The organism is Chryseobacterium kimseyorum, assembly GCF_025971945.1.
Taxonomy (GTDB): Bacteria; Bacteroidota; Bacteroidia; order Flavobacteriales; family Weeksellaceae; genus Chryseobacterium; species Chryseobacterium kimseyorum.
In genome coordinates, this window is record NZ_JAPDHW010000004.1 from 288,358 (window position 1) to 341,189 (window position 52,832).

Annotated in this window: 44 protein-coding genes (1 of these 44 running past the window's edge); 27 read left to right on the forward strand and 17 right to left on the reverse strand. The window is 36.4% G+C overall.

Going from position 1 to position 52,832, the window contains the following annotated elements; genetic code table 11:
* Positions 1–2,186: the start of a DNA polymerase III subunit alpha gene (gene dnaE / locus OMO38_RS07890; protein WP_264749655.1), read on the reverse strand. The gene continues 2,482 nt to the left of window position 1, outside the view; only the first 2,186 of its 4,668 coding nucleotides appear in the window; it begins with the start codon at positions 2,184–2,186; the stop codon falls past the left edge of the window.
* 179 nt (positions 2,187–2,365) lie between these two features.
* Here dnaE and OMO38_RS07895 point away from each other — a divergent pair, with 179 nt between their 5' ends.
* The 4 genes from OMO38_RS07895 (at position 2,366) to OMO38_RS07910 (ending at position 6,742) form a co-directional block, all read left to right on the forward strand.
* Positions 2,366–2,698: a PadR family transcriptional regulator gene (locus tag OMO38_RS07895; RefSeq protein WP_264749656.1), complete on the forward strand. Its 333-nt coding sequence runs from the start codon at positions 2,366–2,368 to the stop codon at positions 2,696–2,698.
* Between the two features lie 3 nt (positions 2,699–2,701).
* A complete protein-coding gene (locus OMO38_RS07900; protein WP_264749657.1) occupies positions 2,702–3,313 on the forward strand; it encodes a hypothetical protein in 612 nt (203 codons plus the stop codon).
* Between the two features lie 240 nt (positions 3,314–3,553).
* Complete coding sequence (locus OMO38_RS07905; RefSeq protein ID WP_264749658.1) at positions 3,554–5,626, forward strand: alpha-ketoacid dehydrogenase subunit alpha/beta; 2,073 nt, start codon at positions 3,554–3,556, stop codon at positions 5,624–5,626.
* 90 nt (positions 5,627–5,716) lie between these two features.
* Entirely contained in the window at positions 5,717–6,742 is a 1,026-nt protein-coding gene (locus OMO38_RS07910) for a bestrophin family protein (protein WP_264749659.1), read from the forward strand.
* 141 nt (positions 6,743–6,883) lie between these two features.
* On the opposite strand, the gene OMO38_RS07915 is transcribed toward OMO38_RS07910, so the two are convergent.
* The 3 genes from OMO38_RS07915 to OMO38_RS07925 all read right to left on the reverse strand — a co-directional run bounded on the left by OMO38_RS07915 (position 6,884) and on the right by OMO38_RS07925 (position 9,759).
* Entirely contained in the window at positions 6,884–7,888 is a 1,005-nt protein-coding gene (locus tag OMO38_RS07915; RefSeq protein WP_264749660.1) for a glycosyltransferase family 2 protein, read from the reverse strand.
* Between the two features lie 305 nt (positions 7,889–8,193).
* Entirely contained in the window at positions 8,194–8,586 is a 393-nt protein-coding gene (locus OMO38_RS07920; protein ID WP_264749661.1) for a branched-chain amino acid ABC transporter substrate-binding protein, read from the reverse strand.
* 3 nt (positions 8,587–8,589) lie between these two features.
* A complete protein-coding gene (locus OMO38_RS07925) occupies positions 8,590–9,759 on the reverse strand; it encodes a THUMP domain-containing class I SAM-dependent RNA methyltransferase (RefSeq protein WP_264749662.1) in 1,170 nt (389 codons plus the stop codon).
* Positions 9,760–9,895: 136 nt separating this feature from the next.
* Between OMO38_RS07925 and OMO38_RS07930 the strand changes: the two genes are divergently transcribed.
* Together OMO38_RS07930 and OMO38_RS07935 are read left to right on the forward strand one after the other, a co-directional pair.
* Entirely contained in the window at positions 9,896–10,621 is a 726-nt protein-coding gene (locus OMO38_RS07930; protein WP_264749663.1) for a class I SAM-dependent methyltransferase, read from the forward strand.
* A gap of 257 nt (positions 10,622–10,878) precedes the next feature.
* The gene (locus OMO38_RS07935; RefSeq protein WP_264749664.1) at positions 10,879–11,598 is read left to right on the forward strand and encodes a ZIP family metal transporter; all 720 of its coding nucleotides are present in this window, start codon (positions 10,879–10,881) and stop codon (positions 11,596–11,598) included.
* Positions 11,599–11,793: 195 nt separating this feature from the next.
* On the opposite strand, the gene OMO38_RS07940 is transcribed toward OMO38_RS07935, so the two are convergent.
* Positions 11,794–13,200, reverse strand: coding sequence for an OmpP1/FadL family transporter (locus tag OMO38_RS07940; protein WP_264749665.1), 1,407 nt, complete (start codon positions 13,198–13,200; stop codon positions 11,794–11,796).
* 55 nt (positions 13,201–13,255) lie between these two features.
* Positions 13,256–14,344 carry a prolyl-tRNA synthetase gene (locus OMO38_RS07945; protein WP_264749666.1) on the reverse strand — a complete coding sequence of 363 codons (1,089 nt, stop codon included), beginning with the start codon at positions 14,342–14,344 and terminating at the stop codon, positions 13,256–13,258.
* Between the two features lie 146 nt (positions 14,345–14,490).
* On the opposite strand from OMO38_RS07945, the gene proS reads away from it, so the two are divergent.
* The 8 genes from proS (at position 14,491) to OMO38_RS07985 (ending at position 23,421) form a co-directional block, all read left to right on the forward strand.
* Positions 14,491–15,966 carry a proline--tRNA ligase gene (proS, locus tag OMO38_RS07950; RefSeq protein WP_264749667.1) on the forward strand — a complete coding sequence of 492 codons (1,476 nt, stop codon included), beginning with the start codon at positions 14,491–14,493 and terminating at the stop codon, positions 15,964–15,966.
* A 126-nt stretch (positions 15,967–16,092) separates the two neighbouring features.
* The gene (locus OMO38_RS07955) at positions 16,093–17,430 is read left to right on the forward strand and encodes an OmpA family protein (RefSeq protein WP_264749668.1); all 1,338 of its coding nucleotides are present in this window, start codon (positions 16,093–16,095) and stop codon (positions 17,428–17,430) included.
* Positions 17,431–17,554: 124 nt separating this feature from the next.
* Positions 17,555–18,877 (forward strand): Nramp family divalent metal transporter, encoded by a 1,323-nt coding sequence (locus OMO38_RS07960; RefSeq protein ID WP_264749669.1) that lies wholly within the window; start codon positions 17,555–17,557, stop codon positions 18,875–18,877.
* Positions 18,878–19,115: 238 nt separating this feature from the next.
* Complete coding sequence (locus OMO38_RS07965; protein ID WP_264749670.1) at positions 19,116–19,652, forward strand: nucleotide exchange factor GrpE; 537 nt, start codon at positions 19,116–19,118, stop codon at positions 19,650–19,652.
* Positions 19,653–19,718: 66 nt separating this feature from the next.
* Positions 19,719–20,840, forward strand: coding sequence for a molecular chaperone DnaJ (dnaJ, locus tag OMO38_RS07970; RefSeq protein ID WP_264749671.1), 1,122 nt, complete (start codon positions 19,719–19,721; stop codon positions 20,838–20,840).
* Positions 20,841–20,928: 88 nt separating this feature from the next.
* Positions 20,929–21,279 (forward strand): prevent-host-death protein, encoded by a 351-nt coding sequence (locus OMO38_RS07975; RefSeq protein WP_264749672.1) that lies wholly within the window; start codon positions 20,929–20,931, stop codon positions 21,277–21,279.
* A 45-nt stretch (positions 21,280–21,324) separates the two neighbouring features.
* A complete protein-coding gene (locus OMO38_RS07980) occupies positions 21,325–22,338 on the forward strand; it encodes a glycoside hydrolase family 43 protein (RefSeq protein WP_264749673.1) in 1,014 nt (337 codons plus the stop codon).
* 78 nt (positions 22,339–22,416) lie between these two features.
* Positions 22,417–23,421: a YncE family protein gene (locus tag OMO38_RS07985; RefSeq protein ID WP_264749674.1), complete on the forward strand. Its 1,005-nt coding sequence runs from the start codon at positions 22,417–22,419 to the stop codon at positions 23,419–23,421.
* Positions 23,422–23,423: 2 nt separating this feature from the next.
* Here OMO38_RS07985 and OMO38_RS07990 read toward each other — a convergent pair whose 3' ends face one another.
* Both OMO38_RS07990 and OMO38_RS07995 read right to left on the reverse strand, forming a co-directional pair.
* Positions 23,424–24,350 carry an acyltransferase family protein gene (locus tag OMO38_RS07990; protein ID WP_264749675.1) on the reverse strand — a complete coding sequence of 309 codons (927 nt, stop codon included), beginning with the start codon at positions 24,348–24,350 and terminating at the stop codon, positions 23,424–23,426.
* Positions 24,351–24,424: 74 nt separating this feature from the next.
* Positions 24,425–25,309, reverse strand: coding sequence for a DUF808 domain-containing protein (locus OMO38_RS07995; protein WP_264749676.1), 885 nt, complete (start codon positions 25,307–25,309; stop codon positions 24,425–24,427).
* 157 nt (positions 25,310–25,466) lie between these two features.
* On the opposite strand from OMO38_RS07995, the gene OMO38_RS08000 reads away from it, so the two are divergent.
* Positions 25,467–25,874 carry a hypothetical protein gene (locus OMO38_RS08000; protein WP_264749677.1) on the forward strand — a complete coding sequence of 136 codons (408 nt, stop codon included), beginning with the start codon at positions 25,467–25,469 and terminating at the stop codon, positions 25,872–25,874.
* 28 nt (positions 25,875–25,902) lie between these two features.
* A complete protein-coding gene (locus OMO38_RS08005) occupies positions 25,903–26,763 on the forward strand; it encodes an alpha/beta hydrolase (RefSeq protein ID WP_264749678.1) in 861 nt (286 codons plus the stop codon).
* A 39-nt stretch (positions 26,764–26,802) separates the two neighbouring features.
* Here the strand turns inward: OMO38_RS08005 and OMO38_RS08010 are convergent, their stop codons facing one another.
* The 3 genes from OMO38_RS08010 to OMO38_RS08020 all read right to left on the reverse strand — a co-directional run bounded on the left by OMO38_RS08010 (position 26,803) and on the right by OMO38_RS08020 (position 30,280).
* Positions 26,803–27,519, reverse strand: a complete 717-nt coding sequence (locus tag OMO38_RS08010) for a DedA family protein (RefSeq protein ID WP_264749679.1) — start codon at positions 27,517–27,519, stop codon at positions 26,803–26,805.
* Positions 27,520–27,606: 87 nt separating this feature from the next.
* Complete coding sequence (prfB, locus tag OMO38_RS08015; protein WP_264749680.1) at positions 27,607–28,719, reverse strand: peptide chain release factor 2; 1,113 nt, start codon at positions 28,717–28,719, stop codon at positions 27,607–27,609.
* A gap of 211 nt (positions 28,720–28,930) precedes the next feature.
* Entirely contained in the window at positions 28,931–30,280 is a 1,350-nt protein-coding gene (locus OMO38_RS08020; protein WP_264749681.1) for an AAA family ATPase, read from the reverse strand.
* A gap of 329 nt (positions 30,281–30,609) precedes the next feature.
* On the opposite strand from OMO38_RS08020, the gene OMO38_RS08025 reads away from it, so the two are divergent.
* The 3 genes from OMO38_RS08025 (at position 30,610) to OMO38_RS08035 (ending at position 33,077) form a co-directional block, all read left to right on the forward strand.
* Positions 30,610–31,509, forward strand: a complete 900-nt coding sequence (locus OMO38_RS08025) for an ABC transporter ATP-binding protein (protein WP_264749682.1) — start codon at positions 30,610–30,612, stop codon at positions 31,507–31,509.
* A 2-nt stretch (positions 31,510–31,511) separates the two neighbouring features.
* On the forward strand, positions 31,512–32,357 hold the full coding sequence (locus OMO38_RS08030) for an ABC transporter permease (RefSeq protein ID WP_264749683.1): 846 nt from the start codon (positions 31,512–31,514) through the stop codon (positions 32,355–32,357).
* A gap of 81 nt (positions 32,358–32,438) precedes the next feature.
* Entirely contained in the window at positions 32,439–33,077 is a 639-nt protein-coding gene (locus tag OMO38_RS08035; protein WP_264749684.1) for a hypothetical protein, read from the forward strand.
* Between the two features lie 30 nt (positions 33,078–33,107).
* On the opposite strand, the gene msrA is transcribed toward OMO38_RS08035, so the two are convergent.
* The gene (msrA, locus tag OMO38_RS08040; RefSeq protein ID WP_406567302.1) at positions 33,108–33,758 is read right to left on the reverse strand and encodes a peptide-methionine (S)-S-oxide reductase MsrA; all 651 of its coding nucleotides are present in this window, start codon (positions 33,756–33,758) and stop codon (positions 33,108–33,110) included.
* A 685-nt stretch (positions 33,759–34,443) separates the two neighbouring features.
* Here msrA and alaS point away from each other — a divergent pair.
* Entirely contained in the window at positions 34,444–37,047 is a 2,604-nt protein-coding gene (gene alaS / locus OMO38_RS08045) for an alanine--tRNA ligase (RefSeq protein ID WP_264749685.1), read from the forward strand.
* A gap of 438 nt (positions 37,048–37,485) precedes the next feature.
* Here the strand turns inward: alaS and OMO38_RS08050 are convergent, their stop codons facing one another.
* Positions 37,486–37,752 (reverse strand): GIY-YIG nuclease family protein, encoded by a 267-nt coding sequence (locus OMO38_RS08050; RefSeq protein ID WP_319804218.1) that lies wholly within the window; start codon positions 37,750–37,752, stop codon positions 37,486–37,488.
* Between the two features lie 978 nt (positions 37,753–38,730).
* Positions 38,731–39,423, reverse strand: coding sequence for a hypothetical protein (locus tag OMO38_RS08055; protein WP_264749686.1), 693 nt, complete (start codon positions 39,421–39,423; stop codon positions 38,731–38,733).
* A 194-nt stretch (positions 39,424–39,617) separates the two neighbouring features.
* On the opposite strand from OMO38_RS08055, the gene OMO38_RS08060 reads away from it, so the two are divergent.
* Positions 39,618–39,779, forward strand: coding sequence for a hypothetical protein (locus OMO38_RS08060; RefSeq protein ID WP_264749687.1), 162 nt, complete (start codon positions 39,618–39,620; stop codon positions 39,777–39,779).
* A 235-nt stretch (positions 39,780–40,014) separates the two neighbouring features.
* Here OMO38_RS08060 and OMO38_RS08065 read toward each other — a convergent pair whose 3' ends face one another.
* From OMO38_RS08065 to OMO38_RS08075, 3 genes are read right to left on the reverse strand one after another with little or no spacing between them, the layout of a single operon-like run.
* Positions 40,015–40,389 (reverse strand): ASCH domain-containing protein, encoded by a 375-nt coding sequence (locus OMO38_RS08065; RefSeq protein ID WP_264749688.1) that lies wholly within the window; start codon positions 40,387–40,389, stop codon positions 40,015–40,017.
* Positions 40,367–41,875, reverse strand: a complete 1,509-nt coding sequence (locus OMO38_RS08070; RefSeq protein ID WP_264749689.1) for a PIN domain-containing protein — start codon at positions 41,873–41,875, stop codon at positions 40,367–40,369. Before OMO38_RS08070 ends, OMO38_RS08065 begins: the two co-directional genes overlap by 23 nt.
* Positions 41,872–42,390, reverse strand: coding sequence for an ATP-binding protein (locus tag OMO38_RS08075; RefSeq protein WP_264749690.1), 519 nt, complete (start codon positions 42,388–42,390; stop codon positions 41,872–41,874). Before OMO38_RS08075 ends, OMO38_RS08070 begins: the two co-directional genes overlap by 4 nt.
* A gap of 687 nt (positions 42,391–43,077) precedes the next feature.
* On the opposite strand from OMO38_RS08075, the gene OMO38_RS08080 reads away from it, so the two are divergent.
* The 6 genes from OMO38_RS08080 to OMO38_RS08105 all read left to right on the forward strand — a co-directional run.
* On the forward strand, positions 43,078–43,824 hold the full coding sequence (locus OMO38_RS08080) for a hypothetical protein (RefSeq protein ID WP_264749691.1): 747 nt from the start codon (positions 43,078–43,080) through the stop codon (positions 43,822–43,824).
* Positions 43,825–44,020: 196 nt separating this feature from the next.
* Positions 44,021–45,496: a PhoX family protein gene (locus OMO38_RS08085; RefSeq protein WP_264749692.1), complete on the forward strand. Its 1,476-nt coding sequence runs from the start codon at positions 44,021–44,023 to the stop codon at positions 45,494–45,496.
* A gap of 66 nt (positions 45,497–45,562) precedes the next feature.
* Entirely contained in the window at positions 45,563–47,374 is a 1,812-nt protein-coding gene (locus OMO38_RS08090; RefSeq protein ID WP_264749693.1) for a cytochrome-c peroxidase, read from the forward strand.
* Positions 47,375–47,623: 249 nt separating this feature from the next.
* Positions 47,624–50,038 carry a hypothetical protein gene (locus OMO38_RS08095; protein WP_264749694.1) on the forward strand — a complete coding sequence of 805 codons (2,415 nt, stop codon included), beginning with the start codon at positions 47,624–47,626 and terminating at the stop codon, positions 50,036–50,038.
* Positions 50,039–50,127: 89 nt separating this feature from the next.
* The gene (locus tag OMO38_RS08100) at positions 50,128–50,364 is read left to right on the forward strand and encodes a hypothetical protein (RefSeq protein WP_264749695.1); all 237 of its coding nucleotides are present in this window, start codon (positions 50,128–50,130) and stop codon (positions 50,362–50,364) included.
* A gap of 142 nt (positions 50,365–50,506) precedes the next feature.
* Positions 50,507–52,832, forward strand: a 2,326-nt coding sequence (locus tag OMO38_RS08105; RefSeq protein ID WP_264749696.1) for a DUF5686 family protein, incomplete at its 3' end; no start/stop codon positions are given.

Sequence of the window (52,832 nt, forward strand, 5' to 3'; positions counted from 1 at the left end):
ACGGAGTAAGTGATAATTTGTGCAACCTGATTTTTACCGTATTTTTCTACAACCCACTTAATAATTTTATCACGTCCTTCATCATCAAAATCGATGTCAATATCGGGCATGGAAATCCTTTCCGGATTCAGGAATCTCTCAAATAGCAAATCATATTTAATGGGATCCACATTGGTAATTCCGGTGCAGTAAGCCACAACAGAACCTGCTGCAGAACCACGGCCCGGACCAACCCAAACACCCATTTTCCGTGCTTCATTACAGAAATCCTGCACGATCAAAAAGTAACCGGGATACCCTGTGTTGGCAACTACTTCAAGTTCGAAGTCCAGCCTTTCTTTTATCTCATCAGTAATTCCTGTTTCTGTATATCTTTTTTTCGCGCCCTCGTAGGTTAAGTAGGTCAGATAAGCCATCTCCCCACGCTTTCCGCCATCAACATCATCTTCAGCATGTAGGAATTCTTCAGGAATATCAAATTTAGGCAAGAGAACATCTCTTTTTAAAGTGTAGGGACTGAATTTTCCTGTAAATTCTTCGTACGCGTCAAATGCATCAGGGTAATTCAGAAAAGCTTCCTTGATTTCGTGTGAATTTTTAATGTAATATTCTCCCGCAGCCAATCCTCTTCGCTTCCCAAAACCTTTTCCGACTGGCGTTGTAAGTTTTTCACCGTCTTTAATACAGCTTACAATATCCTGAATATTGGAGTCGTCTTTATTGGTATAGTAGGTTTGATTTTGTGCTAAAATTTTAACGTTATATTTATCCGCAAAATGCAATAAAACATCATTCAAATGCTCTTCTTCAGGCAGTTTGTGATTCTGAATCTGAACATAAAAATCATCTTCGAAAGTTTCTTTCCACCACTTGAAAAGCTCCTCACCTTTCTGTTCTCCCGTATTTAAAATAGCATCAGGAATATCTCCGTTAATCCCGGAAGTCAGAGCGATTAATCCTTCTTTATATTCAGCAATCACTTCACGGCTGATCCTTGGAACACCGAAATAAAATCCTTTCAGGAAACCAATACTGGAAAGTTTAGCTAAATTTTTATACCCATTAAAATCTTTTGCCAGCAAAACCACCTGCGTTCTTCTGTCGGGATCATCTTTGGTAAACTGCTTCTGTTCGTAACGGTCGGAAATATAAAATTCACATCCTACAACAGGAATTAAAGGTTCAGAAACAGGTTCCGTTTCATTAAACTCCGTTCCGTTCTCTTCAGCTTCCTGCTTTTTGGCTAAAAATTCTTTATGTTTTTTTGATCGGTCTGAATTGGTAGATTCAACAGCAGAAACAAATTTAAAAGCGCCCATCATATTCCCCAAATCGACCATACCGACCGCAGGAAAATTTTCGTCTGTTGCTTTTTTTATTAAATCATTAATGCTGGAAGTCGCTGTCAGTGTTGAGAAAACACTTTTGTTATCAAAATTAAAATATCTTCCTAAATCGATATCGTCAATACTTCCGACATCAGACTGCTTTTTCTTGTTGTTGAAATCTGCAACCTGCCTTCTGATAATGATTCCAAAAGGTTTGATCGGATTCGGATGTAAAGTTTTAAAATACGCTAACTGATCTTCCGAAGTTTTTAATACCTCAGCCGGAATAATTCCGATACGCATCATTTCGAAAAAAACCTGAGCTGTAGCATTCACGTCGGCTGCAGCGTTGTGCGCTTCATCAAATTTATGACCGTATAATTTTTCATATAACTCTTCCAGTTTCGGAGATTTATATCTACCTCCTCTACCACCGCCAAGCTGACAATAATCTGTTCCCAGAATCATGGTATCTGCTTTTGGCTTTTCCTGAAGATTATCCTGAATATTTTTTCTGAAAAATTCTGCCCCGACAATGTTGTAATCAAACTCTACATTGTGTCCGGAAACAACCCGTACCCTTTCTAAAACTTTTGAAAATTCCTCTAATATTTCCTGCAGATCACGACCTTCTTCATTGGCAATCTTTGTGGTAATTCCGTGAATTCTTGCCGCATTAAATGGGATATCGTAACCTTCCGGTTTAATTATATAATCCTGGTTTTCAATTAACTGCCCGTTATCATCATGCAACTGCCATGCAATCTGAACCATTCTTGGCCAGTTGTCTGAATCTGAAAGCGGTGCGTTGAAATTTTTTGGTAAACCTGTGGTTTCTGTGTCAAAAACTAAATACATAAATTCTGTCTGACTTTTATTTAAAAAAGAATGTAAAGTTAGTGTAAATTTTGGTTTTTTTCACAATTTCGGGTTTGGGAATCTTCGGTGATTTACTAACATCTGTAATATTTAAACAGCACTCAAAATTAAATACAAAATACTTTGTTTAACTATGTATTTTGTTTTACATTTGGAAAATGAATAAAGAATTTTTAGAGAAATGGCAGTCACAGGTCAAGAAAGGAACTTTGTCATTCATTGTTTTGCTTGTACTAAAGGAGAATGAACTTTATGGTTATGAACTGATTGAGAAAATAAAACTGCTGACCAATATCGAAATTGCAGAAGGCACTCTTTATCCGTTAATGAATCGATTAAAAACCGATAATCTACTTGAATCAAAATGGGTTGAGCAAAAAACCGGAATCCCAAGAAAATATTATTTCCTTACCGAAACCGGAAAAAAAACTCTTGAGGAAATGAAAAATCAGTGGAATGAATTACAACAAACTTTAACTAATTTAATTTAAATAATGGAATTTAAAAAAATACACTTCAATGATACTGCTGCAAAAAAAATATATGAAGATTATATTAAACAAATTCAGGCAGCAACAAAAAAACTTAGTAAAGACGATCAGATTGACATTCTGATGGAAATGAATAGTCATATTTACGAAAGTTTAAGTCAAACTGAATATGATTGCAATGAAGTACAAAAACTCACGGATACCCTTGGAAGAATCGGTATTCCGAATGAGGTTTTAAAACCTTTAATTGCTGAAAAAAAATTAAACCAAGCAACAAACACTTTCAATCCTATTCATATCTTTCACGCACTCATCCTCAATTTTTCTCACGGAATTATTTATTTTATATTTTTCATTCTGTACTTATTTCTTTTTGCATTTGTAGTGTTGATTTTTGGAAAAATATTTTACCCCGATCACGTAGGATTCTATTACAAAAAGGGAGAAATCTTTCAGTATGGCGGGTTTTTAACCAATAACAATTTTCAACAGTATGAAATGTTAGGAAATTGGTTTATTCCTGTAACAATATTGTTAGGTGTTACATTCTATTTTCTGATAACTTTATTGTTAAAATTAAAAAAGTCACTTGCTAAAAATAAAACCAAGTTGTAATAAAAAACATTACAATACCATCCAGAATCATACAACCCTGCCAGCGTTTTAAACGCTGGCAGGGTTCTTTTTTTTGGAAATAGATTTAAAAAAAAATGAAGTTATCTTATACCAAACCTTTAAAATTATTCTTCTTTAGTTTTAAAATTCCTTCCCAGTTTTTGCAGGTAAGCACAACCAACCTATCAATTGTTAGGCAATAATTTTCAAAAATCCAAAATATGTTTATCTTTGTCTTCTATGGAAAATACACTTCACGAAAAAGTTTCACAGGATATTTTACTTAAAGCTTACAACCACATGATGCTTGCCAAAGCAATGGCAGATATCTATGAGGAAAACAGAAATGTTTGCAAATACGTACACAGTACTTCGAGAGGTCACGAAGCTATTCAGTTGGCGACGGCTTATCAGTTGAAAAAAGAAGACTGGGTTTCTCCTTATTACAGAGACGAAAGTATTTTGTTGGGAATTGGTTTTGAGCCTTATCAGTTGATGCTTCAATTGTTGGCAAAAGCCGAAGACCCTTTTTCGGGTGGAAGATCGTATTATTCCCATCCTTCGAGCAGAAACGAAAACATGCCGAAGATGATTCACCAAAGTTCCGCTACTGGAATGCAGACCATTCCTACAACAGGAGTTGCTCAGGGAATCAAATATATTGAGGATTTTAAACTGGAGGAATTTGAAAATAATCCAGTGGTTGTCTGCAGTTTGGGAGACAATTCTGTGACAGAGGGCGAAGTGAGTGAAGCACTTCAGTTTGCAGCTTTGCACCAGCTTCCAATTATTTTCCTGGTTCAGGATAACGAATGGGGAATTTCTGTGACCAAAGAAGAAGCGAGAACTGTAGATGCCTATGATTTTGTTGCAGGTTTTGAAGGTCTGGGAAGAATGAGAGTTGACGGAACCGATTTTACTCAAAGTTTTGAAGTAATGAAAAAAGCGGTCGACTTTGTAAGAACTAAGAGAAAACCGTTGGTGGTCTGTGCAAAAACCGTTTTAATTGGTCATCATACTTCGGGAGTGAGAAGAGAATTTTACAGAGACGAGGAAGATTTAATCAAGCACAGAGCAAAAGATCCGGGAGAAATCCTGAGAAATCAGTTGCTGGAATCTGGAACAGACGAAGAATTATTAAAGCAGATTACGAAAAAGGCAAGACTGGAAGCTGAGGAAGCCTTTGAAAGAGCTCAAAAAGCCGAAGATCCAAAGCCCGAAACCGTAATGCAGCATATTTTTGCACCGACTCCGATTACGGATGAAGTGGGAACCCGCGAACCTGAAGGTGGCGAAAAAATCGTAATGGTTGACGCAGCGATTCACGCGATTCAGGAGATTATGTGGAAGCATCCGGAAGCTTTACTGTATGGACAGGATGTTGGGGAACGAATTGGTGGAGTTTTCCGTGAAACGGTGACTTTAGGAAAGAAATTCGGAAGCAAAAGAGTTTTCAACACGGCCATTCAGGAAGCGTATATCATCGGTTCGACGACGGGAATGAGTGCGGTTGGTTTAAAACCGATTGTTGAAGTTCAGTTTGCCGATTATATATATCCGGGAATTAACCAACTTATTACTGAGATTTCAAAATCAAATTATTTAAGCAACGGGAAATTTCCTGTCAGCAATATTATCAGAGTTCCGATTGGAGCTTACGGCGGTGGCGGACCTTACCACAGCGGAAGTGTTGAAAGTATTTTAGCGAATATTAAAGGAATAAAAATCGCTTATCCAAGCAACGCAGCCGATTTTAAAGGCTTACTGAAAGCAGCTTATTACGACCCAAATCCGGTTGTGATGCTGGAGCACAAAGGTCTTTACTGGAGCAAAGTTCCGGGAACTGAAGATGCAAAAACCATCGAGCCGGCTGAAGATTATATTTTACCTTTTGGAAAAGGAAAAATCGTTATCGAAGCTGACGAAAATGAAATTAAAAAAGGAAACACGGTTGTCGTCATCACTTACGGAATGGGAGTTTACTGGGCAAAAGAAGCCGTGAAAAACTTCGGCGGAAAAGTGGAAGTAATCGATTTGAGAACCATCATTCCTTTGGATGAAGAACTTGTTTTTGAAAGAGTAAAAGCACATGGAAAATGTATCGTTTTAACAGAAGAACAACTCAATAATTCATTTGCTGAAGCTTTCGCACACCGTATTGCTAAGAACTGTTTCAAATATCTTGACGCTCCGGTTGAAACGATGGGATCGCTGGATACTCCTGCAGTTCCGATTAATTTAATTTTAGAAAAAGAGATGCTTCCAAATGCTGAAAAATTAGCTGCTAAAATCGAAGAAATGCTGAAATTCTAATTCAGATAAAAAATAAATAAGACCTCTAAAAATAATTTAGAGGTTTTTTTGTACAGTTTTTGTTAACTTGGGTTTAATAATTTTTTCTAAATGATCACAACAAAATATTTTAATTACAAACAAATCGCTAATCTCGCAGGTCTGCATCTTATTTGGCTTACGGCGTGGAGTACATTTGTCGCAGCCATCTATTACTTTTTTGAATGGCAGTGGATGACGATTCCGTTGGTTCCATTGACGTTGGTAGGTACGGCCGTTGCATTCTTCGTCGGTTTTAAGAGCAATCAGGCATATGACCGTTTGTGGGAAGCAAGAAAAATCTGGGGAGCGATCGTGAATTCGAGTCGGTCATTTACTTCAATGCTCTGTGCATTTGACACCGAAAAAGGTGAAATGCATTACATTAAAGACTTTAAAAAACAGCTGGTTTACCGTCATATTGCCTGGCTGTATACTTTGCGAGAACAACTCTTAGTTCCTACTGAATGGGAACATATAAGTCTTGAAAGACACTTCGGACAAATCAATACCAGAAGAAATCGTGTAATGAAAGCCGGCTTTCCTGATTATGTAAGAACGCATCTTTTTCAGTCTAAATACTTGTCAGAGGAAGAATTTAACTTACAGGAAGATTATAAAAATTTTGCAACGTATCTTAATTCGAAACAGGCGAAAGATCTCAATTATTTAAAAAATAAAAAAGTGATCACCGATTTTGATCAGATGCAGCTTCAGAACTGTTTAAATGATTTTTACGATTATCAGGGACAGGCAGAAAGAATTAAAAAATTCCCTTCACCAAGGCAGTTTGCCAACTCCGGATTTATTTTCATCGTAATTTTTATTATTCTCCTACCGTTAGGATTGGTAAGCGAATTCAGCAAATTGGGCGATTGGGGAATCTGGACATGTATCCCGTTCTGCGTCATCGTAGGCTGGATCTATATTATAATGGAACTTGTCGGCGATTATTCCGAAAATCCTTTTGGCGGATTGATGTTTGACATTCCTATGCTGTCGATTTGCCGAACGATTGAAATTGATCTTCTTCAAATGATTGGCGAGCACGACGATCTTCCGGAACCGATTGCTTCTAAAAATGGTGTCTTAGTTTAAACTAAAGGATTACTTATAGAAAATGCTGTTGAAATTCAACAGCATTTATTATTTTACTAAACGTTCACCTGTTAAATTATAAGGGCTAATAAACTGTCATCCTGACCTGTAGTGATGAATTGTTTGAAATTTTTTAAAAAACTAATTTCTATGAAAATGTTTTGGAAACGCCTCTTCAGGTTTCATTCTAAAAACATTCAGTAAAATCCATGATTTTAAGAAACCATACCCATAAGAAAACATTTGAATATAAGTAGAGATAACCGCCATTCCGGCGATCGCAATGTTTTTGGTAACAATCATTGCATGTATTAAAACCATAAAAGTATACAGACCGTAAAACGCCAGAATAATTCCTCTCCCAAGAATAAAATATTCTATAAATCCTAAAATATACCCCAGCAGAAACAGAGTAGGAAAAGCAAAAGAGATTTTCACATATTTCGGATGCCTCTGGTTTAAAATCGGTCTCGCACAGCCAAACTGATAAACCTGTTTAGAAAACTTCCCGAAATCTACACGTCGTTTATGATAAACAGCAATATCATCGAAAAACGCCGTTGAGAAACCATTTTCCCAAAGCGTCATCGATAGATCCGGATCTTCTCCAATTCTCATTTCAGAAAAACCGCCTGCTTTTTCGAAGACTTCTTTCTTTACGCCCATATTAAAACTTCTGGGCTGGAACTTTGAAACCGCTTTTTTATTCCCTCTGATTCCGCCTGTTGTAAAAACGGAAGTCATGGAATAAGAAATCGCTTTCTGCATCAGATTAAAACCTTTATGCGCCTTGTCTGCGCCACCAAAAGCATCACAAGGAATTGTGAGAATATCTTTTTTAATATTTTCAATATAATCTTTCTCTACAATCACATCGCTGTCTACAAAAACAAGCCATTCATTCGAAGCTCTTTTTGAACCGTAATTTCTCGACAAACCTGGACCCGAATTGTCTTTTCTGAAATATTTAATCTCTAAAATCCCTTCAAAACTTTGAATGGTAGGTTTCAGATCTACAAGAGAGCCATCATCAACGATAATGATTTCAAAAGCCTTATCCGCTTGAAAGCTTAAAGAGTTGAGCAGCTCGAAAAGCTCGTCTTTTCGGTTAAAAATGGCGACAACAATGGAAATGGTTGGGTTCAAATGGAAATTTTTTCAAAATTAATTATTCGTGAATGAACTTACAAACTGTTTATCGTTAATTAAAATATAAAAACCTGAATTTCTGCACAGTGATAATGATTGTGTTTTAGCGGACTACTTTGAAACGTTTGAAAAATCACTTTCCGTAATGTAAAAATGGTTTCCCTAGGCATCAAGATGATATTCGTAACCTCACAAATGATATTCCGATACTGTCAGATCATTTTCCGAACGATACATTTCATTTTTTAATCTGTATTAATCATTTTCTGAACGTAAAATGATTGATTACTTATTTTATGATATCAAATTCCCGATTTAAAATAAATCAGAAACACCACAGCAACAGAAAATAAAATTACTGAACCGCTAAACAAAAGCAGTTTAAAAATACTCTTAAAATAATAAAGTCCGAAATGATAAAGAGCAAAAAAAACAACAAAAGAAATTACAAATCCTATAATTGAACAAACAACCAAAGTTTGCAAATAATTTTCTGTTGGTAAGGGATCTTTAAAAACAAAAAAAAATAGAATGGCTGACAACAGAAGTAAACTTCCGCTCCACCATTCTACAATATATTTTGATTTTTTCTGTGACTTTTCTTTGTCACCTAAAGATTCTGAATCTGAAGTACTTCCTAAGAAATTCAACAGATCACCAATAAATCCTAGGCCGTCAAAAAAGTCAAAAGGCATAATCTATTCTTCTTTATTCTCCAGTTTATGCAACTTCTTAGTCCCTTCATACATTTCGTATTGTAAAAATCTCGTTTCCAGCTTCCCGTTGAACAATTTGATTTTTCTTGAAGGTCTTAATCCAATTTTCTTTGGAGCATCCAGGTCTGACGAGATCAGCCAAGCCAAAGTATTGGGATAGCTTGTTTTAAAAGTATCACCAATTTTCTTGTAAAAGTCGTCATCATTGATCGAGATTCTCTCATCATATGGCGGGTTGAAAACCATCAACAGCGGGAAAAGATCTTTCTTAGTATCAAAGAAATTTTCTCTTCTTACTTCAATAACGTCTTCCATTTCTGCAGATTCTACATTGGTTCTTGCTGCATCCAGCATTCTTCCGTCAATATCATACCCAACAATTTTACCGTGAAATTCTCTGATTCGGTCTACACGATGCTGCTTGATGGTAGCAAACAAATCATCATCATAATTTTTCCAGTTTTGGAAGGCAAATCTTCTTCTGTAAAGCTGTGCCGGCAGATCCATTGCAATCATTGCAGCTTCAATCAACAAGGTACCGGAACCACACATAGGGTCAAGGAAATTTCCTTTGCCGTCCCAACCTGCCAACTGCAACATTCCACTTGCCAAAACTTCATTGATAGGTGCTTCCCCCTGCTCTCTTCTGTAACCTCTTTTAAATAAAGCATCACCTGAAGAATCCAGAGAAATCGTTACCAATTCCCTATCAATATGAAGGTGGAATTTAATATCAGGTGACTTTGTTTCAATGCTTGGTCTTCTTCCATACTTATTTTGGAAATAATCTACAATCGCATCTTTCATTTTAAAAGTCATGAACTGAGAATGGCTGAACCTTTCAGAATTCACTGTAGAATCTATAGCAAAAGTCTGGTTCACATCCATAAACTCATCCCATTCAAATTTGAAAAGTCTGTCGTAGTATTTCGTTTCGTTGTAGGCTTTAAATTCATCGATCGGAACCAAAATTTTCAAAGCTGTTCTCGCTGCATAATTGATTTTATAAAGGAAACCTAAGTCTCCTTCACAATTGACTGCACGATTTTTCAGTTCCACGTTCCTTCCACCGAGTTTTTTGATTTCTTCGCCCAAAACAGTTTCTAATCCGAAGAATGTTTTTATCTGAATTTTAATATTTTCTGTATCCATAAGTAATTATTAAAAGATTTAACTATTTAAAAAACAATGAATTAACATTTAATTTCATCACAGAATTGAATGTCTCAATACCTGAATATTTAAAATACATTTCTTTTAACACCGCAAATTTAGTTATTTTTGCATTATGGAATGGTTTGAATCTTGGTTTGATACGCCTTATTATCATTTGCTTTACAGTAACAGAGACTATACGGAAGCAGAAAACTTCATCACAAAACTCACTCAGGAGCTTCAGCTGCCTCAATCTTCAAAAATAATAGACCTAGCCTGCGGAAAAGGAAGACATTCAGTTTTCCTGAATAAATTGGGTTATAATGTACTTGGCCTTGACCTTTCTCAGCAAAGTATCGACTTCGATAAGCAGTTTGAGAATGAAAGTCTGACTTTCAAAGTTCATGATATGAGAAATCCCATTGATTCTCAGCCTGTAGATGCAGTTTTCAATCTCTTTACCAGTTTTGGATATTTTGATAACGAAAAGGATGACCGAAATGTTTTCAAATCAGTTTACAACGCTTTAAAACCTGAAGGATTTTTGGTTTTAGATTATCTGAATGAAGAATATGTAACCAAAAATTTAGTTCCGGAAACAACTGTCAGTAGAGAAGGGATAGATTTTCATATCTCTAAAAAAATCGAAGGCAGACACATCATTAAAGACATTCGCTTTGAGATTAATGGGGAACCAAAACATTTTTTCGAAAAAGTAAAACTTCATACTTTAGAAACCATCGAAAACTATGCTTCAGCATGTGGTTTTGAAAGAATAAAAATTTGGGGTGACTATCAGCTGCATGATTTTGAAAAGGAAGTTTCACCACGTTGCATCAATCTGTTTAAGAAAAAGTAAATCAGATCCGTGAATATTTATATGATTTTCACTATTATGACTCTGAGTTCTAGATTTTCTGGACTTAACTTTGGATTTACAGACAGTCATACACCTCTGTTGCCATTTGTAATTTCTGGACTATTATTAATTATAGGAACTGTTTTAAGTTTTCTGAAAAACATTTTTAAATATATATACAGCCATCAATCAATATAGCCTGTACAGTTTGAATGCATTGATTCTCCTTTATTATTTACTATTACCATTTAACTAAAATGATTATAATATTATTAATTTTAAGCGTAATTGCCGGCGTTTTTCTAGGAAAACTATTCGGTAAAAAAGAACAGTTTGCCAAAAATCTCCTGATTCTTAGCGCAGGTTTTTTGATTACCATCTGCCTGAATGAAGTTTTCCCACAGGTTTACAATTCTGATGTAAGCGAAAATCTGGGAATCTTTGTGATTGGCGGAGTTTTACTTCAAATGATTCTTGAAGCGTTAACCAAAGGTTTTGAGCATGGACATTTTCATCATCACAATGAGAGCAGCAATATTTTACCTGTCGCCCTGATGGTCGGTCTTTTCATTCATGCTTTTATAGAAGGAATTCCTTTAGCTAATGAAACGAATCCTCTGTCACCATACTTACTTGGAATTTTATTCCATAATCTCCCGATTTCATTTATTTTAGGAGCATTTCTGTTTAACCGCTCAGGTTCAAAGGCATCATATCCGTCTTTACTGATTGTTGCCCTTTTCGCTTTAGCTTCCCCGATGGGAATGTTACTAGGAAATTATTTCAATCCTGAATGGCAGCCATACTTCTTGGCAATTGTCGGTGGTATTTTTCTTCACATTTCGTCGGTGATTATTTTTGAGAGTAACAAAAATCACAACATCAACTGGTCTAAAATTGGACTGGTCATTTTGGGAGTTTCTCTTGCATTGCTAATGCATTTATTCCATTCTCATCCGCACGGTCATCATCATTAAATGAGATAACTTAAGAACACTAGGCACAAAATTCCACTTCAAATTTTCTCCCTTCACGGAATTTAAAAATTCCACATTTTAGAAAAAAATTATTTTGCCTGAATAGCTAATTCTGAAAAACAAATAGTTTATTCAAACAAAAAAGAAAGGCTTCGAAACATTTCGAAGCCTTTTATATTTAATTAAAATTTTTGACTAGAATTTCCAACCTATAGTAACGAAGAAATTGTTTCTTACATTTTTCACATCTGATACTACAGAATTTGGAGTGGTAACATCGAAATCACCTGAGTAATATCCTGTGTTGTAATTATCAAATTCATATCCTGCCAAAAACGGATTTTTGTATTCAGAAGTGATGTTCTGATATGCTGCATCAATGAAAAATTTACCGAAATCGTATCCTATACCTGCACCAATTGTATTTCTGTCTCCCAAAATAAAGTTGCTGTAGTTAGTGTTAGCAACAGTTCCGTTATTTGAAAAAGCATTGATTGTAGTAGAATCAAACGGACTTGATGCGTAAGAATAACCTCCTCTTAATCTGAAGGCTTTGATTCTGTATTCCGCACCGACTTTTATTTCAGACAAGTTTTTGTAATTATCACTGAAAAAAGTATTCAGTTCCGATTCAGCAACACCCTGCACTTTATACCTAGGCTTTGTTAATCCTAAAGTATAGTCAACATTGATTGCAAAATTTTTGTTCGGTACAAAAGCTCCACTCAAAGTCGCTTTCATTGGAGATCTGAAGGTTCTGTCTTCAACAAAATTATCATAGTAAATTCCGTCTCCACCATCATAATAATCTCTGTACGCTCTGTCGATAGACCACCAAGTCGGAGTTTCAATTGAAGCACCCAATCTTAACTGGTTATTTACCTTACCAATTACCCCCAAAGTACCGGAAATACCACTCGATTTCTCAGAGTATGGAGTGTATTGCTTGTCGAATGTCGTCACAGAATTATCTAAATCTAAGCCGAAAACTGCACTGTCATACTGTTCCATATCGACACCATGCATATTCAAACTTGCTCCGAAATACAAAGCGTTATTGTAATTTGCACCAACCCCTACATTAAATTTAGTCTGAGTACCATATCTGTTATAGGCGTGACCTAAATAAGACATATTTCCAACCACATTATTTCCGTCCTGATCAACAAGATTTTTTGCAATAGAAACATTTGAGTTACCTGGTGTCTCGATATAATCCTCTATCGAAGTAGTGGAAATATTGGCTGCTACGTTGATAAACTTCCAAGGTGTTTCGGTCATTAACTGAAAGGTTGCCACCCCATTTACATTTCCGATATTTACCTTATTGATATTGTAGTAAATAGAAGAACCCGCCAGTGAAGCGGTGTTCTTATTATTTGTTATTGATAATGTTCCTGAGATATCTCCTGCAATCGCAACTCCAATACCTGCCGGGTTGGTCATCAGTGAAGTGGCGTCTCCACCAAGGGCTCCATTGGAACCCACCATTGCATTAAATTTAGACGAACCAACCATTGGTGTATTTGAGTATACATCAATAGAGTTTCTGATCACTGAAATATCCTGAGCCTGCACAAAAAATGCTGCAGAAATACTCATTATGACTAAAGATTTTTTTAACATTATTTTATTAATAGTTATTGAGTTTTAAAAATTATCTACCACCACGGAAACCGCCGCCTCCGCCGCCTGATCTCATTCCGCCGCCGCCAGAAGAACCTCCTGATCTGAATCCGCCACCTCCGCTGTTGCCAGAGTTGAATCCTCCTGATCTGAAACCACCGTTGTCGCTAGGTCTCGTTCCGCTGTCATTTCTGTATCTAGGCTGAGATTGCTGCTGGTTATAATTTGGTCTTGTATTGTAGTTTGGTCTTGGCTGATAATTAGGATTTCTCGTTCCTGACTGATTTCTAAATCCGCCGTTCATTGTTCCTTGTCTGAAACCACCATTGGTAGCACCCTGTCTGAAACCGCCGTTGCCATTTCTGACTCCCTGGCTGTTTCTCAACCCTGAGCCACTGTTGCCATTTCTGAAACCAGAGCTGTTTCCATTATATCTACCACTAATGCTTGGTGTATTTTTGAATCCGCCACCATTAGCTCCACTTCTTCTGTAGGTTGGTCTGTAAAAATTATTACCGTAGTAACCGCCATATCCCCAGTTTCCGTAACCGTATCCTCCCCAGTAAGGATTATACATGCCCCAGTAAGGAGAGTTCCATCCCATACCCCAGTAAGGGTTGTAACCGCCCCAGCCCCAAGAATTTCCCCAGCCAAATGACATTCCCATGCCCCAGCCAGATCCCATTCCCCAGTAAGAGCCGTAACCGCCATACATTCCCCAAGGTGAGCCCCATCCCATACCCCAACCCCAAGAGTTGTCGTAGATATTGGTCTCATTACCTGCGAAATTACCCCAGTCAGAATCTGTAGCATTACCATAATTGGCATTACTCCAGCTGTCATATCTGTTGTCGTATTGTGATGAATTGATTTGAGCGTTTTCTACAATGTTAGATTCAGGATAGTATTCATAATAATCTCCTACCCTGTTTCCCTGATCTCCGTTAATAATAACCCCTTCCGGTAGTGTATCTTTATTGGGATCATAATATACTCCGTCTGTTTCACTATAACCTCCTACCTGAGCACCGCAAGACATTAATAGCAAACCACTTGAGATAGCCAGAACCCCTTTAGATTTCAGCATGCCAAGTAAATTTTTATGTATATTTCTTTTCATGATAATGTAAAAATTTTTAATTTAAATTATATTTGCAATCTGTACCAAAAATATACCAAATCATTGGTAACAAATATCTATCAAAAATAGATTTTTATTTTTAGATTACAATAAAAGAGAAAAGTTAAAATATTAAAATAAAATTAATGGCAAAATTAACCTCAAGAAGCGAAGATTACAGCAAATGGTATAATGAATTGGTTGTAAAAGCAGATTTAGCTGAAAATTCCGGAGTACGGGGATCTATGGTTATCAAACCATATGGATACGCGATCTGGGAGAAAATGCGTGACGAAATGGACAAAAGATTTAAAGAAACAGGTCACGTTAACGCTTACTTCCCGCTGTTCGTTCCCAAAAGTTTATTTGAGGCTGAAGAAAAAAATGCTGAAGGTTTTGCCAAAGAATGTGCAATTGTTACTCATTACCGTCTGAAAAACGATCCTGATAACCCAGGAAAACTGATCGTTGATCCTGAAGCAAAATTAGAGGAAGAACTTATTGTTCGTCCAACTTCTGAAGCTATTATCTGGAATACCTATAAAGGTTGGATTCAGTCTTACAGAGATTTACCAATTTTAATCAATCAGTGGGCAAATGTTGTTCGTTGGGAAATGAGAACGCGTTTATTTTTAAGAACTTCTGAATTTTTGTGGCAGGAAGGTCACACTGCTCACGCAACAAAAGATGAAGCATTGGAAGAGGCTGAAAAAATGAATAATGTTTATTCAGATTTTGCAGAAAAATTTATGGCAATGCCGGTAGTAATGGGTGTGAAAACTCCTTCTGAAAGATTTGCCGGCGCTGACGACACTTATTGTATTGAAGCATTAATGCAGGATGGTAAGGCTCTTCAGGCTGGAACTTCTCACTTCCTGGGACAGAATTTCGCAAAAGCATTTGACGTAAAATTCACCAATAAAGAAGGAAAAATAGAACACGCGTGGGCAACCTCTTGGGGAACTTCCACACGTTTGATGGGAGCTTTGATTATGACGCATTCTGATGACTTCGGTTTGGTTTTACCTCCAACACTGGCGCCGATTCAGGTAGTTATTGTTCCTATTTTCAAAGGAGAAGAGCAGTTAAACCAAATCAGTGAGGTTGCTTTGGAAATTCAGAATAAATTAAAGTTAAAAGGAATTTCAGTGAAGTTTGATGATGACACTCAAAACAAACCGGGTTGGAAATTTGCTGAGTACGAATTGAAAGGTGTGCCTTTAAGAATAGCAATGGGACAGAGAGATTTGGAAAATAAATCTGTTGAAATTGCAAGAAGAGATACCCTTACCAAAGAAACCCGTCCGTTGGAAGGTTTAGATTCTTATATTGAAGATCTTTTAAAAACCATTCAGCTGGATATGTACACCAAAGCTTTTGACTTCAGAAAAGACAACATTACAAAAGTTGATTCTTATGAGGAGTTTAAAAAAGTTTTGGAAGAAAAAGGTGGTTTCATCTATGCTCACTGGGACGGAACTGACGAAGAAGAAGCGCAGATTAAAGAAGAAACCAAGGCAACGATCAGATGTATTCCTTTGGATGATGATATTGAAGAAGGTGTTTCTATGATTTCAGGAAAACCTTCAAAAAGAAGAGTTCTGTACGCGAAAGCTTACTAAAAGTCAACAACATACAATTACCGAATCTTTAAAAATCCATGCGGTTTTTAAAGATTTTTTTTTGAAATCATGATTTGGATAGATTTTTGTTTAATTTTATAATACATTAATCTCAAATAATATATTATGTCATTAAACATCATCGATTTAATTAAAGGTCAGCTTGGTTCCGCACTGGTAACGCAGGCTGCATCGCAATTGGGCGAAAGTGAATCCGGTATTTCAAAAGCTATCGGAGGATTATTACCTGCAGTTGTAGGCGGATTGGCAAACAATTCAGACAACCCTGCAGTGTTAGATGCAATTACCACGGCACCGTCTCAGGGAGTTTTGGGAAATCTAATGGGAGTGGCTTCAGACAACACATGGGTACAGGGCTTGTTGGCATCAATTTTTGGTGACAAATTGAGTGGCTTGGTCAATTCTATAGCAACATACGCAGGAATCAGCAATAATTCATCTTCTTCATTGCTTAATCTGGTGACAGGTGCAACTATTGGTTCTGTAGGAAAATATGCAGCAGACAACAATCTTGATCAGGCAGGCATTTCCAGTTTGCTAAACGACCAGAAAGGTATTGTTTCATCATTATTGCCTGCAGGTTTATCATTAGCATCTTTAAATGTTGGTGACTGGGCTAAAGGTTACAAATTTGACAATGATAATGATGCTATTAAAACTTCTCCGGTTTCAACACCGACTCCTACGCCGACTCCTGTTTCAAACGAAGAGCCGAAAGTTGAAGTTACAAAAAGTGTTGCAGACGGCGGAACTTTTCCGGACCGACCTACGACAACTTCTGACGGCGGATCGATTTGGAAATGGCTTTTACCTTTATTATTACTGATTGCCGCATCGTACTTTTTGTGGAAGCAGTGTGAGAAAAAAGAAACTACAACAACCACAACTGTAGCCGGTGATTCTCTAAATACCACAACAGATTCATCAACAATGCAGAATGATACCGCAACCACAATGACCACTACAAAAGTAGACGAAGACATTGATCTGAACGGTACAGCATTAAAAGGTTACAGAGGAGGAATGGAAGACAACATGATTACTTTTCTGAAAAGCGGATCTTACACAAGTGCAGCTGATGACGCTGCTTTAAAAGACAACTGGTATAACTTCGACCATGTAAACTTCAAAATGGGTAGCGCAAGTGAACTGGAAGCAGGATCCCAAGGTCAGTTGGAAAATTTAGTAGCTATTTTAAAAGCATATCCGGACGCTAAAATCAAAATTGGCGGATATACTGACAAGGTTGGTAACGAGGCTGCTAACGTAAAACTTTCTGGTGATAGAGCAACCTATATTAAAGACTGGTTGGCTAAACAGGGAGTTGGTGCACAGGTTACCGGAGCCGACGGTTACGGAAGTAAATTTGCAACTGTAGATGCAGCTGCATCAGACGCAGAAAGAGCTGCTGACAGAAAAATGGCTGTAAGATTTACAAAATAATCTTACTTTTAAATAGTAAGTTAAATCCCGAAGGAATATTTTCGGGATTTTTTATGTGAACATCACCTCCATTTCATTTATTTAATTAAATTTGTTAGTCATTTCTAACAAATGAAACTTCAGTATGAAAAACGCCTGGCGAAAAGATAAAACATCACACTCATTACCAGAGGTATTCTCCTCAATTTCCATCCCGAAAGGTTCAGGTTTCTGGCGGAAATATCTTGCCTTTGCCGGTCCCGGACTAATGGTAGCCGTAGGTTATATGGATCCCGGAAACTGGGCGACCGATATTGCCGGAGGTTCACAGTTTGGCTACACGCTGCTTTCCGTTGTTCTGATATCAAATATATTTGCGATGGTTCTGCAACATTTATCTGTGAAACTGGGAGTTGTTGCAGAAAGAGATTTAGCCCAGGCCTGTAGAGACCACTTCAAACCTACAACCAATTTTATACTTTGGGTATTTTGTGAAATTGCCATTGCCGCCTGTGATCTGGCGGAGGTCATCGGTTCTGCAATTGCTTTAAATTTACTGTTCGGCATTCCTTTAACCTGGGGAATTGTGATCACCACAATTGATGTTTTAATTATCCTGTTGCTTCAGGCAAAAGGTTTCAGATGGATAGAAAGTATTGTCGCAGGCCTCATGTTTATCATATTGGTGTGCTTTGGCTACGAAATTATTATTTCAAAACCGGAAATCAATGCTATTTTGGGAGGCTTAATTCCGCAGAAAGAAATTATCACCAACCCTGCCATGCTCTACATCGGTATCGGAATTTTGGGAGCCACAGTCATGCCTCACAATTTATATCTTCACAGCAGTATTGTTCAGACAAGAGATTATACACGCGACAAAGAAGGCAAGAAAGAGGCTATCAAATACGCAACTATAGACAGCACAGTATCTCTGCTACTGGCGTTTTTCATTAATGCTGCCATTTTAATTTTAGCTGCAGCAACTTTTCACACAACAGGAAATCAGCACATCGCAGATATTCACGATGCCTATAAAATGCTGACTCCAATTTTGGGTGCTTCTATGGCGAGTATCGCTTTTGCAATCGCACTTTTAGCTTCCGGGCAAAACTCCACACTTACCGGAACGCTTGCCGGACAAATCGTGATGGAAGGCTTTTTAAACATCAGATTAAAGCCGTGGCTGCGACGTTTGATTACGAGATTAATTGCCGTAATCCCCGCTTTAATTGTGACAATCATTTATGGAGAAAAGGGCACCACAGACCTTTTGGTTTTAAGTCAGGTAATCTTATCAATGCAGCTGAGTTTTGCAGTAGTTCCACTCGTTATGTTTACCAACGACAAAGCAAAAATGGGCGAATTTGTAAACAAATCATTTCTTAAAATCTGTGTCTGGATAATCACAGCAATCATTATTGTTTTAAACTTATATCTTTTGTATCAGACATTTTTTGGTGAATAATTTGATTATCAAGGTAGAAGACTCGATGGATTACAACTAACTTTTTCATCATTTTTTTAGGAGCTTTTTCCCGCTTTCCGCTACAATCTTTTTTTTCAAAAAAGGATTTCCACTGCAATCGGGGCTAGGACCTCGGTCATCATTACAATATGGGACAATTTACAAATCTGCCTAAATGTCCTGATTTTTTCTTTGGCAAAATCTTTGACAAACATGGAGTATAAAAAGTTATTGAAACATGGAAAATCAGGATATCAACGAAGAAAATATCAATAATCAGGAAGAAATCAATCCTCAGACAGAAACGCCTACAGAAGAAAATGTGACAGAAACGCCTACTGCAGAAGAACTTTTGGCAGAAGAAAAAGACCGTTACATCAGATTGTACGCAGAGTTTGAAAACTATAAAAAAAGAACGTCAAAAGAGAAGATGGAATTCTTCACTTATGCCAACCAGGAAATGATGGTTTCTATGTTGGGTGTTTTAGATGATTTCGAAAGAGCTTTAAAAGAAATTGCAAAAAACGGTAACGAAGCAGACCTTCAGGGAGTTGAGTTGATTTATAACAAGTTTAAAAATAAATTAACTGAGAAAGGATTGAAAATTATGGAAGTGAGAGCGGGTGATATTTTCAACGTAGATTATCACGAAGCAATTACTCAGATTCCTTCTCCTTCTGAGGATTTGAAAGGTAAAATTGTAGATGTGATCGAAACCGGATATACTTTAGGTGACAAAGTGATCCGTTTTGCAAAAGTTGTAACAGGAAATTAATTATCAGCAATGGGTAATAAGTAATTGATAATTGCTTATTACCCATTGCTCATTACTTATAAAAATATGTCAAAGAGAGATTATTACGAGGTTCTTGAGGTCAGCAAATCTGCGAGTGCCGACGAAATAAAAAAAGCATACCGAAAAATGGCGATCAAATATCACCCAGACAAAAATCCGGGAGATAAAGATGCTGAAGAGAAATTTAAAGAAGCTGCAGAAGCGTACGAAGTTTTAAGCGACGATAACAAAAAGGCACGCTACGATCAATACGGTCACGCCGGTGTTGGCGGGGCAGGCGGTTACGGTGGCAGCGGCTTCGGTGGCGGAATGAATATGGAAGACATCTTCAGTCAGTTCGGAGACATTTTCGGTGGCGGAGGTTTTGGCGGATTCGGTGGCGGCGGAGGTGGCCGTCAACAGGTGAAAGGTTCTAATTTACGAATCAGAATCAAGCTGAATCTTGAAGAGATGGTGAACGGAACCCAAAAAACTCTTAAAGTAAAAAAAATGAAGATGGCAGAAGGCGCCACTTCAAAAACCTGTCCTACGTGTAACGGAGCTGGAGTTCAGATGAAGGTGATGAACACAATGTTCGGACAGATGCAGACGCAGACTACCTGTGGAACTTGTCAGGGAATCGGTAAAGTTGCCGATAAAATTCCTGCAGGTGCCAATGCACAGGGTCTAATCAAAGACGAAGAAGAAATATCAATCAATATTCCTGCAGGTGCAAGAGACGGTATCCAGCTGAATGTAAGAGGAAAAGGTAATGATGCACCATTTGGCGGAATACCTGGAGACTTATTGGTGATTGTAGAGGAAGAAGTAGATAAAACAATCAAGAGAGAGGGTGATAATCTTCATCAGGAATTATATGTTTCTTTTGCAGAAGCTGCTTTAGGAACTAAAAAAGAAATTCCTACCGTTGGCGGAAAAGTGAAAATCACCGTTGATGCAGGAACTCAATCCGGAAAAATCCTAAGATTGGCAGGAAAAGGTTTACCAAGTATTGACAGCTACGGAAAGGGCGACATGTTTATTCATATCAATGTATGGACACCTCAGACGCTTAACAAAGAACAAAAAGATTTCTTTGAAAAGCAGATGTCTAGTGGCGACATGGTTGCAGAACCTTCCGGGAAGGAGAAAACTTTCTTTGATAAAGTGAAAGATTTATTTAACTAAAGGATAATAAAAGAGACTTTTTTACAAAGTCTCTTTTTTCACTTCATTTATTATTTAATTTTTATAAATTTAAAGGTAGCAATTCACTATGAACTATCAACTTCAGCTCCGCACGCCAGATTCTAATGGTAATCTAGTTTTTAACACCATCATATTTGATGCATTCAAAGTGAATATCGTTGAGAGATACTACGGTTTAGTTCCGAAGTCATGTGACGTTTTATTTAAAGTGAGAACTTTAGATAACCAACTTATCAAAAGAAAAGACGGTCACGTGAAAATCAGAATTAAAGATGCAGATTACGACACGTATAAAAGTTTATTAAAAGTTTTCAGCACCTACGAGTATAAAAACAAACTCATCAGCAGAAATGATGCGCAGCAAGACTTTGTGCATTTTATTTTGAGGTTGGTGATTGTAAATTATAATCTAAACTAAAATTTTCTCTATTTTCGTAAAGTCAATTGCGGAAAAATAGAATCCATGAGAAAATTTATCATCCTTACGTTATTTAGTGCAATCGGTTACGCACAGGAAAGTCCGAGATATTTACTTGACGACCTGTACTTTGCAGATCCTTCTGTTCACGTTTTTAACGGAAAAATCTATATCTATCCTTCCCATGATATTCAAACTGATGTCAAAGATGCTGCCAATGGTGCACATTTCAATATGAAAGATTATCATGTGCTGACTTTGAACGATGTTAATCACAAGGCGAAAGATCAGGGTATCGCATTGAAACTCGAGGATGTGTCCTGGGCAAAGCAGCAACTTTGGGCTCCCGATGTTGCCAAAAAAGGGAATAAATATTATCTATATTTTCCAGCGAAAGACAAAAATGACGCATTTAAAATTGGAGTTGCAACCAGCAAAAGTCCGACAGGTCCTTTTAAAGCAGAAAAAAATCCTATCTCCGGGACTTACAGCATAGATCCTACTGTTCTGAATGACAACGGAAAATATTTCATTTATTTTGGAGGACTGAAAGGTGGGCAGCTTCAGGAATACAGAAATAATCAGCATTCTAAAAATTATCCTGAACTTCAAAAGGAAGAAAATGCCTTGCTGCCAAAGATCGCTTTGCTGAAAAGCAATATGAAAGAGCTGGCTGAGGAACCCAAAGATGTTTTAATTCTCGACGAAAACGGTAATCAGCTGAAATCGGCAGACCAACACAGACGGTTTTTTGAAGGAGTCTGGATTCATCAATATAACAGCAAATACTACCTGTCCTACTCTACCGGCGAAACCCACAAACTGGTTTATGCCATTGGCGACAATCCTTACGGGCCATTTACTTTTCAGGGAGAAATTCTGAGTCCGGTTGTGGGTTGGACGACGCACCACAGCATTATTGAAATTGATAAAAAATGGTATCTTTTCTATCACGACAGTAAATTATCTGGCGGAAAAAGTTACCTAAGAAGTTTAAAAGTGAGGGAATTGAAATACGATGAAAACGGAAAAATCATTCCGATGGACGGACAGGATTAATATTGATTTAACTTAATGCAAAAAAATCTATCATAACAGAGGCTTTTAAGTCTCTTTTTTATTTTTAAATTTTAACTAATGAAGTTTATCCATTTTCTACTTCTTTTTTGCAGTATTCAATTTTCCTTCGCACAAAACAAATACATTCTTGCACTTTCAAAATCAGATCATCAAATGGTGGTTTTGGATTATGATAATTTAAGTATTATTAAAAAAATTCCGGTAGGAGATGATCCACATGAACTTATCGTATCGGAAGACGGAGAAAAAGCTTATGTAGCCAATACATCTAATGGAGCTGCTCATGAAATAAATGTTATAGATCTAAAGAATTTAGTTCCGAAACAAAACATTGATATCCGTCCTTTGTACGGCGCTCATGGTTTGGCATTAAATGATAACAAACTTTGGTTTACTGCACAGGGTTCAAAATCTGTAGGAAGGTATGACGTAAGTTCAGAAAAACTTGAATGGTCTATTGGAACAGGGCAAAATGTAACACATTTACTCTTTGTTACTTCAGACTCTGAACACTTTTACACCACAAATATAGAATCCGGAACGGTAAGTATTTTTGATCATGTTTTGTTGCAGCCAACTGTTCCGCCCACGGGAGTTTTACCTCCGAACGCAAAACCACGCCTGGACTGGATTCAGACTTTAATACCTGCAGGAAAAGGTGTGGAAGGTTTTGATGTTACGCCCAATGGAAAAGAACTTTGGGCAGTGAGACCAGATGGGCATATCATCATCATTGATCCCGAAAAGAAGATCATTAAGCAAGATTTAGACACCAAAGTTTTGGGACTGCACAGATTAAAATTCAGTTTTGATGGTAAAACTGTTTATGCAGTCAGCGTAAAAACTGGCGACCTGCTGTTTATAGATTTCAAGAGCAGAAAAGAACTTAAAAGAATTAATGCGGGACAAGGTGCAGGATTGTTAGTTGACCATGAAAGTAACAGACTTTTTGTATCGTGTACTCCCAATAATTACATTTCAGTTGTTGATTTAGCAACTCAAGAAGTCATCAAAAAACTGGAAATTGGTGGGCGACCGGATGGAATGGCGATTTCAAAATAAAATTAAAGAAGATACTTTAGCCTTCGGTTTAAAAATACCAAAATTAAACCCGACAAAATAAGAGAACTTATAAAGATGAAATCAGCATGCTGCAGTACAAAAAGATTTTCAGATTTATAAACATAAAACATCAGCAGCGGATGAATGAAATAAATGGCCGTGGAAATACTCGCCAGAATTTTTGAATCTGTTTTAAAATTTAAGTTTTTAAAGTAAATAAAAACCACCGGACAAGCTATCAACAGACAAATTAAGAGATCTACACTTTCTTTTTTCGAAAGTTTAAGAATCTGAATATTGACAAAGGCTTCCGCGATGACAGCTGTAACTGATAGTAAAACCAGCCAGAGCGAAGGATTTCTCTTCACATCCCATTCGTATTTTTTAATTAGAAAACCAATCGTTAAAAACGGGAAGCAGTCGAAAAGAAAGTTTCGGTACATCGGGTAACGGTTGAAGAGCTCATTCGCTTTGCCTTCAAAAAAATGAGAGTTTCCTAAATATTGAATTGCATAACCACAAATAAAAGACAGAAAAACCAATAAAATCAGGAGTTTCGGGCTTTTATTTCTGAGAAAAAACAGAAGAATTCCTGCAAACAAAGTTCCGTTGAGATACCATAAATGATGGTAGCCAAAAACGATATTCGTAACTGCTTCACCTTCTTTCCAAAGCGGAATATAGATGACCGTCCAGATTGCGTATAAAATAAAGATTCTGAAAAGCCACTTTTTAAGTTTAGAAAAATCATTAACGTAGGAAAAATAATAGCCGGTAATAATCAGAAAAACGGGAACTCCCAGGCGGAAAAGCCCATTAACAAGCAGATAGCTGACTGTTGGATACGAATCTCTGAGAAAATGAATATGAAGCCCAACCACAAACAGGGCGAGAACAATTTTCAAAAGATCTATTGCTAAGCTTCTCATTTTAAACGAAAAAGTTTACGAAAACCGTCCGGAAACATCTTCGTAAACCTTTATATTTTTATTAATAACAGTTTCTATTTTCCTGAAACAAGACTGTACAATTTTTTACCCGCAGTGAATAAAGCCACACCGATTAAACCGCCTGCCAGACCAAAAACTACTTGTTTCAAAGTGGCGTTCCATTCAGGTAAAATGTGATGCAGATATTCTATCCTGTGCGCGAAAATTTCTCCTGCCACCATGATTAATGCTATTGTTCCAATCACACCTAAAGATTTGATTACCCACGGCAACGCATCTACCAAGAACTGACCTAATTTTGACGCAAAACCTTTACCGTTACTTTTTTTGATTAGTTTGAAACCGGCATCATCCATTCTCACAATTAATGCTACGATTCCGTACACACCAACTGTTGCTACTATCGCAACAAGGCTTGTTACAAGAATTTGGGTAATGAAAGGATGGCTTTCTTCCAGCACAGTTCCCAGTGCGATAATTACAATTTCCAATGAAAGAATAAAATCTGTGGTCACTGCAGATTTTACTTTTGCTTTTTCGATTTCCTCGGCGGTCTGTGTATCAGCTTCCCGCTCTTCTATAACCTCGTGCCCTTCCTTTTTCCGATGAAAAAGAAACTCAATAATTTTTTCAACACCTTCAAAAGCCAGATACATTGCTCCGACAATTAAAATATAGTTGATTGCAGGCTGATACAACCAGTTCAGTAAAAATACAATGGGTAGAATAATCAGTTTGTTTAAAAACGAACCTTTGGTAATTGCCCACAGCACAGGAATTTCTCTTGAAGACATAAACCCTGTAGCTTTCTCGGCATTCACGGCAAGATCATCACCTAAGATTCCTGCTGTTTTTTTTGTAGCTATTTTAGTGGTTACCGCCACATCGTCCATTAAAGCTGCAACATCGTCAAGAAGTGCAAAAAAGCCTGAAGCCATAAATTTTAATCTATTTTTAAGTTTTGTTAAAATAAAACCAAGAGCAAAAATAATGTTTTAATTTCATTCTTAATTAATTTTAAATTTTATAATTGTGAATACTTGTTCATCCGGTAAACAAATTCTATATTTAAAATATTCTATAAACGTGGATTTAATGGCGTCATTTTCAAAAGTTCCGATTGTAATAATAACAATATCTACATTACTTTTAACATGCAGGGAAAAACTTGCGGAACCTATATCATTTTTTGAAAATTATGATTTGCAGTCTGGAAGATTTAGATTGGAAGCCCGTAAAACCGATGGTCTCGCGATAGATAATCATGAGAATTTTTATATTGATGATCCTAAGATTTTAACCAAAATGCAACAACAATGGATTTTCAGATATAAATCTGACATACAACCTTGCGGTTATGGATATGCCGTTTACTTAAAGGAAAATAATAAAACTATAAAGCAAATATCAGTAAATTTAGATTGTGAGTATATGTCAGGTTGGATTTACTTTCCTAAAGAATTTTTAACAGATCACAAAAATCATTTCAAAACCCTAAAGTAAAAATTCTTTTTCTCCCTATCTTTACTCTATGAAAAAGCTGATTCTCAAATACCATTACTTCGTTTTAGGATTGGCGGGTTTTGCTTTAAATTCCTGCAATTCAAAATTCAGAGTTTGGGTAGGAAATGATGCTCAAAAAGTTTACAACCTGAAATATGGTGAAGACAAACGCCAGAAGATGGATATTTTTCTTCCGGCAGACTATGCACGGGATTCACCAGTTGTCCTGATTATTCATGGCGGAGCCTGGAAATACGGTCGGAAGGAGCATATGATTAAGATTCAGAAAATGCTTTTCGACAATAATATTCCGAGTGTCAATATAAATTACCGCCTGGTAAAAAAAGGAATTACCTACCGCGAACAATTGGAAGACATTGATCTCTCCATTCAAAAGTTCAATTCACTCTCCGAAAAATCAGAGTTGCTGCCCGATAATTATATTCTTCTGGGCGAAAGTGCCGGGGGACATCTGGCTCTGCTTTACGGCTACAAAAATCCTCAGAGAATCAAAAAAATAATTTCACTGAGCGGACCAACCGACTTTCATTCTGAAGAATATCTGAAATCTTTTTACTCAAAATATACTTCAGGAACGGTACAGAAAATGGTGGGCATCAAATTTGACCGGAAAAATCTGTCTGAAGAATTCCAGAAGGCAAGTCCGGTTGCCCATATTACAAACGTTCCCACGCTCATATTTCAGGGAAACAAAGATTTTTTAGTAAACCAGAAACAGGGCTTAGCTTTAGATTCTGCACTGACGGCCATGAATGTTCCACATAAATTAATTTTTATGGAAAATACAGGTCATGCACCCAGATTTTTCAGTAAAACAAAAAGAGACAGTATTATTTATCCTAATATTCTGGAATGGATAAAAAAATAACCCGCTTAAAAAGCAGGTTATTCAATGTATAATAAATGATTATTTTTCTTTATCAATAAGATCTTCCAAAGTTTCATCTTCTAATTTCGGATTCTCTTTGGGCGCTCCCAGCATAAATTTAAGAATAACAGGAAGCGTTGTAATCAATACAATGACGATAATGATGTATTCTAATTTTTCCTTCAGGTTTATACCTAATTGTATCAAAAACAGTTCATTAAGGTAATGTCCCGCAAAGATTAGAATAAAAGACCATAAGATACCACCAATGATGTTGTCTCTAAGGAAGTCTCTTTTATCCATCTTTACAATCCCGGCAATGATAGGAGTGAAAGTTCTTACCACAGGTAAAAATCTTGCCATGATAATCGCCAAAGCACCATTCTTTTCGAAAAAGTCATGAGCCTGAAACAGATATTTCTTTTTAAATAAGAATGTATCTTTCTTTTTGTACAAAGCAGGTCCTGTTTTGTTTCCAAACCAATACCCTACCTGATTACCAATGATCGCAGCCAATGATACTGCAGTAGCCAGAATCGTAGTATCTAAAAGATCACTACCCGTAGATCCGAAAGTTTCTTTGATGATATCTACTGCGTAAATACCTGATACAAATAACAGTGAATCTCCCGGAAGGAAAAACCCAACAAACAACCCGGTTTCGGCAAAAATGATAAACAAAATAAGCCAAAACCCTCCCATTTTGATATAAAATTCGGGGTTTAATAAATCTTTCCAGCTATTGAAATCTTCCATAAGTAATGATGATGAACAAAAATAAGCTTAATAAAATTATGCTGAAAATATATTAGCATATTTTAACAGAAATGTGAACATGATATATTATAGGTCGAGATCGTCATCAGAAACTGCCGTTCCGTCTGCCATCAGAAATGCTTTTAGAAAAGGCGTAAGGTTTCCGTTCATTACAGCATCTACGTCTGAAGTTTCATGACCCGACCGCACATCTTTGATTAGTTTATAAGGGTGCATTACGTAATTCCTTATCTGGCTTCCCCACTCGATTTTCATCTTGCCTGCTTCAATTTCTGTTCGCGCTTTTAAGCGTTCTTCCAATTCCATTTCGTATAATCTGGATCTTAAAAGCTGCATCGCTTTTTCTTTGTTCTGAAGCTGAGAACGCGATTCTGAGTTTTCAATAATAATTCCTGTCGGTGCGTGACGCAGACGAACTGCCGTTTCTACCTTGTTCACGTTCTGTCCACCCGCCCCGGAACTCCGCATCGTTTCAAATGAGATATCCGCCGGATTAATGTTAATTTCAATCGTATCATCCACCAGCGGATAAACGTAAACTGAAACGAAACTGGTGTGACGCTTTGCATTAGAATCAAAAGGAGAAATTCTTACCAGTCTGTGAACGCCATTTTCACCTTTCAAATAACCGAAAGCATATTCACCGTCAATTTCCAGGGTCACTGTCTTCACACCGGCAACTTCACCTTCCTGATAGTTAAGTTCTTTGATTTTATAATTCTGCTTTTCGGCCCACATCGTGTACATTCTCATCAGCATTGCTGCCCAATCGCAGCTCTCAGTTCCTCCTGCTCCTGCTGTGATCTGAATAACTGCAGAAAGTTCGTCACCTTCGTTAGAAAGCATATTTTTAAATTCGATGTTTTCAATTTTCTCCATCAAAAGCGGAAAGCTTTCATCGAGTTCCTTCTCAGAATCGGGATCTTCTTTGGCAAATTCCAATAAAACCTGCAGATCTTCAAACTGAGTATTAATTTCTTCATAATCCTCAACCCACTTTTTCTTTGAACGGAGTTGCTTAAGGAAAACCTCAGCTGTTTTAGGATTGTCCCAAAATTCCGGCGCCGCGGTTTTTTCATCATCATTGGAGATTTCTATCTTCTTTTTATCGATTTGAAGATATTTATGAAGGTCTTCAATTCTTGACTGAATTTCTTTTATCTGGTCGTTGTTGATCACGAATATTTCTTTTTTGCAAAAATAAGATTTAAAGTTGAGAGTTTATAATTTCTAAAATTGAAGGCTGAAACAAATTCATGTTTTAATCGAAATGAGAAATGATTTTCTGAACCGATTTGATAGAATCATTTTCGGAAATTACCAAAGAATGCTCAACAGTGGTCATTCGATGCCTCAAGAATAAATCTCCCAAACTCTACAACCCTCAAACTCAAATCTCACCTTCTCCATTATGCTGAAAGCCAATCTCTCTTCTCGGCACTTCAACAGCCTTGTAAGATTCCAGTTCTGTCTTCAAAGAATGAATACGCATCTGGAAATCGTCTAAATTATTAATGATCACATCATTTAAAAACTGAGCAATTTGATTCAGATATTCTTCCGTTAATTTTGTGCCGGCATCACGCAGAGCTCCCTTCAGCAGTGTTTCATCAATGATAAGCTTTTCATTTTTTGTTTTCTGATAAAGGTTTTTAATCCGTTTTTTCAGACTTTGGGTAAAGTCGATCAGCATGGTGTTGCTGAATACCTTCATTTTCGAAGCAATGCTGTTCCAGAAAGGAATTTTATCGGCTTTATTGTTTTTAAGAATTTTGAAAAGCAGAGAATCTTTATCTAAATTTTTGGTCATTGAGTACAAAATAATCTCCGATCTTTCCGCAGCATTAGGCGGAAAAACAGGAATGGCTACATCAAATCTTCCCGGCGCCAGAATTTCTTCATCGATGTCAGCTACTGTATTTGCAGAACCAACCATCAGAATATCTTCGTTATCAAATTTTGAAATATGATGAAGGATTACTTCCTGAGATTCCAGATTGCAGGAAGCGACGTCTGTTTCGGCTTTTCTTGCCATCATAATTTCGTCAAAATCTTCCAGAAAAAGCAACACTTTGTCTTCTTTCATCATTTTTAAAAGAAAATCATTAAAATTGGTTTGTGTACCATCTACAAATGAAGTTCCCAGATAATGTTTTTTAACTTCTTTAAACTGATAATTAATGATTTCAGCAATTTTGTTAGCCCAGAAAATCTTGCCACTTCCGGGAGGTCCATATAAAATAATCCCTACAGGCTTGTTAATTCCCCAGTCTTTAATCTGTTGCGGATTTAAAAAGGGTTCCAAAACACCTGAGATATGAAAAAATAGATCTCTGTAACCAATAAAATCTCTTTGCTGGAGTTTGGTTTTATTTCCAAAATAATTATAGACGAATTTGTAATTGCCACCTAATTTATTATCAATTCCATAGCTTGAAACCGATGAGCGGAAAAATCCGTTATCATATATATTAGTTTGATTACCCTGAATCGCTTTCTCAATCTTTTCTTTCGGCTGATTAATGGTTTTTGCGATTTGATCCACCGTTTTATTTTCATCTAAATCCTCCTCATACTGCTTTAAAAAATCTACATTTTCACGCGCAAATTTCTCAAAATCTTCCTTCACTTCAAACTGAGTCGAGATACAGTCGATTAAATCAAGATCAAAATCCTGAATAAACTGTTTAATAGCCTCTGCAGAAACGTTTAGTTCCTTTGCAAGTTCGATTAACTTCATAAAATCATCTTTGAATCAAATTTAATGAAAATTTTGAGAAGATGAATGGCGGAGATTGTGACGGATCATCGATGATAATTGATAGATGATGAATGATGAATGATGAATGATGAATGATGAATGATGAATGTTAGATGTTAGATGTTAGATGTTTATCAAAATAACTTTTTACTTTTTACTTTTTACTTTTTACTTTTTACTTTTTACTTTTTACTTTTTACTTTTTACTTTTTACTTTTTACTTTTTACTTTCTACTTTTCAACATTTTAAAAATACTTTGTAACATTTCACGAAAAAGAGAAACCTATTGCCTATACAATCAAATTACATGGAAAAAGTTTTATCGGTCAAAAATCTGACTAAGAAATTCAAGAGAGTTGTTGTCAACAACATCTCCTTTGATGTGGAAAGAGGAAATGTGTACGGACTTCTCGGTCCGAACGGAAGCGGAAAATCTACAACTTTCGGAATGCTGCTTTCAACAATTAATCCCACAAGCGGCGACTGGTTCTGGTTTGGAAAAAAAGGTACCGATTCTGAAACACTGAAAAAAATAGGGGCCATCATTGAGCAACCCAACTTTTATCCATATTTAAGCGCGGAAACCAATTTGAAAATTGTTGCCGAAATCAAAGGAACACCCTACTCCAGAATTAATGAAGTTTTGCAGACTGTCGGACTTTTAGAAAGAAAAAAAGACAATTTTAAAACTTTTTCTTTGGGAATGAAACAGCGTCTTGCAATTGCATCATCGCTTTTGAATAATCCTGAAGTTTTGATTTTAGACGAGCCGACAAACGGTTTAGACCCTGAAGGCATTATTCAGATCAGAGAAATCATCGGAACGATCGCAAAACAGGGAATCACAATCATCATTGCAAGTCATCTTTTGGATGAGATTGAAAAAATCTGCAGCCACGTGATTGTTTTGAAAGAAGGAAACGCCATTTACTCAGGAAGTGTAGACGGAATGACGACCAATACCGGATTTTTCGAATTGAAAGCAGACAACAACGCCACATTATTGACCGCTTTGGAAGAACTGCAGTGGTTTACATCAGTGAAAATGGATGGTGAATTGATTAAAGCGCAGATTCGCGATGATGCTTCGATTTCCGCATCCGGATTAAATCAAAAATTGGCTGAGAAAGGTATTTTCCTGTCACATTTGGCGAAGAAAAAACAATCTCTAGAAACTCAATTCCTTGAACTTGTAAAAAACAAATAATCATGATGAAACTATTAAAACTAGAATATTATAAAAACCTGAATTACAGACCGTTTAAGGTTTTCACCATTTTATATTTTGCGATTCTGATTGCTCTGCTTTTTATCGGTTTAGCAGATCTTAAACTTTTTGGAAATCCAATTAATCTTAAAGAGCAGGGAATGTACGATTTTCCGGGTATTTGGAATTTCACCACATGGACGGTTGCCTTACTGAAGATTTTCCTGGGACTGATCATTGTTTTTTCAATCTCTCAGGAATTCAGCAACAGAATGTTTAAACAAAACACTATCGACGGACTGAGCAGAGAAGAATTTATTGGTTCAAAACTTATTACCATTACTCTTTTCACTGTAATTTCTACACTCATTGTTTTTGGAATTACTTTGTTTTTAGGGAAGAGTTATTCTACAGTGCAGGATTCTGAAATGGTTTTTAAAGAAATATTTTTCATTGGAAATTATTTTGTGAAATTATTTGCTTTCTTCTGTTTCCTGATGTTTTTATCAATTTTATTAAGAAAATCAGTTTTTGTATTCCTTGCATTTTTTGTAATCTGGGTCGGAGAATCAATTCTTGGTGGGATCGAAGCATATTCAAGGCTTACCGGAATGCAGGGTGCTCAAAGAAATGAAGTTCTTCAGAACGAATTTTTCTTCAGCAGACTTTTTCCTTTGGAAAGTATGTCGAGCCTGATCCCAAACCCGATGTTGCGACTGAATATGGCAAAAATGATGGGCCTGAAATATGAATTCACCTACCCTACCGAAAGCTTAATCGCGTGTCTGGTTTGGTGTGCTATCTTCATCATCGGTTCTTACTGGATTTTAAAAAGAAGAGACTGGTAATTTTTCAATTATCAGGTATAAATTATTCTAATACAAAAGTGATTCATAATTGAGTCACTTTTTTTATTTAAATTTAAACCAATGATTTCAGGAAAGAAAATATACTATGTTCCGGGGTTGATAAGTGCATTATTGATTCCTGTTTTGTTTTGGTATTTTGGAAACCAACGAACTCATTCACCATTTACAATAATCGAATTAGGTATTCCTGCAAAAGTTACAGAAGAAAATTTCGCAAATAACACTTTTGAACGATTTAGAAATTGGAATTACAAAAAAATTGTAGTAAAACCCAATACTGCCATTCACAATCAGCTTTATTATAGATCAGAATTAAAAAAACTTCAGCAACAAAATATAAAGGAAACAGGTATTGAATTTGTGATTGAAGATAAAAATACCTGTCAGGATTTCATTGCTTTAATCGATGCGATGACTTTAGCAAAGCAAGAAACTTACGGAGTTGATATGGAAAAAACGGGTCATTTTTTCGCAGTTCATATTTTTAAAGATTCAAATGAAATTAAACGTGGTGATGATACTTATTATGGAAATGACTTTAATTTTTTTACTTATAAAGAAAGCGATTACTATAAAGGCTACACAAAATTCAGATATCAACTGAGCCAACTTCCAAAAGAAGCCTTTTACCTACTCTTCAGCTTCTTAATCTTCTTAAACATCTCCATATTCAGCATCAAAGAAAGATTTTCGAACTAAAAAAAGTTGCCTTCCGACAACTTTTTCGTTTTATTTTTTCGCCTTTGGCGGGTTTGCATTTTTAGCTTCTTCAAATAATCCCGGTTCGATGTGACAGTACCCTCCCGGATTTGCATTCAGGTAATCCTGATGGTAATCTTCCGCTCTGTAAAAATTTTTCAAAGTTTCGACTTCTACAACAACCGGCTTAGAATAATTTTTAGCTAATTTTTCCACTTCAGCTTTTACGATTGCTTCCGTATTTTTATCTGTGAAATAAATTCCGCTTCGGTAATTATCTCCCACATCATTTCCCTGTCTGTTCAAAGTGGTCGGATCAATTGATTTAAAATAAAGTTCAATCAGCAGTTTCAAATCTACCTCATCAGCATCATACTTCACTTTCACCGCTTCCGTAAAACCTGTAGTGTGACTCACTACTTCTTCATACGTTGGGTTTTTAGTTTTCCCGTTGGCATAGCCTACTTCAGTTCCTACTACACCTCTCACCTGCTGAAATAAATGTTCGGTTCCCCAAAAACATCCGCCTGCAAAATACACTTCTTTTACATTTCCTGCTTCCATAATTTTTTGATTTTCTTCTTTAGTTTCTGTTGGTTTTACTTTTTTGGAATCTCCACAGCTTGCTGCAAAAACAGCGATTCCAAGAAACATTCCGAGTAATATGAATATGTTTTTCATTTTTTGTTTGTTATGCTTAGTCATTTTGTTGATATCATTTTTAGAACACTTAGTTAGATGCAAATTTCACGCTATAATTAAATTTGATTTAGTTTAATTTTCAACGATCAATTCCTTTTACAGTATATACGAAAAATCTTATAAAATAGTTTGTTTTTAAATGGTTTATCATCACCCGATTTAATCATAAAACTTAATTTTAACGCAAAGCACACAAATATTTTTCAAGTACTAACTGCTTTTAAGTTACACAAAAGCGTTTCACTTATAAACACTCAAAAAGTGCTATTATTACAAATTCTGATCATCAGAGGTTTTTAGAATAACTCCTATATTAAAACATTTTAAATCATCAGAACCTTGTATTTCTTTAATAAGTGAAACGCCTCTGCCTATCCTAATTAAAGAATATTTATGTCAAAAAATCTCAATCTATCTTTGGGTTAAAATAAACGCAAGGCAAAACAGAAAGTTTAAAATACTTAGTTAAAATTAAAGGTATACAGAGGCACTTCGTTTACCTAAGAAATACAGGAGGTTTAGAATAAATACATTCAAACTTTAAAATACACTTGATAATTTTCATTAATTCACAGTAACTCTATTTCACAATCACTTAAAAATATTAAATTTGCCCATCAAAAAAAAGCCAATAGCCAAAAGCTATTAGCCAAAAGCAACCACTATGACTTCACAGGAAATAAGACAACAGTTTTTAGACTTTTTTCAATCTAAACAACACCTCATCGTTCCATCTGCACCTATCGTGTTAAAAGATGACCCTACCTTGATGTTTTCCAACTCGGGAATGACGCAGTTTAAAGATTATTTTTTAGGTTACAAAGAGCCTAAAGCCTCAAGAATTGCTGATACCCAAAAATGTCTGAGAGTTTCAGGGAAGCATAATGATTTGGATGATGTAGGCCGTGATACGTATCACCACACGATGTTTGAAATGTTGGGAAACTGGTCTTTTGGCGACTATTTTAAAAAAGAAGCCATTTCCTGGGCTTGGGAACTGCTCACAGAAGTGTACGGAATCCCGAAAGAAAATCTGTACGTTACGATTTTTGAGGGAGATGCAAAGGAAAATCTGGAAAGAGATACTGAAGCATATGATCTGTGGAAACAGTTTGTTTCTGAAGACAGAATCATCAACGGAAATAAGAAAGATAATTTCTGGGAAATGGGTGCAAGCGGACCTTGCGGACCTTGTTCAGAAATCCATGTGGACTTAAGAAGTCCCGAAGAAAAAGCTAAAATTTCAGGTTTGGAGTTGGTGAATAACGATCATCCTCAGGTTGTGGAAATCTGGAATCTCGTTTTCATGCAGTTCAACAGAAAAGCGGACGGTTCTCTTGAAAACCTTCCTGCAAGACACATCGATACCGGAATGGGCTTCGAGCGTCTTTGTATGGCTTTACAGCAAAAAGAATCCAACTACGATACTGATGTTTTCACGCCTTTGATTGCTAAGGTTGAAGAACTTTCAGGAAAAAAATATACAGGAATTTTAACCGATGAAAAAGACATCGCGATCCGTGTTGTTGTAGATCACATCAGAGCAGTTTCTTTTGCGATTGCAGACGGACAGTTACCTTCCAATGGAGGTGCCGGTTATGTAATCAGAAGAATTTTAAGAAGAGGAATTTCTTACGCTTACCGATTTTTAGACAGAAAGGAACCTTTTCTTTTTGAACTGGTGGCTGTTCTTCAAAATCAGATGGGAAAATTCTTCCCAGAGCTTGAAAAACAGGGAAAACTGGTTACTGAAGTGATTAAAAGTGAAGAAGAATCTTTCCTTAAAACCATTGAAAGTGGTTTGGTTCGTGTTGAAAAATTAATTCAGCAGACGATTGCTGATGGTGCAAAAGTTCTTCCAAGTGTAGAAGTTTTCGAACTGTATGACACCTACGGTTTCCCTGATGATTTAACGAGAATTATTGCGGAAGAAAAAGGTTTGACCATTGACGAAGGGGGTTTTGAAGCTGAAATGGCAAAGCAAAAGCAGCGTTCTAAAAAAGACTCAGCGTCTAAAGTTTACGACTGGGTAGTTTTGGAAGAAAAGCCTGAAACTTTTGTGGGTTACGACCAAATTGAAGCGGAAACGTACATTACAAGATACAGAAAAGTAGAAAATAAAGACGGCGAATTTTATCAGGTGGTATTGAGCAACTCTCCTTTCTATCCAGAAGGTGGTGGACAAATCGGTGATAAAGGGGTTCTGGAAAATGCCGTTGAAAGTCTTGAAGTTCTGGAAACTAAAAAAGAAAACGGACTGATCATTTCGCTGATCAATGGACTTCCGAAGGATGCAGGAGCAGTTTTCTATGCTAAAGTTAATGCAACAGAAAGAAAAAATTCTCAGGCCAACCACTCTGTAACGCATTTGTTACATGAAGCTTTGAGAGAAGTTCTGGGAACTCACGTTGAACAGAAAGGTTCATTTGTGGGTCCTGATTATCTGCGTTTTGATTTCTCACATTTCAGTAAAATGACGGAGGAAGAACTGGCTTTGATTGAAGAAAAAGTCAATGCTAAGATTAAAGAAAATATTGCACTTCAGGAGTTCAGAAATATTCCGATTCAGGAAGCGATAGACAAAGGTGCGATGGCACTGTTTGGAGAGAAATATGGTGACAGCGTGAGAATGATTCAGTTTGGAAGTTCGAAAGAATTGTGTGGAGGAACTCATGTAAAAAATACCAGCGAAATCGGTCATTTTAAAATCAATTCTGAAAGTTCTGTTGCGGCAGGAATCAGAAGGATTGAAGCAATTTCCGGAGACAAATCTGAAGAATATTTCAAGAGCTTGGAAAAACAGGTGGTTGAGCTTTCTCAATTGCTGAAATCAAAAGACCTTGTCAAATCGATTGAGAAATTAATCGAAGAAAATTCAGCTTTAAAATCTGAAGTTGAATCACTAAAAAAAGAAAAAGCAAAAGGTGAAATCGGAGATTGGAAAACGGCTTACGAACACAAAGGAGACAAACAGCTTTTGGTAAAGAAAACTTCTCTGGATGCAGGTTCGGTAAAAGATATCGTATTCCAACTGAAGAAAGAAATTCCGACTTCTGTTACAATCGTGTTATCAGATTACGACGGAAAACCAATGATTACTGTGGGAATTTCTGATGATTTGGCATCAAGCTATCAGGCTGGAACCATTGTGAAAGATTTAGCCAAAGAAATCCAGGGCGGTGGCGGCGGAAATCCGGGCTTTGCAACAGCAGGAGGAAAAAATCTTGATGGTCTGGAGAATGCGTACCAGAAGGCTTTGAATATTTAATAAATTCTAATTCCGCGTGGTGGTTTTATATAACAAACAATCCCTTTCAGTTTTGAAAGGGATTGTTTGTTTTCAATGACATCTCACCTAAGCCGTCCTGACGCCGTCACTTCGAGTAGGTTTTTGAAAAAAAACCGTATCGAGAAGTATTGTTTTAAGACAGGTTTTGTGCTTCGGTTCACTGGTTCTCGATACATTTTTCTCCGTTTCACTTCGAAAAACACTCGAACTGACGAGCGACTGACGAAGCCTCTTGTATCGTGTAAACGAAGCGTCACTTCGAGTAGGTTTTTGAAAAAAAACCGTATCGAGAAGCTTTTGTTTTGAAGACAGGTTTTGTGCTCCGGTTCACGGGTTCTCGATACATTTTTCTCCGCTACGCTTAAAAAACACTCGAACTGACGGGGCAACTGACGGGCGACTGACGATACAGGTAAATTACTTATCAAATTTCTTTTTCGCAAGATTTGGCAGGTCTTCATACCTTCCTTCAATTAATGCCAATTTCTTTGCCTGAGACCATTTCTTTATCTTTTTCTCAAATTCAATTGCTTGTTCAATATCCATAAACTGACAAAAGTAAACCAGCTGTAATGGACGTCTTGAGAAGGTGTAAGAACCGAAGTGTTTTCCGTCCTGATGTTCGTCAAAACGTTTGTAGACATTTTCTGTGACACCGGTGTAATAGGGGTGTTGTCGGCACAAAGTAAGATGTAGACAAATGAGGTTTGCATGATTAAACTTATTAGTACGTTAATTCAATTAGACTTGATGAAGTCACTTGGTATTTTGTAAACACGCCGTCACTTCGAGTAGATTTTGAAAAAACCGTATCGAGAAGTTTTTGTTTTGAAGACAGGTTTTGTGCTCCGGTTCACTGGTTCTCGATACATTTTTCTCCGCCGAGCGGAGAAAAACACTCGAACTGACGGACGACTGACTAAGCGTCTACCTATCTTGTAAAGACACCGTCACTTCGAGTAGGTTTTGAAAAAACCGTATCGAGAAGGTTTTGTTTTGAAGACAGGTTTTGTGCTCCGGTTCACTGGTTCTCGATACATTTTTCTCCGCCGAGCGGAGAAAAACACTCGAACTGACGGGCGACTGACGGGCGACTACCTATCTTGTAAACTCACCGTCACTTCGAGTAGGTATTGAAAAAACCGTATCGAGAAGTTTTTGTTTTCAAGACAGATTTTGTCCTTCGGTTCACTGGTTCTCGATACATTTTTCTACGCCGAGCGGAGAAAAACACTCGAACTGACGGGGCGACTGACGGGCGACTCACTAAGCGACTACCTATCTTGTAAACATACCGTCACTTCGAGTAGGTTTTGAAAAAACCGTATCGAGAAGTTTTTGTTTTGAAGACAAATCTTGTCCTTCGGTTCACTGGTTCTCGATACATTTTTCTTCGCCGAGCGGAGAAAAACACTCGAACTGACGGGCGACTGACGGGCGACTACCTATCTTGTAAACTCACCGTCACTTCGAGTAGGTATTGAAAAAACCGTATCGAGAAGTTTTTGTTTTCAAGACAGATTTTGTGCTCCGGTTCACTGGTTCTCGATACATCCCGATTTCATCGGGACACTCGAACTGACGGACGACTGACGAGGCTTGTTGTAACGTGCCAACCTGGCGTCACTTCGAGTAGGTTTTGAAAAAACCGTATCGAGAAGTTTACACCGGATTGGCAGGCGCATCTTCCGGCAGGCCGCTTGGGGTGTCGTAGATGATGTAGTCGTTGTATTTGGCTTCGTTGGTTTCGTAAAAAATATCCTGACCGGTGCCGGCGTATTTAGTGAGCAGTTGGTAGAGTTTGTTGAGGGCTTCTACACGGGCTTCTGCGGCTACATCACGGTCGGAAACGCCTTGAGCCTGTGCATCGATGGCAACATCCAAAACTTCACGCTGGGTGATCAGGGTATTGATTTTATCTGAGGTCAGACCTTCGTCAGCAAGTTGGGGAAGATATTTTTCTGCCGTCACACTCATCATTTTGGCAATGCGCACCACCTCGGCATCGCTGAGCTGACTGATTGCTGCATTTCCGAATTCCTTGTATTTGGCACTGTAGAGTCCGAAAACATTTTCTGCCATCTTAAAAATACTGCGCATCGATTTTTCCAGGGCTTTTCTGGCGGCATCTTTCTGTTCGGTGAGATCCATTTTGATGGATTCCAGCTGTTCATCGCTTGGGAAATTGTCTACCGCGGTTCGGGCTGTGGTCAGTTCGGTCTTTTTGTCGGCGTTATAGCCACGGTCTGTAAATTCGGTGATGTCTCTGTCGATCAAAGCGATCATTTCATCTGCCTTTTGTTTCAGTACGGAGTCTGCTAATCTGAAAGTACGTACTACCTGTTCTTTTTTCATAATAAAATAATTTTTTGTGTTTAAAAATGGGTTTGAAGTCTATTTTTGCTTGTCTGATGAATCTCTCTACTTTTCGGAAACGCCCGTAAAGTATTGAAATATAATAAATTGTACTTGATTGCCTCTTCGAACTGCTTGATTGCCTCTTCGGAGTGGTTGATTGTCTCTTCGGAATGGTTGATTGCTTCTTCGAAATGCTTGATTTCCTTTACGAAGCACTTGAACGCCTCTACGAAGTGGTTGATTACGTCAACGGAATGCCTGAATGCCCTTTCGAAGGGGTTGAAGCGGTCTTCGAAATGCCTGAACGGTCAGACGGAACGGTTTACCGTTTTTTAAGATGGGAAATGGGTTGAAAATTGTTGGGTTGGATTTTGGAACCGGGATTGCCGGAAGCCTGCGCATACAATGCGGGATTATTTCTTACTATCATCATTTTGTTTTTTGTTGTTCTTAAAACAAATATAAAAATATTTTTGCTTAGTATGGGATTGGGATTTTATTTTTTCTAAAATGGGAAAACCTCGCGGAGGGCGAGGTTTTTATTTTCTGATAATTTAAATTATTTTAAAACTAATGTTACAGGAAAGTTTACTTATCTGTGTACGAAAACGATTGTGGAGCAGTTATTCCATACTTTTCCATAATATTGTATGTCTCGTTATATCTTTTGAAATTTTTAATTTTAATGGCATATCCTTTTTCTTTATCAGCAAAATATTCGTCAAAAAAGCTTTTTTCAACAGCTGCAAACTCTTTTGTCTTTTTCCACAGTGTTGTAACTTCTTCATGGATGATCCCATCAACTTCAAATTCTCCAATTATTCTGCTAATAGGAGATGAAGCATATATAATAACTGTTTTTATATTTGGAACTCTAAATATAGATTTCCTAAGTTCATACGTTTTCTCTCCTGTTAGGATTTTTTCTGCATAGTATGGCTTAATTGACAATATAACTTTCATTGGCTCTTGCTTCTTTTAAAAATTCTTCAAATTTACTCTTTTCAATTTGAACAAAACCTCTTGGCACATCATTAATTGATTTAATAACACCTAACTCAATTAACCTTAACAAATTAACTTTTGGTTTTGGAAGAGAATCTACATACAAAAAATTAACAATAAATGGTCTATTATTCTTATTGTAATTCCACCACTTTTTTAATTCATCATCATCAAAGACACTTCTTTTCCTGCACAATCTAACAAATTCTTCTTCATTTGCGATACTTAATATTGTGTTTTCAACTACACCAATTGTAGAAATCACGCCAGCGTATTTTCCACCAGTTCTATAAAATAAAATTATATCTCCAGATCTCAAATTCCTTGTATATGATCTTGAAATATATACTTTTTTCAATGCGTTTCTATGCGGTTCATTTTCTACATAATCTTGCGGAGATTCATTGTTCAGTATCGAATCGGGAAATAGTTCTGTATGATAATCAGGCCAGATTGGATTAATAAAAATTCTTGAATTTCTATCAATATATGGAAAACATTCTCTCGGATTGGATGTAATAGATCTAGAAAAGTCTCGAACAAAAACACTTTCTACTCCGTTCTTAGTACTTTTAATTCCCCACTTTTTAAAGCCCCACTCATCCAAAAGACTTACAAGCCTTTGTTGTTCTTCTCTTTTTTCAAAAATAGTTACATAAATTTCGTCAACGTTATTTGCTAATGCATTATCAAAAATTACTTTTAAAAATCTTTCTCCTAATTTATAACCAGTTGAGGTAACCTTGAATGTTCCAATTTTTAATCTTTTTTTTGATTCAAAAGCAGGAGTGATATCAGCGTAATTTTCATTAGCATTTTCTACTTTTAAAAACAAAAAAGCTTTTACCTTACCTTCTACTAAACATACATAGGATTCTTTGTCAGATTTTGAATTAAACCAACTTTCAAATTCTGCATAGTCTTCTTTGAATGAATTGAAAAATTGATCATTAAGATCAATATTTCCAAAATATTCTTTCTTGACTGAGAGAACTTTATAATCGGATAAATCAGGATTTTCGAATACTAATTTTTCAATGAAAGAATCTATTTTATAGACTTTATCTGCAATTCCAAGCACCTTTGCTTTTCTATGAATTCCTTTATCTTCAGTAATTAGATAATTCACTCTGCCACTTGCTAGCTCATTTAAAATTGAAGTATCATTAGAATCATTGGTTGATTTATCATTTAGCCTTAAAGATTTAATTGCATCAGAATCCTGAGATATGGTTTTAAGCACATTGTAATTTGCAATTTTTACTTTCATTGTATTAACTACGTCGGCATCTTGATATGTAGAAATTTCATCTACAGAAACCGGATGTACACATTTTTCAAAATGCATTTTGTCAAGCCAGTTAAATAATAGTCCGATATCTTGATTGTAAATCTTGCTGGCTTCTCTATGCACAATTATATTTGTATCTAAAAGTATTCTCATCTCAAAAAATTTAAAGTATTATCAATATCAAATTCCTCACTGTTTATAAGGTGAAGTGGTGATCCTAAAACATGGCTTATTTCTTTAGAAAATTCAATTTCTAAATTTTGAAATTTTTCAATTAATTCAATACTATAGTTCATATTATCTCTATTTGCAAGTCGTTCTCTAATCAATTCTGGGTTTGCAGTCACAAGTATAAGCTTAACTGGGGCAATATCTAGGAAAGTTTTAATTGGTATTTTTTCTGGGATTCTATCTTTATTAAGAAGACAAAAGTGTCCATCTAATAAATATTTATTTTTATCACTAACTATGTTTTTTAAATTATCTATTAAACGATTTTGAGTGTCGCTAATATTCTTCACTATCTTTTCATTTTTATTACTTATTTCATTCCATTTTAAAACTTGACTTGCTGTTAAATGTACTAGGTTAGACTTACCTGTTATCTCTTCACAAATTCTGCCTTTGCCGCTTCCGTGAATTCCTCCAATAAATATTATACTTTTCAATTTGTGTTTTTTAGATTTTTAAAATTGAGATATTTGATATTTGTTAAAAATAATAAATTACTTAGTTATTTTAAAACATTAATTCAATTAACTATGAAATTAATAAAAAAAATAAAATTGAACTGAATTTTTACAAAATCAAACCATTCAAAAAACTATCAACTTTTCTATTTCTCTCAAAACGCAACATAAATTTTCTAATTTCTATTAATGAATGACAATATTTGAATCTCATAAAAGCTTACAAATCCTTTAAATCTCTTAAATAAATCTCCATTTATCCTCACAACGAGAATTGAAAAACCTAATAATCATCTGTAATAAAAGCAAATACAGCCCATTATATTTTTAACAAAAGATTATATTTTCTGTTACTTATTTTCGTAATACAATCGTTTTGATTGTAATGAAAGCTTTCAAACATCTGTGCAAATCTGTGCGATCTGTGGGAAAACATTCTTTACTTGTTTAAATGCTCATAGTTCACAACGTTACAGATTGTTTACCAGTCGCTTTGTCATTCCGTAGGAATCTCAACAATGCTTTATTAGTCTGTTTAGATTCCAGCGGAATGACAAACGAGCTGCTTTCAATTGACTTATTACTAATCAAAAATATTTAGAAAAATCTTCAGGAGAAGTCAAATGGTTTCTGTTTTGTTCTTATCTTTTCCTAAAATATTATTTTATGAAAAAAGTACTTTTTATTCTAATGGCTTCACTGCTGTTAATGTCTTGTAAGAGTGAAAAAGACAAGACTCAGGAATTTGTGGATATGTATAACCGTTCTTCGGGGATGATCGCCAACAACAAAATTAAATCGACCAAGGCTACAACTTCCAGTCCGGATCAGGTTGATATTTCTGTAGACACCGACTATGATGGCAGCGGAATGGAAAGCGACCTTGTAACCGGGGCTCTTCCCGATCTTATCGCACAGGCCATCAGAAGCGAAAAAGTGGGGCAGGAACTTTTTGACAGAGGCGTGAAGTTTAATGTGAAAGTGTATGGACTGAATTCCAAAGTGATTTTAGATAAAACCATCGACAATAAAACTGTAGCAAAAGATGTCAACTTTAAATCAATCGCTGCAGGAGACAAACCCAACAATGCGCAACTGAACAGTATTCTTGAATCATTCAACAAAAATCTACCGATTGAGGATCCTTCAACGGGAACAAAAATCACAAGTATTAAAGCGGATGCAGAAAATAATCTGGTGTATACCTGTGAAGTTCCTGACAGTTTCAAAAAAGCACTGGCAATAGCAGGAACAGAAAAAGCAATGAAAGATGCCATGCTGCAGTCCGGACAGATTAAGCAGGTCTTTAGTCAGACTTCTGCGCTGGGAATTAACCACATTAAATATCTGTACACCGATAAAACTGGAAAGGTATTAAAAGAAATCACCATCACTAAAGAAGAAGCAATGTAATACAGCTTCCATCTAAAATACACAGGTCCCGAAAGTTTTCGGGACTTTTTTATTTTGACTGATTCTAATTATTGAAGTTCCCGTAACAATGTGAACTGAATCCTATATTAAAGTTAATTTTTTTGTGTTCTCGCCGTAAACTTAAGTTCATACTAGACTCATAGTTTTGTCACAACCTAAAACTATAGAAAGTATTATGAAAATTTCTCAATCTATTGCTGTATTATTTTTATCAGCAGCGGCATTTACGAGTTGTAATGACGATAAAGACAACACCGAGAATGCGGTAAATGAAAACATTAAACTTGAAAATTTCTCAAAAGAGCCAGCTTTCGCATTTGGAATGCCAGGTTTTGAAGATATGCAAATCACGACTCTGATCTCCAGTTCAGATGTGTTGCCGGGAAGTCCAAACTTTGTATTTGCAGGTCAGCCGGACGGAATGGGAATTATGAAAGATCCTGCATCTGACGGATATCTGATGTTAACGAATCATGAAATCACACAGTCGGTTTCAAGAGTTTATTTAGATAGAACATTTAAACCTGTAAAAGGAGAATATATTCTAAACGGAATCGGTGGCATGACAAGATTGTGTTCTGCTACTTTGGCAACGCCTCAGGAACATGGTTTCAGTGCATTTCTAACGGCAGGAGAATCTGGCGAAGAAAGTATGGTACACGCCATCAACCCTATGGCAGCAGCTGCACAGGCTTCTGACCAGACCAGAGTAAAACCCGCACTGGGAAAAGCTTCTATGGAAAATGCAGTTCCGCTACCTAAAGATGTTTCTAACGGAAAATCTTATATCTTAATCGGGGAAGACCAGTCCTACTCTACTTCTCACCAATCTGCAGGTCAGCTGATCATGTATGTTGCCAATACACCGGGAGATCTTGACAATGGAAAACTGTATTCATTAAAAAGAACCAACAACAATACCACGGAAACCAATATGACCAAAGGTTCTCAGTATGATGTGGAATTTGTAGAAATCACCAATGCTAAAAACCTTACAGGAGCTCAGATCAATCAGAAAAATTTAGATATTAATGCAATCCGTTTTTCGAGAGTTGAAGATGTAGATTACAGAAAAGGTGCAGGAAAAGGAAGAGAAATTTATTTTACAGCAACCGGAGAATCTTCAGACGGTGTGAATCCTAAACCGGGATTGACAATGTGGGGAAGAGTTTACAAACTGGTTCTCAATGAAAGCAATATGCTGACAGGAAAACTGGAAGTTGTGGCTGAAGGAGATTCTAACCCCGGAAACAACCTGATCAACCCGGACAACCTTTGTGTGACAGAAAATTTCGTTTATATTCAGGAAGACGGCGATTCTTATTACCCTGCTGCAACGCACGATTCTTACATCTGGCAGCTGAACATCAGCACGAAGCAGTACAAACCGTGGTTAAACATGAAACATGACAGAAACAATCCAGCGTGGCAGACTGCGTACAACCAATCCGGAACTTTAAACAAATTCGGTTCATGGGAATATGGAGCAATGATCGATGTTTCTGATATCATCGGGGTTCCAAATACTTTTGCTGTGAATATTCACTCTCATACGTGGCAGAAAGATGCTTTCAAAAATGCTGACGGCGCCGGCGTGAATACTAACAAAGAAGGCGGGCAGATCATTCTGATCAGAAACGTTCAAAAATAATTTTTATAACCATTAATTAAGCAAAGTATCAGTAGAGTTTTCTCTATTGATGCTTTTTTATAAACAATGAAATTTATTCTCAAATATCCTCTCGCCATCTTTCTTATTATTACGTTTATCTTTTTTGGAATTTTACAGTGTCAGACCGATCAAAAGCCAATCGTGAATGACCTGACTGCTGTAAAAAAGGAAATTTTTAAAAATAATCTTGAATTTCTCAGGCAGACCAATGAACTGATGGATCTGGTTTCAAAAGATGCTGAAAGTAAAATTCTTCAGGAGAAATTTCAGCAGCTCAGAAAAACCTACAAAAAAATGGAATGGGCAGTGGAATATTTCCTTCCCAACACGGCCAGATTTATGAATGGCCCGGCTCTTCCGGAAATCGAAATGGAAGAGCACACCGAAATTGAACCCGAAGGTCTTCAGGTGATCGAGGAAATGATTTATCCGTATGAAAAACAGAACAGAGAAGAACTGATCAGAATTTTAAAAAAGCTCACCAATAAAAGCAATACCATTAAAGCTAACTTTTTGGTAATTACGATCAGCAAAGATCAGGTTTTTGACGCGTTGAGACAGCAGGTTTTCAGAATTTCAAGTTTGGGAATTGCGGGTTTTGACACTCCGATTTCAGGAACATTTTTAGAAGAAATGCCTTTTGCATTAGAAGGTGTAAGATGGACTTTAGAACAGATTTCGACAGAAAAATCTCAACAGAAATCTTTAAAACAAATCGTCAGTGAAATCGTTACTGCCAGTGGAATTTTAAAGAAAAACCCAGATAAAAACACTTTCGATTATATTAATTTTATTCCCAATCATTTAAATAAAATCTCGTCACTGCTTCTTCAGTTTAAAAAAGAAGAAAATATTCCGGATGTTGAAGTGACTTCGGCTCTACATAAAAATGCGTCAACTTTTTTTTCTAAAGACGCTTTCAATCCCAACGCGTTTGTTCCCGGTAAAGAATATGAGATGTCACCTGAAAAAGTAAGTTTGGGAAAACAGCTTTTCAGTGATAAAATATTGTCCAACAGCAATTCAAGAAGCTGTGGAACCTGTCACATTGCTGAAAAAGCGTTCACCGACGGTTTAGAAAAATCGATGTCACTGGAGAATGTGGCTCTGCAGAGAAATACACCATCGCTGAACTACTCTGCTTTTCAACACGGTCAGTTTTGGGATATGAGAAAAGATGATCTTGAAGGGCAAAGTTCTGATGTGATCACCAATAAAAAGGAAATGCACGGCGATATGAATGCGATTATTGCCAAAATAAATCTTGATAAAAAATACCAAAAAGACTTCGAGAAAATTTACAAAACAAAAAAGACCGAAGTCTGGCAACTGCAGAATGTTTTGGCAAGTTACATCCGTTCTTTAGCGGCTTTCAGTTCAGATTTTGATGAATATATGAGGGGAAACAAATCTGCGATGACGGAAAAACAGAAAAAAGGCTTTAATCTGTTTGTAGGGAAAGCACAGTGTGCGATCTGTCATTTTGTTCCATTGTTCAATGGAACAGTTCCACCCAATTTTAATAAAACCGAACAGGAAGTTTTGGGTGTTGCAGAAAATGCTTCAAACAGAAAGACCGACCAGGATTTAGGCAGAGGAAAATTTCATGAGACGGTGGCTTTTCTTCAGAATTCATTTAAAACTCCTACGCTCAGAAACATCAGTAAAACGGCTCCTTACATGCACAACGGCGGTTATAAAACGTTGAAAGAAGTTGTGAATTTTTATAACAAAGGTGGCGGAAATGGATTAGGATTAAAAGTGGACAATCAAACGCTTTCAGATGCAAAATTAAATTTAAGCGAAAAAGAAATTGATGAAATTATTGATTTTATGACTGCTTTGAATGATCAATAATTTTCTTTAACCGCAAAAGATTCAAAAGAAATGATCACGGAAATCATAACAAAAGAATTACAATATGTAGAACCTCTAACCTACCATTTTGTCAGCCTCTGAATAGCTAATTGATTCTTAAAGTATTTGTTTTTTTTGCAGTTAAAAATTTAATCTCTCATTATTTACAGTAAAACTGAATTCCAAAACTTCGTTTCAAAAACTTTCTTACCCAAAGAAATATCAGTAATTTTGTGGTAGATTTTTTTCATGAAAAAGGGGCTTATTTTTTTATTTCTGTTGATGTTTGTTTTTGGTTTTTCGCAATCAAAACTCACAGTAATTAATGAAGCCAACGGTACTCCAATTCCGGACGCAATTATCTCATGTAGTGATAAAATTCTTGGGAAAACAAATGAAAATGGGTTTTTAGAATTTAAATCTAAATGCAAAAGCATACAGATTAAAGCCAGTAATTATTTCAAGGAAAGCGCACTGGTCGAAGATGAAATGACCGTTACTTTAATTAACAGTTCGTCAAAAACGCAGTCGATAGAAACTGTCATTTTAGAAGATAAAAGCGATCCGCAGGCGCTGGAAATTTTACGAAAAGTCAATCAGTTTTTCAACAGCAATTCTCCACGCAGTTTAGATTCTTACACTTATAAATCTTACGACAAAATCTCTTTAGATATAGATCAGGACAGCATCTCTGCGTATACAGAAATTTTCAACAGCGATTTTAATCTTTTCAGAAAGCAAAAAACCAAAGATTCTATGAACGATGTTTCGGCCAGGAGAATCTTTTCTAAAAGCAAACTGTTTCTCTGGGAACGTGCTCAGGAATATTTATATTCAAAAAAGTACGGTGAAAAAGTGAATATTCTCGACAACCGTATCTCAGGTTTGAAGCAACCTATTTATGAATTAATTGCCCTGCAGGGAAACAGAGATAAAATTCCGGAACAGATTAAGCCTGAAAACCGCGGTCTGTACAGATTTTACCTCACCGATTCTATTGAAGTGGAAGGCAGAAAAAACTTTGTGATCCGCTTCCGTGAAGTGAGTTACAAAAAATCGGTAAAACGCAGAAAGTTCAATGGCTATTTATATATCGATACTGATACCTACGGAATCAAAAAAATAGAAAGCATCAGTAAAGATAAAAACGAGGGAAACATCTCAAGTACCTGGACCTTTTTTAACAACAGATGGTTTCTGTCCGAAGAAAGTGTAAAGCTGAGAATGAGCCGAATGATGATGAATACTGCTGATGCAGAAAACGATCCTGAAAATCAGCAGAAAAAACATAAGAAAAGCTTCGGAACGTACGCATATCTGAGTTCGAAATATTTTGATTATGAATCGCCCATTGAAGAAGATCAAAAAGACTTCAGAGGCTATACTTTTACCGTAAAGAATGCGGACGGGAAAACGCTGCAAAAATACAGAACCGAACCTTTATCTGAGCGTGAAAAAAATACCTACTTCGTCATCGACAGTTTGGGAAAAAAATATAACGTTGACCGTAAAGCAAGAATTTTAACAGGCTTAATCAACGGACAGGTGCGTGTAGGAAGTTTCGATTTTGATATTGGCGAAATTGTCAATTATAACTTATACGAAGGTTTCAGATTAGGTTTGAAAGGAAAACTGAACGAGAATTTCAATCCTTACTTCTCACCGGATTATTATTTTGCATACGGTTTGGGAGACGATAAACTGAAGTATGGAATCGGGCTTGACATTAAAACCACCCTCGATAAAAACTCATTTTTCAGAATTGAATATTATGATGATGTAAATTCTTCAGGAGAATTTTACCGCAGACTCTGGACTTTCCGAATGCGGATGATGAACTACGGAAATAATATCAATAACGATAAATATTACCGCTACGAAGGTGCTTCTGTATCTTATCTCAATGACGTCACCAATGGATTAACGTTGGCTTTTGCTGCAAGACGAAATACAGAGGAAGCAAAGTTTGACTATAATTTCCGAAATGGTGGGGCAAGTTTTGAAAACTTCAACACCCTAGTTACGCTGAAATATTCTCCCAACTCAACCAACATTATGACGCCTCAGGGAAAATCTCTGATTGACCAAAAATATCCTGAGCTCTATTTTAATTTTGAACAGAGTTTTAAAGCACTGGGCGGAGATTTCAATTATACCCGTTTCGACGCTTTGTTTGTACAGAATTTCAAAACCGGTTTGGGAACCACAGGTCTCAGATTATATGGCGGATTGGTTTTGGGAGAAGCTCCCATCTGGAAACATTTTACAATGAACGGTCTGGCGTCGCCAAGTCGGGATATTAATTTCAACCTTACTTCCTATCTGGGATTTGCCACACTGGAAGGTGGAAAATTTTATAATGACCGGTTTGTCGCGTATTATTTAACGCATAAACTGCCTTGGTATTTTAAAAGTATCGGACAGAATGTTTCAAGTTTTGATTTTGTTTTGAGAGGAACGATCGGTGATATGAAGCATCCCGAATATCATGATTTCAGATTCAGAAAACTAGATCATCTGTATCAGGAGGTTGGAGTGGAATGGAATAATTTCCTTTCTTCGTACTTTAATTTAGGTGTTTTCTACAGAGTAGGATATTATACAACTTACAGTTTTAAACAGAATTTTGCCTTTCAGTTTAAATTAAAACTATTGGAGTTTTAATTCCCTTCTTTCGGGGAATGTCAAAAAATTAAATATTATTTTTGACGGAGTGTTTTTAAAATAAATGAAAATTATTTAGAAGAAAATCAATGAAAAAAATAGAAATAAAAGCAGAACAGTTTTTCGAATTACTGAGATTAAAAGATACTTCCATGTGGGCAATTTTCTCACAGATGATCGATGGTGAAGAAAAAGAAATGATTTTCTTAGACAACGAAAACAAAATTTTATTCAACTATATTTTACCCGATAATCAGGAGAAACTGGAAGAAGACAGAATAAAATTCTCTAAAGAATTTGCTGAAAAACAGGCTCATCTCAACTGATAATTAAATTACATTAAGAATTTTTAACATCTGCGGCACTTTATTTGCCATAGCTGATTTAATTGTCACAATTTTCGATTTGATAAAAATCTGAATAGAAAGTCAATACCAGCCAATCAAATTTAATTGTTAGAAATTCTTTATGAAAAAATTGTATTTCCTGCTGTTATCATTCGGATACATCAGCACTTTCTCACAGTCGAAAATCGTCGTTAAAAATTCCGGAGATCAGTCTGTGATTTCTAATGCTTCGGTGACCTGTGATAACAAATTGATAGGAAAGACCGACGCTTCCGGCACACTTAATTTTAGAACAAAATGTAAAAAAGTAGAAGTTTCTGCGAGAGGTTTTTTCGAAGATGACGTTGTGGTTGACAAAGTGATGGAAGTTTTTTTATCGAAAGCTGATTCTAAAACTCAAAATATTCAGACGGTAATCCTTGAAGATAAAAGTGATCCAAGAGCTCTGGAAATCCTCAGAAAAATCAATGATAATTACAAGCAGAATTCTCCATTAAGCCTTGATTCCTATTCATTTAAATCTTACGAAAAAATTTCTTTAGATTTTGATGAAGACAGCATTAAAGCCTACAATGCGTACATTGCTAACAGAATTGATTCTTTAAAAAGTCTTCCACAACAGCCGATGAAAGCTCAGGAAAGAAAAGATTCTCTGGAATCTGTGAACTTGATGAAACTGGTCGGGAAAAGCAAAATGTTTTTGTGGGAACGGGCTTCTCAAAGTTTGTATTCTAAAAAATACGGTGAGAAAACCAATATTTTAGATAATAAAATTGCAGGTTTAAAAGAACCTATCTATGAATTAATGGCTTTCCGTTCGAACAGAAATGTTGTTCCGAAAGAGATTAAAGAAGAAAACAGAAACCTTTATAGATTCTTCCTGACCGATTCTATTGAAATTGACGGAAGAGAAAATTACGTAATCCGTTTTCGTCAGGTTGATTACAAAGAGGCGGTGAATAAAAGAAAATTCAATGGTTACCTGTATGTAGACAAAGAAACCTACGCTTTGAAAAAAATCGAAAGCAACAGTAAGATTAAAAGCGAAGGAAGCATTACCAGCATCTGGAAGCCGATCGAAAATAAATGGTTTTTGGTAAACGAAAACTATAAAATTAAAATGGGTTCCACTTCTTTTGATAATGATGATAATTCGGAGAAAAAACGAACCAAGGAAGAAAAAGAGGCAGATAAAAACAACAGAAAGAAATTTGGAAGTTATGCTTTCGCCACTGCAGATTATTTTGATTTTAAAACACCAATTGAAGAAAAACCGCAGGATTTCAAAGGCTACACAATTGATGTGAAAAATTCTGACGGGAATCTGATTGATCAGTACAGAACAGAAAACCTGACAGACCGTGAAGCGACAACGTATACTAAAATAGATAGTTTAAGCAGCAAATATAAGCTTGACCAAAAAGCAAAAGCTTTAACAGGTTTATTAAAAGGAAAAATCCGCATAGGAATTGTTGATTTTGATTTGGCGAGATTGATTGGTTACAATAAATATGAGCACTTCCGTTTCGGAGCCGGTGCAAAGCTGAATGAAAAGTTTAATAAATATATTTCTCCAGACGCTTATTTCGCTTACGGAATTTATGACAAAGACTTTAAATTCGGAGCCGGCGTTGATATTCGAACGACTTTAAATAAGAATTCGTTTTTCCGTGTGGAATATTTCAATGATGTCATGGCGGCCGGACGTTTCTCGGAAAATTTGTGGAATTTCAGAATGAAAATAATGAACTCCGGAGTTGCACTGAACAACGGTGTTTTCTATGGCTATGAAGGTTTTAAAGTTAGTTATGAGAATGACATTACCAATGGATTAACGGTGAATGTTTCGGCTAAAAAAACTCAGGAAGAATCTAAATTTGCTTACAGCTATAAAGGTTTGGGAAATCAGTTTGATATTGCTTCATCAACGATTACTTTAAAATATTCTCCAAACTCAAAGAATATTATGACGCCAACCGGAAAATACACCTATGAGCAAAATCTTCCGGAACTTTACTTAAATTATGAGCAGGGGTTCAAAACTTTAGACGGAGATTTTAATTTCAGCAGATTTGATGCACTTTTTGTTCATAACTTCAAAACAAAATTAGGAGTTACCGGAATCAGAGCTTACGGTGGAATTATTACCGGTGAAGCTCCGATCTGGAAAAATTTCACCATGAACGGTTTAGGGAACGGACACGGCGGACTGAACTTCAACCTGACATCCTATCTTGGCTTCGCTACCATGGAAGGAGGTAAATATTACAACGACAAATTTGTTGGTGCGTATCTTACGCATAAACTGCCTTGGTATTTTAAAAGTTTTGGAAAAAATGTATCAAGTTTTGATTTTATCTACAGAGGAACCATTGGGGATATGAAAAATAAAGAATTTCACCAGTTTGAATTTGAAAAGCTTGATCATTTATATAATGAATTAGGTT

Excerpts from the sequence above, each read along its gene's own strand:
- OMO38_RS07895 (WP_264749656.1), top strand. The coding sequence starts at position 2,366 with ATGAATAAAGAATTTTTAGAGAAATGGCAGTCACAGGTCAAGAAAGGA.
- OMO38_RS07900 (WP_264749657.1), top strand. The coding sequence starts at position 2,702 with ATGGAATTTAAAAAAATACACTTCAATGATACTGCTGCAAAAAAAATA.
- OMO38_RS07905 (WP_264749658.1), top strand. The coding sequence starts at position 3,554 with ATGGAAAATACACTTCACGAAAAAGTTTCACAGGATATTTTACTTAAA.
- OMO38_RS07910 (WP_264749659.1), top strand. The coding sequence starts at position 5,717 with ATGATCACAACAAAATATTTTAATTACAAACAAATCGCTAATCTCGCA.
- OMO38_RS07920 (WP_264749661.1), bottom strand. The coding sequence starts at position 8,586 with ATGCCTTTTGACTTTTTTGACGGCCTAGGATTTATTGGTGATCTGTTG.
- OMO38_RS07925 (WP_264749662.1), bottom strand. The coding sequence starts at position 9,759 with ATGGATACAGAAAATATTAAAATTCAGATAAAAACATTCTTCGGATTA.
- OMO38_RS07930 (WP_264749663.1), top strand. The coding sequence starts at position 9,896 with ATGGAATGGTTTGAATCTTGGTTTGATACGCCTTATTATCATTTGCTT.
- OMO38_RS07935 (WP_264749664.1), top strand. The coding sequence starts at position 10,879 with ATGATTATAATATTATTAATTTTAAGCGTAATTGCCGGCGTTTTTCTA.
- OMO38_RS07940 (WP_264749665.1), bottom strand. The coding sequence starts at position 13,200 with ATGAGTATTTCTGCAGCATTTTTTGTGCAGGCTCAGGATATTTCAGTG.
- OMO38_RS07945 (WP_264749666.1), bottom strand. The coding sequence starts at position 14,344 with ATGAAAAGAAATATACATAAAAATTTACTTGGCATGCTGAAATCTAAA.
- proS (WP_264749667.1), top strand. The coding sequence starts at position 14,491 with ATGGCAAAATTAACCTCAAGAAGCGAAGATTACAGCAAATGGTATAAT.
- OMO38_RS07955 (WP_264749668.1), top strand. The coding sequence starts at position 16,093 with ATGTCATTAAACATCATCGATTTAATTAAAGGTCAGCTTGGTTCCGCA.
- OMO38_RS07960 (WP_264749669.1), top strand. The coding sequence starts at position 17,555 with ATGAAAAACGCCTGGCGAAAAGATAAAACATCACACTCATTACCAGAG.
- OMO38_RS07965 (WP_264749670.1), top strand. The coding sequence starts at position 19,116 with ATGGAAAATCAGGATATCAACGAAGAAAATATCAATAATCAGGAAGAA.
- dnaJ (WP_264749671.1), top strand. The coding sequence starts at position 19,719 with ATGTCAAAGAGAGATTATTACGAGGTTCTTGAGGTCAGCAAATCTGCG.
- OMO38_RS07975 (WP_264749672.1), top strand. The coding sequence starts at position 20,929 with ATGAACTATCAACTTCAGCTCCGCACGCCAGATTCTAATGGTAATCTA.
- OMO38_RS07980 (WP_264749673.1), top strand. The coding sequence starts at position 21,325 with ATGAGAAAATTTATCATCCTTACGTTATTTAGTGCAATCGGTTACGCA.
- OMO38_RS07985 (WP_264749674.1), top strand. The coding sequence starts at position 22,417 with ATGAAGTTTATCCATTTTCTACTTCTTTTTTGCAGTATTCAATTTTCC.
- OMO38_RS07990 (WP_264749675.1), bottom strand. The coding sequence starts at position 24,350 with ATGAGAAGCTTAGCAATAGATCTTTTGAAAATTGTTCTCGCCCTGTTT.
- OMO38_RS07995 (WP_264749676.1), bottom strand. The coding sequence starts at position 25,309 with ATGGCTTCAGGCTTTTTTGCACTTCTTGACGATGTTGCAGCTTTAATG.
- OMO38_RS08000 (WP_264749677.1), top strand. The coding sequence starts at position 25,467 with ATGGCGTCATTTTCAAAAGTTCCGATTGTAATAATAACAATATCTACA.
- OMO38_RS08005 (WP_264749678.1), top strand. The coding sequence starts at position 25,903 with ATGAAAAAGCTGATTCTCAAATACCATTACTTCGTTTTAGGATTGGCG.
- OMO38_RS08010 (WP_264749679.1), bottom strand. The coding sequence starts at position 27,519 with ATGGAAGATTTCAATAGCTGGAAAGATTTATTAAACCCCGAATTTTAT.
- OMO38_RS08020 (WP_264749681.1), bottom strand. The coding sequence starts at position 30,280 with ATGAAGTTAATCGAACTTGCAAAGGAACTAAACGTTTCTGCAGAGGCT.
- OMO38_RS08025 (WP_264749682.1), top strand. The coding sequence starts at position 30,610 with ATGGAAAAAGTTTTATCGGTCAAAAATCTGACTAAGAAATTCAAGAGA.
- OMO38_RS08030 (WP_264749683.1), top strand. The coding sequence starts at position 31,512 with ATGATGAAACTATTAAAACTAGAATATTATAAAAACCTGAATTACAGA.
- OMO38_RS08035 (WP_264749684.1), top strand. The coding sequence starts at position 32,439 with ATGATTTCAGGAAAGAAAATATACTATGTTCCGGGGTTGATAAGTGCA.
- msrA (WP_406567302.1), bottom strand. The coding sequence starts at position 33,758 with ATGAAAAACATATTCATATTACTCGGAATGTTTCTTGGAATCGCTGTT.
- alaS (WP_264749685.1), top strand. The coding sequence starts at position 34,444 with ATGACTTCACAGGAAATAAGACAACAGTTTTTAGACTTTTTTCAATCT.
- OMO38_RS08055 (WP_264749686.1), bottom strand. The coding sequence starts at position 39,423 with ATGAAAAAAGAACAGGTAGTACGTACTTTCAGATTAGCAGACTCCGTA.
- OMO38_RS08060 (WP_264749687.1), top strand. The coding sequence starts at position 39,618 with ATGCTTGATTTCCTTTACGAAGCACTTGAACGCCTCTACGAAGTGGTT.
- OMO38_RS08065 (WP_264749688.1), bottom strand. The coding sequence starts at position 40,389 with ATGAAAGTTATATTGTCAATTAAGCCATACTATGCAGAAAAAATCCTA.
- OMO38_RS08070 (WP_264749689.1), bottom strand. The coding sequence starts at position 41,875 with ATGAGAATACTTTTAGATACAAATATAATTGTGCATAGAGAAGCCAGC.
- OMO38_RS08080 (WP_264749691.1), top strand. The coding sequence starts at position 43,078 with ATGAAAAAAGTACTTTTTATTCTAATGGCTTCACTGCTGTTAATGTCT.
- OMO38_RS08085 (WP_264749692.1), top strand. The coding sequence starts at position 44,021 with ATGAAAATTTCTCAATCTATTGCTGTATTATTTTTATCAGCAGCGGCA.
- OMO38_RS08090 (WP_264749693.1), top strand. The coding sequence starts at position 45,563 with ATGAAATTTATTCTCAAATATCCTCTCGCCATCTTTCTTATTATTACG.
- OMO38_RS08095 (WP_264749694.1), top strand. The coding sequence starts at position 47,624 with ATGAAAAAGGGGCTTATTTTTTTATTTCTGTTGATGTTTGTTTTTGGT.
- OMO38_RS08100 (WP_264749695.1), top strand. The coding sequence starts at position 50,128 with ATGAAAAAAATAGAAATAAAAGCAGAACAGTTTTTCGAATTACTGAGA.